The organism is Streptomyces jeddahensis (assembly GCF_001642995.1).
Lineage (GTDB): Bacteria > Actinomycetota > Actinomycetes > Streptomycetales > Streptomycetaceae > Streptomyces > Streptomyces jeddahensis.
Window position 1 is genome coordinate 114,551 of sequence record NZ_LOHS01000070.1, and the last position, 53,178, is coordinate 167,728.

At 69.8% G+C, this 53,178-nt stretch carries 41 protein-coding genes, 1 tRNA gene and 1 riboswitch (1 of these 43 running past the window's edge); of the genes, 31 read left to right on the forward strand and 11 right to left on the reverse strand.

The annotated features are described in order from the left end of the window. Both STSP_RS12640 and STSP_RS12645 read right to left on the reverse strand, forming a co-directional pair. A protein-coding gene (locus tag STSP_RS12640; RefSeq protein ID WP_078067128.1) for a sodium/solute symporter crosses the window boundary here: on the reverse strand, positions 1 to 413 show its beginning. 1,177 nt of this gene lie to the left of the window's left edge; 413 of the gene's 1,590 nt are visible here — the first part of the coding sequence; it begins with the start codon at positions 411 to 413; its stop codon lies off the left edge, out of view. A gap of 164 nt (positions 414 to 577) precedes the next feature. After that, positions 578 to 1,036: a DUF485 domain-containing protein gene (locus STSP_RS12645; protein WP_067276128.1), complete on the reverse strand. Its 459-nt coding sequence runs from the start codon at positions 1,034 to 1,036 to the stop codon at positions 578 to 580. Positions 1,037 to 1,678: 642 nt separating this feature from the next. On the opposite strand from STSP_RS12645, the gene STSP_RS12650 reads away from it, so the two are divergent. Together STSP_RS12650 and STSP_RS12655 are read left to right on the forward strand one after the other, a co-directional pair. Beyond that, on the forward strand, positions 1,679 to 2,467 hold the full coding sequence (locus tag STSP_RS12650; protein ID WP_067276131.1) for an ABC transporter ATP-binding protein: 789 nt from the start codon (positions 1,679 to 1,681) through the stop codon (positions 2,465 to 2,467). Beyond that, entirely contained in the window at positions 2,464 to 5,043 is a 2,580-nt protein-coding gene (locus tag STSP_RS12655; RefSeq protein ID WP_067276133.1) for an ABC transporter permease, read from the forward strand. Before STSP_RS12650 ends, STSP_RS12655 begins: the two co-directional genes overlap by 4 nt. An 83-nt stretch (positions 5,044 to 5,126) precedes the next feature. Here STSP_RS12655 and STSP_RS12660 read toward each other — a convergent pair whose 3' ends face one another. Both STSP_RS12660 and STSP_RS12665 read right to left on the reverse strand, forming a co-directional pair. Beyond that, positions 5,127 to 5,501: a type II toxin-antitoxin system VapC family toxin gene (locus tag STSP_RS12660; protein ID WP_067276135.1), complete on the reverse strand. Its 375-nt coding sequence runs from the start codon at positions 5,499 to 5,501 to the stop codon at positions 5,127 to 5,129. Further along, positions 5,498 to 5,743, reverse strand: a complete 246-nt coding sequence (locus STSP_RS12665; RefSeq protein ID WP_067276137.1) for a type II toxin-antitoxin system Phd/YefM family antitoxin — start codon at positions 5,741 to 5,743, stop codon at positions 5,498 to 5,500. The genes STSP_RS12660 and STSP_RS12665 overlap by 4 nt, the downstream gene beginning before the upstream one ends. Positions 5,744 to 5,923: 180 nt before the next feature. Between STSP_RS12665 and mfd the strand changes: the two genes are divergently transcribed. Beyond that, entirely contained in the window at positions 5,924 to 9,454 is a 3,531-nt protein-coding gene (gene mfd, locus STSP_RS12670) for a transcription-repair coupling factor (protein WP_067276140.1), read from the forward strand. Between the two features lie 12 nt (positions 9,455 to 9,466). Here the strand turns inward: mfd and STSP_RS12675 are convergent, their stop codons facing one another. Further along, on the reverse strand, positions 9,467 to 10,045 hold the full coding sequence (locus STSP_RS12675; RefSeq protein ID WP_067276142.1) for a TetR/AcrR family transcriptional regulator: 579 nt from the start codon (positions 10,043 to 10,045) through the stop codon (positions 9,467 to 9,469). Positions 10,046 to 10,157: 112 nt separating this feature from the next. Here STSP_RS12675 and STSP_RS12680 point away from each other — a divergent pair, with 112 nt between their 5' ends. Continuing rightward, on the forward strand, positions 10,158 to 11,069 hold the full coding sequence (locus STSP_RS12680) for an SCO6745 family protein (RefSeq protein WP_067276144.1): 912 nt from the start codon (positions 10,158 to 10,160) through the stop codon (positions 11,067 to 11,069). A 116-nt stretch (positions 11,070 to 11,185) separates the two neighbouring features. On the opposite strand, the gene STSP_RS12685 is transcribed toward STSP_RS12680, so the two are convergent. Next, positions 11,186 to 11,386 carry a hypothetical protein gene (locus STSP_RS12685; RefSeq protein WP_067276147.1) on the reverse strand — a complete coding sequence of 67 codons (201 nt, stop codon included), beginning with the start codon at positions 11,384 to 11,386 and terminating at the stop codon, positions 11,186 to 11,188. Positions 11,387 to 11,653: 267 nt separating this feature from the next. Here STSP_RS12685 and STSP_RS12690 point away from each other — a divergent pair, with 267 nt between their 5' ends. From STSP_RS12690 to STSP_RS12720, 7 genes are all read left to right on the forward strand, one after another. Continuing rightward, on the forward strand, positions 11,654 to 12,442 hold the full coding sequence (locus STSP_RS12690; protein WP_067276150.1) for an HNH endonuclease family protein: 789 nt from the start codon (positions 11,654 to 11,656) through the stop codon (positions 12,440 to 12,442). Positions 12,443 to 12,814: 372 nt separating this feature from the next. Next, positions 12,815 to 23,851 carry a LamG-like jellyroll fold domain-containing protein gene (locus STSP_RS12695; protein WP_067276162.1) on the forward strand — a complete coding sequence of 3,679 codons (11,037 nt, stop codon included), beginning with the start codon at positions 12,815 to 12,817 and terminating at the stop codon, positions 23,849 to 23,851. A gap of 27 nt (positions 23,852 to 23,878) precedes the next feature. Further along, the gene (locus STSP_RS12700) at positions 23,879 to 24,382 is read left to right on the forward strand and encodes a hypothetical protein (RefSeq protein ID WP_157902826.1); all 504 of its coding nucleotides are present in this window, start codon (positions 23,879 to 23,881) and stop codon (positions 24,380 to 24,382) included. A 64-nt stretch (positions 24,383 to 24,446) separates the two neighbouring features. Then, entirely contained in the window at positions 24,447 to 25,004 is a 558-nt protein-coding gene (locus STSP_RS12705) for a hypothetical protein (RefSeq protein ID WP_067276169.1), read from the forward strand. Positions 25,005 to 25,141: 137 nt separating this feature from the next. After that, a complete protein-coding gene (locus STSP_RS12710) occupies positions 25,142 to 25,735 on the forward strand; it encodes a hypothetical protein (protein ID WP_067276171.1) in 594 nt (197 codons plus the stop codon). A 153-nt stretch (positions 25,736 to 25,888) separates the two neighbouring features. Continuing rightward, positions 25,889 to 26,263 (forward strand): hypothetical protein, encoded by a 375-nt coding sequence (locus tag STSP_RS39135; RefSeq protein ID WP_067276173.1) that lies wholly within the window; start codon positions 25,889 to 25,891, stop codon positions 26,261 to 26,263. 100 nt (positions 26,264 to 26,363) lie between these two features. Then, positions 26,364 to 26,909: a GNAT family N-acetyltransferase gene (locus tag STSP_RS12720; protein ID WP_157902827.1), complete on the forward strand. Its 546-nt coding sequence runs from the start codon at positions 26,364 to 26,366 to the stop codon at positions 26,907 to 26,909. 44 nt (positions 26,910 to 26,953) lie between these two features. Here STSP_RS12720 and STSP_RS12725 read toward each other — a convergent pair whose 3' ends face one another. Next, positions 26,954 to 27,346 (reverse strand): hypothetical protein, encoded by a 393-nt coding sequence (locus tag STSP_RS12725; protein ID WP_232789611.1) that lies wholly within the window; start codon positions 27,344 to 27,346, stop codon positions 26,954 to 26,956. Between the two features lie 551 nt (positions 27,347 to 27,897). Between STSP_RS12725 and STSP_RS39615 the strand changes: the two genes are divergently transcribed. The 17 genes from STSP_RS39615 to STSP_RS12810 all read left to right on the forward strand — a co-directional run bounded on the left by STSP_RS39615 (position 27,898) and on the right by STSP_RS12810 (position 45,473). Then, complete coding sequence (locus STSP_RS39615; RefSeq protein ID WP_198547326.1) at positions 27,898 to 29,241, forward strand: hypothetical protein; 1,344 nt, start codon at positions 27,898 to 27,900, stop codon at positions 29,239 to 29,241. Beyond that, on the forward strand, positions 29,238 to 29,426 hold the full coding sequence (locus STSP_RS39620; protein WP_067276176.1) for a hypothetical protein: 189 nt from the start codon (positions 29,238 to 29,240) through the stop codon (positions 29,424 to 29,426). The genes STSP_RS39615 and STSP_RS39620 overlap by 4 nt, the downstream gene beginning before the upstream one ends. A gap of 330 nt (positions 29,427 to 29,756) precedes the next feature. Continuing rightward, positions 29,757 to 30,587: a glycoside hydrolase domain-containing protein gene (locus STSP_RS12740; RefSeq protein WP_067276178.1), complete on the forward strand. Its 831-nt coding sequence runs from the start codon at positions 29,757 to 29,759 to the stop codon at positions 30,585 to 30,587. 69 nt (positions 30,588 to 30,656) lie between these two features. Further along, a complete protein-coding gene (locus STSP_RS12745) occupies positions 30,657 to 30,983 on the forward strand; it encodes a hypothetical protein (protein ID WP_067276181.1) in 327 nt (108 codons plus the stop codon). Positions 30,984 to 31,051: 68 nt separating this feature from the next. After that, positions 31,052 to 31,723 (forward strand): hypothetical protein, encoded by a 672-nt coding sequence (locus STSP_RS12750; RefSeq protein WP_078067124.1) that lies wholly within the window; start codon positions 31,052 to 31,054, stop codon positions 31,721 to 31,723. A gap of 208 nt (positions 31,724 to 31,931) precedes the next feature. Next, positions 31,932 to 32,594 carry a SurA N-terminal domain-containing protein gene (locus STSP_RS12755; RefSeq protein WP_067276184.1) on the forward strand — a complete coding sequence of 221 codons (663 nt, stop codon included), beginning with the start codon at positions 31,932 to 31,934 and terminating at the stop codon, positions 32,592 to 32,594. A 240-nt stretch (positions 32,595 to 32,834) separates the two neighbouring features. Next, entirely contained in the window at positions 32,835 to 33,827 is a 993-nt protein-coding gene (locus STSP_RS12760) for a nucleoside triphosphate pyrophosphohydrolase (RefSeq protein ID WP_067276187.1), read from the forward strand. A gap of 201 nt (positions 33,828 to 34,028) precedes the next feature. Beyond that, positions 34,029 to 35,396 carry a cytochrome P450 family protein gene (locus STSP_RS12765; protein WP_078067125.1) on the forward strand — a complete coding sequence of 456 codons (1,368 nt, stop codon included), beginning with the start codon at positions 34,029 to 34,031 and terminating at the stop codon, positions 35,394 to 35,396. Between the two features lie 300 nt (positions 35,397 to 35,696). Next, entirely contained in the window at positions 35,697 to 36,575 is an 879-nt protein-coding gene (locus tag STSP_RS12770) for a transglycosylase family protein (RefSeq protein ID WP_332835364.1), read from the forward strand. Between the two features lie 171 nt (positions 36,576 to 36,746). Next, positions 36,747 to 36,944: riboswitch (cyclic di-AMP (ydaO/yuaA leader) on the forward strand. A gap of 4 nt (positions 36,945 to 36,948) precedes the next feature. After that, complete coding sequence (locus STSP_RS12775) at positions 36,949 to 37,710, forward strand: LysM peptidoglycan-binding domain-containing protein (RefSeq protein ID WP_067276192.1); 762 nt, start codon at positions 36,949 to 36,951, stop codon at positions 37,708 to 37,710. Between the two features lie 306 nt (positions 37,711 to 38,016). Beyond that, complete coding sequence (eno, locus tag STSP_RS12780; RefSeq protein WP_067276271.1) at positions 38,017 to 39,303, forward strand: phosphopyruvate hydratase; 1,287 nt, start codon at positions 38,017 to 38,019, stop codon at positions 39,301 to 39,303. Between the two features lie 160 nt (positions 39,304 to 39,463). Then, the gene (locus STSP_RS12785) at positions 39,464 to 39,940 is read left to right on the forward strand and encodes an FtsB family cell division protein (protein WP_067276194.1); all 477 of its coding nucleotides are present in this window, start codon (positions 39,464 to 39,466) and stop codon (positions 39,938 to 39,940) included. A gap of 86 nt (positions 39,941 to 40,026) precedes the next feature. Then, entirely contained in the window at positions 40,027 to 40,548 is a 522-nt protein-coding gene (locus STSP_RS12790) for a DUF501 domain-containing protein (RefSeq protein ID WP_067276197.1), read from the forward strand. Between the two features lie 130 nt (positions 40,549 to 40,678). Beyond that, positions 40,679 to 41,617 carry a Ppx/GppA phosphatase family protein gene (locus STSP_RS12795; protein WP_067276199.1) on the forward strand — a complete coding sequence of 313 codons (939 nt, stop codon included), beginning with the start codon at positions 40,679 to 40,681 and terminating at the stop codon, positions 41,615 to 41,617. 397 nt (positions 41,618 to 42,014) lie between these two features. After that, positions 42,015 to 43,409 carry an NAD(P)/FAD-dependent oxidoreductase gene (locus STSP_RS12800; protein ID WP_067276201.1) on the forward strand — a complete coding sequence of 465 codons (1,395 nt, stop codon included), beginning with the start codon at positions 42,015 to 42,017 and terminating at the stop codon, positions 43,407 to 43,409. A gap of 302 nt (positions 43,410 to 43,711) precedes the next feature. Beyond that, positions 43,712 to 45,007, forward strand: a complete 1,296-nt coding sequence (locus tag STSP_RS12805) for an SAM-dependent methyltransferase (protein WP_067276204.1) — start codon at positions 43,712 to 43,714, stop codon at positions 45,005 to 45,007. A gap of 382 nt (positions 45,008 to 45,389) precedes the next feature. Then, positions 45,390 to 45,473, forward strand: a tRNA-Leu gene (locus STSP_RS12810). 130 nt (positions 45,474 to 45,603) lie between these two features. On the opposite strand, the gene STSP_RS12815 is transcribed toward STSP_RS12810, so the two are convergent. Further along, complete coding sequence (locus STSP_RS12815) at positions 45,604 to 47,256, reverse strand: IclR family transcriptional regulator domain-containing protein (protein ID WP_067276205.1); 1,653 nt, start codon at positions 47,254 to 47,256, stop codon at positions 45,604 to 45,606. A gap of 170 nt (positions 47,257 to 47,426) precedes the next feature. Between STSP_RS12815 and STSP_RS12820 the strand changes: the two genes are divergently transcribed. Beyond that, positions 47,427 to 48,602: a 4-hydroxybenzoate 3-monooxygenase gene (locus STSP_RS12820; RefSeq protein WP_067276212.1), complete on the forward strand. Its 1,176-nt coding sequence runs from the start codon at positions 47,427 to 47,429 to the stop codon at positions 48,600 to 48,602. A 202-nt stretch (positions 48,603 to 48,804) separates the two neighbouring features. Next, positions 48,805 to 49,716, forward strand: a complete 912-nt coding sequence (locus tag STSP_RS12825) for a Bax inhibitor-1/YccA family protein (RefSeq protein WP_067276213.1) — start codon at positions 48,805 to 48,807, stop codon at positions 49,714 to 49,716. A 134-nt stretch (positions 49,717 to 49,850) separates the two neighbouring features. Here STSP_RS12825 and STSP_RS12830 read toward each other — a convergent pair whose 3' ends face one another. After that, complete coding sequence (locus STSP_RS12830; protein ID WP_067276214.1) at positions 49,851 to 50,081, reverse strand: DUF4287 domain-containing protein; 231 nt, start codon at positions 50,079 to 50,081, stop codon at positions 49,851 to 49,853. A gap of 101 nt (positions 50,082 to 50,182) precedes the next feature. Between STSP_RS12830 and STSP_RS12835 the strand changes: the two genes are divergently transcribed. Continuing rightward, positions 50,183 to 50,494 carry a hypothetical protein gene (locus tag STSP_RS12835; RefSeq protein WP_198547327.1) on the forward strand — a complete coding sequence of 104 codons (312 nt, stop codon included), beginning with the start codon at positions 50,183 to 50,185 and terminating at the stop codon, positions 50,492 to 50,494. Between the two features lie 59 nt (positions 50,495 to 50,553). Here STSP_RS12835 and STSP_RS12840 read toward each other — a convergent pair whose 3' ends face one another. Further along, a complete protein-coding gene (locus tag STSP_RS12840) occupies positions 50,554 to 51,324 on the reverse strand; it encodes a hypothetical protein (protein WP_067276220.1) in 771 nt (256 codons plus the stop codon). Positions 51,325 to 51,661: 337 nt separating this feature from the next. Continuing rightward, complete coding sequence (locus STSP_RS12845) at positions 51,662 to 52,882, reverse strand: acetyl-CoA C-acetyltransferase (protein ID WP_067276221.1); 1,221 nt, start codon at positions 52,880 to 52,882, stop codon at positions 51,662 to 51,664. Between the last annotated feature and the right edge of the window lie 296 nt (positions 52,883 to 53,178).

The following is a 53,178-nucleotide window of genomic DNA, read 5'->3' on the forward strand; positions in this document are numbered from 1 at the left end:
TCGCCCGCGCCCGCGAGCTGCACGAGCATCATCGGCAGCAGCGCCGCGATCGTCGCGACGCACGCGGCGATGCGCACCGAACGCCCCGGCATCCGGCGGGCGAATGCGTCACCCATGGTGAACCGACCCGCGTTGCGCAGCGGTTCGGCCAGCAGGAACATCAGCAGCATCAGCGACAGCGCCGTGCTCAGGGCGAGGACGACGCCGTCGTACCCGGTGAGCGCGATGATGCCGCCGGTGCCGAGGACGGTGGCGGCCGAGATGTAGTCGCCGCCGATGGCGAGGCCGTTGCGCATCGGCGACAGCGAGCCGTACCCGGTGTAGAACCCGTCGAGGTCGTCGCGGTCGGGTCCGGTCATCACGCACAGCAGCAGCGTGACGGTGGCCAGTGCGGTGAAGGCCACCAGGGACATGGTCTGTGCGGAGTCACTGAATCCGGTCACGGCCCCGGCGGAGTTCTGCAGGATGCCCGCGGGTTCGGCGGGGTTCTGCAGGACACCCACGGGTACGCCCACGGGTTCGGCGGAGTTCTGCAGGATGGCCAGGGGGTCGCCGGCGTCCGGCGCGGTGCCGCTGCTCATCGGGCGGCCTCCCGCAGCGCCTCGTGGCGTGCCTGCCTGCGCAGCCGGTCCGCCAGCGGATCGACGCGGCGGCGCGCCGTGTGTTCGTACAGCGCGAGCGCGAGCCAGGCCACGGGCAGTTGGCACAGTCCCAGCAGGAGCCCGGTGGAGAGCCCTCCGGAGACGGTGTCCGTCATCAGCGAGGGTGCGAAGGCGGACAGGATGAGGAAGAGGACGAAGTAGCCGAGCGCCGTGAGGGTCGCCACGCGGCGCTGCCAGCGGTACGCGCTGCGCAGGAACCGCAGGTCGCTGTGGTTCCCGAGCGAGGGATGGCGGGGTAGCCGGCGCGTGGGGGCTTTCTCGGCCGCGTGGGGCTGCTGCGGCTGCCAGGGGTAGGTCGGGTACGCGGGCGGTGACGGCGGGGCGGGCTGGTGCGTGGGCCGTGCGTGGAACGAGTGGTGCGGCAGATCTGACATCCCGGTTCTCCTTGCGCGGCTGAGGGTCCCGTTCGGGGACCGCAGGGAGTGGAGCGGGTGGAGGGTGGGGCGAGACGTTACTCGCTGGTATCGGCGTGCGCGACGGTTTCGGCAAACTGAGTGGTCGGTATGCGCTTGCTACCGCTGTCGCTGCTGCCGCTACTGCCGTCCGACGACCCTTACTTGACCCTCTCGTCGCGTCAGGGTGCAGCATCGGAGCAGCGAGGGCGGAGGCGACCCCGCAGCGAGGGCGGAGGCAACCCTGAGTCCTTCTCCACCGGCGGGTGGAGAACCCCTAGGGGTGTCTCCGTACTTGGGGCGGGGGAGGGTTCGTACCGCCGGAGGACGAGAAGGCACGCGGCCGCTCTTTAGCCTGGCTTTACGCGGTCGGGGCGCGGCGGTCAGCCGCCGGAGCGTCCGCACCGCCCGTTCGGAGGTGGGGTTTTCCCCCGCACAAGACTGCGCTGGGCACCAGCGCGCCGGACCGCTCGACGAGACCAGACTGAAGCGCGCACAGCACGGCAGCCCGGCCGCCCGCCGGGCATCGCATCACCGCTGACCGACATCCACGGCCCATCACTGCGCCACCACCACTGCGCCACCATCACTGCGCCATCTGCCGACCGACATAGGAGACTTACCGTGACAACGGCTGTAACCATTCCCAAGCACGGGGGCACGGGCGGGACTACGGCCGTCGCCGCGCGGGCGCGGCAGGTCGTCAAGGCCTACGGCTCCGGCGAGACCCGTGTCGTCGCGCTCGACCAGGTCGACGTGGACATCGCCCGCGGCCGGTTCACCGCGATCATGGGCCCGTCGGGGTCCGGCAAGTCGACGCTGATGCACTGCCTGGCGGGCCTGGACACGGTGACGTCCGGTCAGATCTACCTGGACGACACCGAGATCACCGGCCTCAAGGACAAGAAGCTCACCCAGCTGCGCCGGGACCGGATCGGCTTCATCTTCCAGGCGTTCAACCTGCTGCCGACGCTCAACGCCATCGAGAACATCACGCTGCCGATGGACATCGCGGGCCGCAAGCCGGACAAGCAGTGGCTGGAGCGGGTCGTGGAGACCGTCGGTCTCGCCGAACGGCTGAAGCACCGGCCCACCCAGCTCTCCGGTGGCCAGCAGCAGCGTGTCGCGGTGGCCCGCGCCCTCGCATCCCGGCCCGAGATCATCTTCGGTGACGAGCCGACCGGAAACCTCGACTCGCGGGCCGGCGCCGAGATCCTCGGGTTCCTGCGCCGCTCGGTCGACGAGCTCGGCCAGACCATCGTGATGGTCACGCACGACCCGGTGGCCGCCTCCTACGCGGACCGCGTGCTGTATCTCGCCGACGGACGGATCGTCGACGAGATGCTCCGTCCCACCGCCGACGCCGTCCTGGACCGGATGAAGGACTTCGACGCGCGGGGGCGTACGTCATGACCGTCCTGAAGACCTCGATGCGCAACTTCTTCGCGCACAAGGGACGCATGGCGCTGTCCGCCGTCGCCGTGCTGCTGTCGGTGGCGTTCGTGTGCGGCACGCTCGTGTTCACGGACACCATGAACACGACCTTCGACAAGCTCTTCGCGACCACCGCGTCCGATGTCACGGTCAGCGCCAAGGGCTCGTCCGACACCGGTGAGACGACGTCCGGCACCGGCAAGCCGCCGGTCATGCCCGCCTCCGTACTCGGCGAGGTGCGCGGCGTCGACGGTGTGAAGTCGGCCGACGGCACCGTCTTCTCGACCTCGGTGACCGTCGTCGACGCCGACAAGGACAGCCTCTCGCCCACGAGCGGCGCCCCGACCATCGTCGGCAACTGGAACGCCAACGACGCCCGCACCATGAAGATCACCTCCGGTGCGGCGCCGCGCGGCAGCGACCAGATCATGGTGGACGCCGACACCGCCGACAAGCACCACCTGGGGCTCGGCGACGAGATCGGCGTCATCACGGCGGTCGGCACCCACAAGGCGAAGGTCTCCGGCATCGCGGAGTTCACCGTCACCAACCCCGGTGCCGCGATCTTCTACCTCGACACGAAGACCGCCCAGCGGGCCCTCGTCGGCGAGACCGGCGTCTACACCAACATCAACGTCACCGCCGCGTCCGGAGTCAGCGACGCCCAGCTGAAGAAGGATGTCGCCGCCGGACTCGACGGCGCCTACAAGGTGCAGACGGCCAAGGAGGTCGCCGACGCCAACGCCGCGGACGTCCAGGAGTTCATGGGCGTGATGAAGTACGCGATGCTCGGCTTCGCCGGGATCGCCTTCCTCGTCGGCATCTTCCTCATCATCAACACGTTCTCGATGCTGGTCGCCCAGCGGACCCGCGAGATCGGCCTGATGCGCGCCATCGGATCGAGCCGCAGGCAGGTCAACCGCTCGGTGCTGGCCGAGGCGCTGCTGCTCGGCCTCTTCGGGTCCGTCCTCGGCGTCGGCGCGGGCGTCGGCCTGGCCATCGGGCTGATGGAGCTCATGGGGCAGATGGGCATGCACCTGTCCACCGACGACCTGACCGTCGCCTGGACGACCCCGGTGGTCGGCCTGGTGCTCGGCGTCGTCGTCACCGTGCTCGCCGCGTATCTGCCCGCCCGGCGCGCGGGCAAGGTCTCGCCGATGGCCGCGCTGCGCGACGCCGGAGCCCCGGCCGACGCGAAGGCCGGCTGGGTACGGGCCCTCATCGGCCTGGTCCTCACCGGTGCCGGCGGCTACGGCCTCTACCTGGCGGCCGCCGCCGACAAGGCGAGCGACGGCTCGCTGTGGCTCGGCGCCGGCGTGGTCCTGACCCTGATCGGCTTCGTGGTGATCGGCCCGCTGCTCGCGGGCGGTGTGGTGAGGGTGCTGAGCGCCGTTCTGCTGCGGCTCTTCGGCCCGGTCGGGCGGATGGCGGAGCGCAACGCGCTGCGCAACCCGCGCCGCACGGGCGCCACGGGCGCGGCCCTGATGATCGGCCTGGCGCTGGTCGCCTGCCTGTCGGTCGTCGGCTCCTCGATGGTGGGCTCGGCGACGGACCAGCTGGACAAGACCGTGGGCGCCGACTTCATCATCCAGTCCGACATGGGCGCGCCGATCACCGCGCAGGCGGTCGAGGCCGCGAAGTCCGCCGAGGGCGTGGCGCGGTTCACCGAGTACAAGCTGCTCGACGCCACGCTGACCACGCCCGACGGCAAGACGTCCAAGGGCGAGACGATCAACGCCGCGGACCCGTCGTACGCGCAGGACCTGCGCACCGAGACCGTGGCCGGCGACCTCGCGGACGCCTACCGCCCCGACTCGATGTCCGTCTTCGAGGGCTTCGCGAAGAAGCACGGCATCGAGCTCGGCTCGACGATCGAGGTCGACTTCCGGGACGGGTCGACGGCGGAGCTGACGGTCCGCGCGATCACCAGCGACGAGGCTGTCATCGACAAGGGCGCGATGTACGCGTCGATCGCGACGGCCGAGAAGTACGTGCCCGCCGACAAGATGCCCCTCGACGTCCTGCTCTTCGCCTCGGCGAAGGACGGCCAGGAGGCCGCCGCGTACACGTCGCTGAAGGCGGCCCTGGACGACTACCCGCAGTACACGGTCCGTGACCAGACCGACTACAAGGAGGCGCTGCAGGATCAGATCGGCCAGCTGCTCAACATGATCTACGGCCTGCTTGCGCTGGCGGTCATCGTCGCGGTCCTGGGCGTGGTGAACACCCTGGCCCTGTCGGTGGTGGAGCGGACGAGGGAGATCGGCCTGATGCGGGCGATCGGCCTCTCCCGCCGCCAGCTGCGCCGCATGATCCGCCTCGAGTCGGTCGTCATCGCCCTCTTCGGCGCCCTGCTCGGCCTCGGCCTGGGCATGGGCTGGGGCGCCACGGCCCAGCAGCTGCTGGCCCTCGAGGGCTTGACCGTCCTCGAGATCCCCTGGCCGACGATCACCACGGTCTTCGTGGCCTCGGCCTTCGTCGGCCTGATCGCGGCGCTGGTCCCGGCGTTCCGGGCGGGGCGGATGAACGTGCTGAACGCGATCGCCACGGAATAGGCGCTGCGGGTGGGGAACGGGGAAGGACCGGCCCCGGAGAGCTATGGCTCTCCGGGGCCGGGATCCGTTGTCTGGCCGCGAGGTCAGGCCCGCAGGGTCTGGACGTCGTATTTCGGGATCCAGCTGTCGCGCGTGACGATCGTCAGCCCCTCAGTCTGAGCCTGGGCGATCAGCATGCGGTCGAAGGGGTCGCGGTGGTGCGGCGGCAGTTGTCCGGCGCGCGCACCGTGTGCCGCCGTGATCACCAGTGGTTTGAAGTGGCTGTCGCGTAACCGCTCGGCGAGATCCGATGGGCCGGGCAGTTTGCCGATGGACAACTTGATGGCGACTTCCCAGGGGGATACGGCGCTGAGATAGACCTCGGGCTCCGTGTCGAGCCAGCCCTTGACCTCGTCGGAGAGCTCTGGGGAGTCGCCCAGCCACCACAGAGCGACGTGCGTGTCCAGGAGTAGCCTCATCCGCGCATCCCGAAAGCCTCGGCGATGTCATCGGGCAGCTCGTCGAAGTCTTCGGGGATGTGGATCTGGCCCCGGAGAGATCCGCGACCTGGCCGCTGGACCTTCGCCCGCAAGGGGACGACCTTGGCGATCGGCTGGCCCGCCCGGCTGATCACGACCTCCTCACCCGTCTCGACCTGTTGCAGTATCCGGGAGAAGTGGGTTTTCGCCTCATGGATGTTGTACTGCCGGGCTGCTTCCATGACTGCCTCGCAGGAGTCGAGGTGGACTAGGCGGTGGACTCAGCGTAGCCCCCTTCCGTCGTCCGAGCCACGGCGTTCCCTCAAGCGGGCGAAACCCCGGCGTCGTACGCTGGAGGCCCCCGGCCCGTGCGACGTGTCGGGCGGTTCGCGTTGCCCACTCACCCCGGACGGAAGCCCTTCATGAGCCTGCACGGTCTGCTCGACGCCGTAGTCAAGGACCCCGCACTCGCCGAAGCAGTCAAGGCCGCGACCGACGGCAACCGCATGCACGTCGACCTGGTCGGGCCCCCCGCGGCCCGACCCCTCGCGGTGGCGGCGCTGGCCCGGGAGACCAACCGGCCGGTCCTCGCCGTGACGGCGACCGGCCGGGAGGCCGAGGACCTGGCGGCGGCGCTCAGGTCCCTCCTGCCCGCCGACGGAGTAGTCGAGTACCCCTCCTGGGAAACGCTCCCGCACGAGCGGCTGTCCCCGAGGTCCGACACCGTGGGCCGCCGCCTCGCCGTCCTGCGCCGCCTCGCGCACCCGAGCGCCGGCGACCCCGAGACCGGCCCGGTCTCCGCCGTCGTCGCACCCATCCGCTCCGTGCTCCAGCCGCAGGTCAAGGGCCTCGGCGACCTGGAGCCGGTCTCGTTGCGCACCGGGCAGCAGGCCGACCTGGAGGAGACGGTGGACGCGCTGGCGGCCGCCGCGTACGCGCGCGTGGAACTCGTCGAGAAGCGCGGCGAGTTCGCGGTCCGCGGCGGCATCCTCGACGTCTTCCCGCCGACCGAGGAGCACCCGCTCCGCATCGAGTTCTGGGGCGACGACGTCGAGGAGATCCGCTACTTCAAGGTCGCCGACCAGCGCTCCCTCGAAGTCGCCGAGCACGGCCTGTGGGCGCCGCCCTGCCGTGAGCTGCTGCTCACCGACGACGTACGGCAGCGGGCGGCGGCCCTCGCCGAGGAGCATCCGGAGCTCGGGGAACTGCTCGGGAAGATCGCCGAGGGCATCGCGGTCGAGGGCATGGAGTCCCTCGCCCCGGTCCTCGTCGACGACATGGAGCTGCTGCTCGACGTACTGCCCAAGGGCAGCATGGCCGTGGTCTGCGACCCGGAGCGCGTACGGACGCGGGCCGCGGACCTGGTGGCGACGTCACAGGAGTTCCTGCAGGCCTCCTGGGCCGCGACCGCGGGTGGCGGCGAGGCTCCCATCGACGTCGACGCGGCCTCCCTCTGGTCCATCGCGGACGTCCGCGACCGGGCCCGTGAGCTGGGCATGATGTGGTGGTCGGTGTCCCCGTTCGCCGCGGACGAAGAGCTGGACGCGGACACGCTCAAGCTGGGCATGCACGCCCCCGAGTCGTACCGTGGCGACACGGCCAGGGCGCTGGCCGACACCAAGGGCTGGATCTCCGACGGCTGGCACACCGTCTACGTCACCGAGGGGCACGGCACCGCCGCCCGTACCGTCGAGGTGCTCGGCGGCGAGGGCATCGCGGCCCGCCTCGACCAGGACCTCGGCGACCTCACCCCGTCCGTCGTGCACGTCGCCTGCGGCTCGATCGACTACGGCTTCGTCGACCCCGCCCTGAAGCTCGCGGTCCTCACCGAGACCGACCTGTCCGGCCAGAAGGCGGCCGGCAAGGACGGCGCCCGCATGCCCGTCCGCCGCCGCAAGACGATCGACCCGCTGACCCTGGAGGCGGGCGACTACATCGTCCACGAGCAGCACGGCGTCGGCCGCTACATCGAGATGGTGCAGCGCACCGTGCAGGGCGCGACCCGCGAGTACCTGGTCGTCGAGTACGCCCCCGCCAAGCGCGGCCAGCCCGGCGACCGGCTCTACATCCCCACCGACCAGCTGGAGCAGATCACCAAGTACGTCGGCGGCGAGGCGCCCACGCTGCACCGGCTCGGCGGCGCCGACTGGACCAAGACCAAGGCGCGTGCCAAGAAGGCGGTCAAGGAGATCGCCGCGGACCTGATCCGGCTCTACAGCGCGCGCATGGCGGCCCCCGGCCACGCCTTCGCCCCGGACACACCCTGGCAGCGCGAGCTGGAGGACGCCTTCCCGTACGCGGAGACGCCCGACCAGCTGACCACGATCGCCGAGGTCAAGGAGGACATGGAGAAGACGGTCCCGATGGACCGGCTGATCTGCGGCGACGTCGGCTACGGCAAGACGGAGATCGCGGTCCGGGCCGCCTTCAAGGCGGTCCAGGACGGCAAGCAGGTGGCGGTGCTCGTGCCGACGACGCTACTGGTGCAGCAGCACTTCGGGACGTTCTCCGAGCGGTACTCGCAGTTCCCGGTGAACGTCCGCGCCCTGAGCCGCTTCCAGACCGACACCGAGGCGAAGGCGACCCTGGAGGGCCTGCGCGACGGCTCGGTCGACATCGTCATCGGCACGCACCGCCTGTTCTCCTCCGAAACCAAGTTCAAGGACCTCGGCCTGGTCATCGTCGACGAGGAGCAGCGTTTCGGCGTCGAGCACAAGGAGCAGCTGAAGAAGCTCCGCGCCAACGTCGACGTGCTGACGATGTCGGCGACCCCCATCCCCCGTACGCTCGAGATGGCCGTGACCGGCATCCGCGAGATGTCGACGATCACGACCCCGCCGGAGGAGCGGCACCCGGTCCTGACCTTCGTCGGGCCGTATGAGGAGAAACAGATCGGCGCCGCGATCCGCCGTGAACTGCTGCGCGAGGGACAGGTCTTCTACATCCACAACCGCGTCGAGTCGATCGACCGCGCGGCGGCTCGGCTCCGCGACATCGTGCCGGAAGCGCGGATCGCCACGGCCCACGGTCAGATGTCCGAATCGACCCTGGAGCAGGTCGTCGTGGACTTCTGGGAGAAGAAGTACGACGTGCTCGTCTCCACGACGATCGTCGAGTCCGGCATCGACATCTCCAACGCCAACACGCTGATCGTGGAGCGCGGAGACAACTTCGGCCTCTCGCAGCTGCACCAGCTGCGCGGCCGAGTCGGCCGCGGCCGCGAGCGCGGCTACGCCTACTTCCTGTACCCGCCGGAGAAGCCGCTGACCGAGACCGCCCACGAGCGGCTCGCGACGATCGCCCAGCACACGGAGATGGGCGCGGGCATGTACGTCGCGATGAAGGACCTGGAGATCCGCGGCGCCGGCAACCTGCTGGGCGGCGAGCAGTCGGGCCACATCGCGGGTGTCGGCTTCGACCTGTACGTACGCATGGTCGGCGAGGCCGTCGCGGACTACCGGGCGTCGCTGGAGGGCGGGGTCGAGGAGGAGCCGCCGCTCGAGGTCAAGATCGAGCTTCCGGTCGACGCGCACGTCCCGCACGACTACGCGCCCGGCGAGCGGCTGCGGCTGCAGGCGTACCGGGCGATCGCCTCCGTCAACACGGAGGACGACATCAAATCCGTACGCGAGGAACTGGTGGACCGCTACGGCAAGCTGCCGGAGCCGGTCGAGAACCTGCTCCTGGTGGCGGGCCTGCGCATGCTCGCGCGGGCGTGCGGCGTCGGCGAGATCGTGCTGCAGGGCAACAACATCCGCTTCGCGCCGGTGGAGTTGAGGGAATCCCAGGAGCTGCGGCTGAAGCGGCTCTACCCCGGCACGGTCGTCAAGCCCGCCGTCCACCAGGTCCTGGTACCGCGGCCGAAGACGGCGAAGGTCGGCGGGAAGCCGCTGGTCGGGCGGGAACTGCTGGGGTGGACCGGGGAGTTCCTGACGTCGATCCTGGGATCGTAGGCGCCTGGACGTTCAGTCGGACCCGGATGTGCGGGCGAACAACATCCCCGTGAGGGTGCGGAACACCTCCTCCGGATCCCGGTCGCCCATCGGGCCCTCCAGGTTGTGGCTGAGCAGGAGCGTGGCGAAGCCGTGGGCCAGGGACCAGGCGGCCACGCCTGCGAGGCGGGCGTCGGGGCCGCGGCCCGACGACGGGACGGCAGCCACCGCGTCGCGCAGGTGCTTGCCCGCCAGCGCCCTCGCCGTGGTGAGTTCCAGGTCGTTCTCGCGCAGCAGTTCCGGCGCGAACATCACCTGGAAGTGGGCCGGGTGCTCGCGAGCGAAACGGACATAGCGCACGCCCGCGTCCCTGAGGTCCTTCGCCTCGTCGAGCGCGGTCGCCAGCATTGCGTATCCCTCGGCCGCGATCGCGGTGAGCAGGCCCGTGCGGTCCTTGAAGTGGTGAGCGGGGGCGGCGTGTGAGACGCCCGCCCTGCGGGCCAGGTCACGCAGGCTCACCGCAGACGGCCCTTCGGCGGCGATCACGTCCAGGGCAGCCGACAGTACGGCCCGCCGCAGGTCGCCGTGGTGGTAGGGGCGCTGAGGGCTCATGCCCAGCAGACTACGCCGAATCTAGGCATTGACAAGTTATGGGCTCGGCGGGCAATCTAGTCACTGTCAAGTTCCTGGGTGGGGTACGACAGGTGCGACGAGGAGCGAAGCCATGTCGGAGAACGTCAGCAAGACGAGCGGGACGGTGACGCAGGCGAGGGGGATCGAGCTCGGCCGGGTCAGGCAGATGTGGCATCTGCTGGAGCCGCTGCATGCCGTGCTCTACTACGCACCCGCGTCCTTCGAGGAGGCGGCCGCGCTCGGGTACGGGACAGAGGTCCGCTGGCCGAGCTACTTCCCGTTCCGCGCGGCCCCGCTGGGCGAGGCCGGCGCCGAACGTGTGACCTCGGCGTTCTACAGCTTCAGCCCACGCATGGTCGCCGAGTACGTCGATCCGGCCTGGCGTATAGCCGCCCCGGGTGAGGTACTGAAGGCGCGGGAGCGGGCGATCGATCGGGCTTATCGCGCGATATTCGGCGACCGGGTCGACAGCCCGGAGCTCGCTGAAGCCGCTGCGCTCGCCCGCAGGGCCGCCGAGTCGGCGAACACCGCGGGCCGCCCGCTGGCCGCGGCCAACGCCGAGCTCCCGTGGCCCGAGGCTCCGCACCAGCAGCTGTGGCATGCGGCGACGATCCTGCGCGAGCATCGCGGCGACGGCCATCTCGCCGCCCTGCTCATAGCCGGACTCGACCCGACCGAGGCGCTGGTCTCCTTCGCGGGCATAGGCGCGGCCTCGGCCGAGACCTTCCGCAGCCGCGGGTGGAGCGACGAGGAGTGGAGGGCCGCGCGCGAACGTCTCGTCGAACGAGGGCTGTTGAAGGCGGACGGCGTGGCCACGGAGGCGGGCCGTGCCCTGCGGGCGGAGGTGGAGCAGCACACGGACGAGCTGGCCCCCGGCCCGTGGGAGGCCCTCGGCCCGGACGCCACCGCCCGGCTCGCCGATCTGCTGGGAGAGTTCTGGGTCGCTGTGCTCGGCTCGGGGCTTCTGCCGTCGGAGACGACCCTGGGCATCGGCAAGGCGTGAGGGGCTCGGCACCTGAGCCGGCCCAATCGGGAAGCCGTCCGCGGGAGTCGGGCGCCGCGGGCGGCTTCGTCAGGTGATGACCGAGAAGTGCAGTACCCCCGTTTCTGTGCCGTGCGTCAGGGTGCAGGCCGGTCGGACTCGTGCTCCCGGTCCGTCAGCCGCTCGTCCAGGTGCTGCTCGGGCGCCTCCGCCCTGTCTGCGCTGTCCCCTTGGGGGCCGGGGGTGATCGTCCTCTCGTCGGGCCTCGTCTCGGCCGTCTCGGAGACGTGCCCGGCCCGGTGCCGGCCCTGGCCCTTGAACTTGTCGAAGATGCCCATGTCAGAGCTCCTTCCAGAGGGACTCATCCCTGACGATACGCCCGAGTTGTGAAGAATGCTCGAAAGAGTGCCGCCTGGCCCCGACGTCGCCCGAACTGCCCCGCCGCTACGGTGGGCCGGCAGAGCCGCGTCGCGGCGGAGTGCGGACAGGGGAGGAAGGGCGTCGTGACCTTCGGCAGCGTAGAGAACAAAGAGGATGCGGGAGACATAGGGGAAGGGGGTGGTGCTGGGGACGGGGGTCGTGCGGGGAGTGCGGCGGTGCGGCGCATGAGCCGCAGCGGTGCCACCCGGTCCTACCGGTCCTGTGTCACGGGCTCCGCCGCGATGCTCGGGGCGGTGCTTCTGCTCACCGGCTGCAAGGGCATCGACGTGCCCGTGGACGATGCGTCCTCCCACTCTGCCGGTCCGGCTGCCGGGCCCGGCCGGGCTGTGAGTCCCCTGGACAACCCCGACGGGACGAAGCCGGGTCTGGCGCCCATCACGTCGGACGCCGGGAGGGCGAAGGCGAGGGCCCTGATCGAGAAGGTGGCGACGAAGGGGCGCGGCCCCAAGACGGGATACGAGCGGGACGAGTTCGGCTACGCCTGGATGGACTCGGCGGACGGCGTGCCGCTGGCGTGGAACGGTTGCGACACGCGGAACGACCTGCTGAAACGTGATGGAGACGACGTCCGTTTCCGGTCAGGTTCCGACTGCGTCGTGATCTCCATGACCCTCCAGGACCCCTACACCGGGAAGACCATCGACTGGACCAAGACCCGGGCCACGACGGTCCAGATCGACCATGTGATGCCGCTCTCGTACGACTGGCAGATGGGCGCCTCACGCTGGACGAAGGGCAAGCGCCAGGACATCGCCAACGACCCCCTCAATCTGATTCCCGTGGACGGTCCGTCCAACAGCTCGAAGGGCGATTCCGGTCCCGCGAGCTGGCTGCCCCCGAACAAGCAGATCCGTTGCTCCTATGCGGTGCGCTTCGCGCAGGTGTCGCTCAAGTACAGCCTCCCTGTGACAGTGGCCGACAAGCAGATGATGCTGAAGCAGTGTGGTGGCTGACCTGACACGGTGACCCGCTCTGCGTCACCTGTGGGACGGAGCAGACGCGGCACACCTGGTCCGGCGTAGAGCGGACGCGGCCGAATGAAGGGATTCGGTCGCAAAGATGACCAACTCGCAAAGACGTTCACAAGAAAGAATCGGACAGTCGACGCAAGTCGGGCCGGTTGAGCAAGAGGCGGTCAAAGCCAAGCCAAGATCGTTCCGTACCTCTGGGCACGGCATGTTCACGACGTGCAGGATCAGCGCGTTTCTGTGACCTTCCTGAGCCCGGGAGTCAAAGCCGTGCGCGCTCGGCCGTTTCGCCGTCTCCGCTCCGCCCTTCGAGTCCGATCCGCCCGTCGCGTCCGCCCTGCCGGTCGCGTCCGCCGGGTGCGGCGCGGCATCGCGTTCCTCGTCCTGACCGCGCTCGCGGTCATGCTGACGACCCAACAAGCCATGGCCCAAGGCGCGGAGCTGGATGCGATCTCGCTGCCGAGCCTCACCTCGCTGTCGTCCTGGTTCAAGGACCCGCGCTGGGGCAAGCTGCCGCACCAGCAGTCGGGGACAGCGGCCGGGCACAAGCACCATGTGTCCGCGAAGGCCACCGAGGCCCACCGCGGGCGCGGCCACGCCCCGGGCAAGGGCCGCGGAGAGCTCGCCGCCTACCACGCGCACAAGCCGGCCGTCGCCCGCGGCAAGAGCCAGGGCGCTGCCGGCTTCAACGCCAAGACCAGCAAGCGGAACGCGGCCAAGTCGTCCCGTACGGACACGGTCTTCGACAACGCCGACGGCAGTACGACCCGGGACATATCCCCGACGCCCGTCAACTACCAGGTGCGAAAGGGGAAATGGGCGCCGATCGATGTCGACGTGCGGGCAGGGCCTGACGGTCGCTGGCACGAGAAGGCCAACTCCCTCGCGGTCGACTTCGCCCGCAAGGCCGACGACTCGGCCCTCGCCTCCTTCGCCGTCGACGGCAAGCACTCCCTCGCGTACGGCCTGAAGGGCGCCGCCTCCGTCAAGGGGACGGCCGACGGCTCCACCGTCACGTACCGGAACGTCCTGGACTCGACCGATCTCCAGCTCACGCCCATCGCCACCGGGCTCAAGGAAGCGATCGTCCTGCACTCGGCGGACGCCGGGAACACCTGGACCTTCCCGCTCGCCCTCAAGGGCCTCACCCCCGTCCTGACCAAGAACGGCTCTGTCGCCCTGCGTAACGCCGCCGGTAAGACCGTCGAGCGCATTCCCGCCGCGTACGCCTACGACTCGAAGGTGAACCGCCGCTCCGGGGAACCGGCCACCACGTACGACGTCACGTACAAGCTTCTGCACACCAAGAGCGGCTACGCGCTCAAGGTGACCCTGGACGACAGCTGGCTGCACGACCCGCGCCGCGTCTTCCCGGTCACCGTGGACCCGACCGTCGACGACGGCTGGCTCACCACCTACGTCGAGTCGCCCGACGTCCAGGACCATTCCTTCGAGCAGACCATCAAGGCCGGCTCGTACGACTCCGGCACCCACAAGGCGATCGGCTTCTCCAACCACTGGGACACCGCCTGGGACAGCAGCAACGCCACCGTCACCGAGGCGCATCTGGACATCTTCGACACCTGGGCCTCCACCTGCACTCCCGAGCGGTTCGACGTCGCCCTGGTCACCCAGTCCTGGACGCCGGAGTCGGTCACGACCTACCCGGGCCCCTCGCACGGCTCCTCGATCGGCAACGTGACGCCGAACGTGCCCAACGCCTGTGCGAACACCGCCGCCGACCGCCAGGTCGGCGACTGGGTGCAGGTGCCGCTGTCCACCTCCGCCATCCAGGGCTGGTTCAGCGGCACCACCCCCGACTACGGCCTCGCCGTCTACGCGGCGACCACCGACAGCCTGCACTGGAAGCAGTTCGGCTCCTTCAACGACCCGGCCGACGGCCCGCACATCCTGGTCACCTACACCGGCAACACCGCGCCGCAGCTCTACGAGCAGTTCCCGAGCGACAACGCGGTCGTGAACACCACCCAGCCGGAGCTGACCGCCTGGGCAGGCGGCGCCAATTCGACAAGCGGCAGCACCGACCAGTACGTCTTCAAGGTCTACGACAGCACGGGCACCAAGGTCGCCGACTCCGGCCTGCTTTCCACCGGCGACTGGACCGTCCCGGCGGGCAAGCTCGCCTGGAACAAGAACTACACCTGGACCGTCCAGGCGTACGACGGCGGGCTGTACTCACCGGCGGACCCGTACGCCATGTCCGTGCAGGTACCGCAGCCCGTGATCACCTCCGGGCTGTCACAGAACAGTAGTGACCACGGCTTCGACGCCTCGATCGGCAACTACACGACCTCCGACACCGACGCGTCCATATCCACCGTCGGTCCCTCGCTGGACGTGGAGCGCGACTACAACTCCCGCGACCCGCGCTGGACCGGCGCGTTCGGCGCCGGCTGGTCGAGCATCTTCGACTCCCGCGCCACCGAGCAGTACACCGCGTCCGGCGCAGTCTCGAGCGTCTATGTCACCTACCCGGACGGTTCACAGGTCGGCTACGGCAAGAACAGCGACGGCACCTTCACACCCGGCAACGGCCGCTTCGCCACCTTCAAGTCGATCACCGGCGGCTACTCGCTGACCGACAAGGACGACACGGTCTACACCTTCACCCAGTCCCTGGGCTCTGGAGGCTACGGCCTGACCTCCGTCACCGACGCCAACGGCCGCTCCATCAACCTCACCTGGACCAGCGGCCACGTCACCAAGATGGCCTCGGCCGTCTCCAGCCGGTCCCTGAACCTCACCTGGTCCACGCCGAGCGGCGCGTCCGCCGCGCACGTCGCGACGGTCGTCACCGACCCGGTCACCCCCGGCAACTCGTCCACGGTCCAGACCTGGACGTACGGCTACACGGGCGACCAGCTGACGAAGGTGTGCTCGCCGCTGTCCACGACGGCGTGCACGACGTACGGCTACACGAGCGGCTCGCAGTACAACAACGCCGCGCTCGACCTCGACCCGCACACGTTCTGGCCGCTGTCGGAGACCTCGGGCACCACGGCGAAGGACAGTGTCCTCGCCAACGAGGGCACCACCAACGCGACGTACGAGAACGTGACGCTGGGGCAGACCGGCCCGCTGACCGGTTCCTCCGCCAAGGCCGCCGGGTTCAACGGCACCTCGTCGGACATCTCGCTGCCCAAGAACCTCGGCAACGACACCGACTCGGGCGCGATCTCCCTTTGGTTCAAGACCTCCGCGGGCCCGGGCGTCCTCTACTCGTACGCCTCCCAGCCGATCAGCTCCGGGCAGGCCGCCGGGTTCTACACGCCGTCGATCTACGTCGGTACGGACGGCAAGCTGAACGCCGAGTTCTGGTACAGCGGCGGCATCAACCCGATCGTGTCCTCCGCGTCCGTCGCCGACGGCCGCTGGCACCACGTGGTGCTGTCGGCCGCGGGCAACTCGCAGTCGCTGTACCTGGACAACGTCAAGGTCGGCTCGCGCACCGGCACCGTCTCGATCAAGAGCGCGGACGCTTTCGGCAAGAACCAGTCGTTCAACTACCTCGGCACCGGCTTCCTCGGCGGCAACTGGCCCGACGAGCCGCACCAGAGCTCCACCGCGCCGGACGGCTACCCGACCTGGTTCAACGGCTCCATCGCGGACGTCGCCTGGTACGGCCGTCCGCTCGTCGCCGCCGACGTCAACTCCCTCTACCAGTACGGCACGCACTCGGCGAGCCTGCTGACCTCCATCAAGCGGCCGTCCGGCAAGACGTACGCGGCCATGACGTACGACGCGGCCACCACCACGCTCACCCAGCTCACCGACGAGAACGGCGGCGTCTGGAAGCTCGCCGCGCCCACGGTCTCCGGGTCCAGCCAGACCTACCGGGGCGCGGTCCTCGGCGCCGCCCCCTCCGCGTACTTCCGGCTCGGCGAGGCGGCGGGCGCGAGCACGGCCGTCGACGAGGTGCGCGGCGGAAGCGGCACGTACAACGGGGTGACCCTCGGCGTCAGCGGGCCCTTCAGCGACCAGAAAGCGGCGTCGTTCGGCGGCAGCAGTTCGTCCGTGACCCTGCCCTCCGGGCTGGTGCCCGGTTCGGGCAACGAGTCAGTCAGCATGTGGTTCAAGACGTCGACCGCGAACGGAGTGCTGTTCAGCGCCTCGCATGACCCCTTGAGCTCCGGAACGACACCCACCTCCTACACCCCTGTCCTGTATGTCGGCAGCACCGGAAAGCTGTACGGCGAGTTCTGGTTCTCCGGCGGCTCGGACAATCCGCTGGCCTCCTCCACCACGGTGACCGACGGCAAGTGGCACCACGTGGTCCTGTCGGCGTCGGCCGGCACGCAGTCCCTGTACCTCGACGACGCGCTGGTCGGCTCGCAGAGCGGCACCGCCGCCATGACCAACCAGCCCTACACCTACGTGGGCGCGGGCTTCCTCGGAGGCAACTGGCCGGACGAGTCGCACCACAGCACCACCGACAACACCGGCTACGCCACCTACTTCAACGGCTCGATCGCCGAGACCGCCTTCTACCGCTCCCAGCTGTCCGCCGCGGACGTGTCGGAGCAGTGGGACGCGGCGAAGAACTCCACCGGGCTCCTCCCCGTCGAGACGGTCAAGGTGACCTCGCCGACCAACGCGACCCTGACCTATACGTACGACGTCACCAACGGCAACCGCGCGCTGACCGAGACCGACGGCCTCGGCAACAAGACCAGCTTCGGCTACGACACCGGCGGCTTCGAGCACACGGTCACCGACCCCAACGGCGCCATGACGATCACCGGCCATGACGTGCGCGGCAACGTGGTCTCCTCGACGTCCTGCCAGGACCAGGCCGCGAACAAGTGCTCCACCGAGTACTACACGTACTACCCGGACGACACCACGGCCCAGCTGACCACCGCCGACCCGCGCAACGACCAGCTGCTGACCGAGCGCGACGGCCGCTCGGCGTCGGCCACGGACACCACGTATCTGACGTCGTACACCTACGACTCGGCGGGCAACCAGACCGCGATCACGGGTCCGGCGGTGCCCGGCTTCCCGAACGGCCGCACCACCACGACCGTGTACAGCGACGGCACCAGCGCCTACCCGTCCGCCGACGGCGGCGTGGTGCCCAAGGGCCTGCCCGTGAAGACGATCAGCCCCGGCGGCGCGGTCAACACGGTGTCGTACTTCAAGAACGGCGACGTCGCGTCGACCACCGACGCCATCGGCCTGGTCACGTCGTACACCTACGACGGTCTCGGCCAGGTGCTGAGCCAGAAGGTCGTCTCGGACACCTATCCGAACGGTCTGACCACGACGTACAAGTACGACGCGGGCGGCCAGGTCGTCGAGGAGCACGACCCGCAGCTCACCGACCGGGTCACCGGCGCCACGCACGCCGCCGTCACCACCACCGTCTACGACGACGACGGCGACGTCACCTCGCAGAGCGTCTCCGACGCGAGCGGCGGCGACCAGGCCCGCACCGAGACGACGACCTACGACGCCTACGACCACGTGCTGACCCAGTCGGACGCCAACGCGGCCGAAGGCGCGTCGAATGGCAACACGACGACGTACACGTACGACACCTCCGGCAACAAGACCAAGGAGGTGACGTCGGCGGGCGTCGAGACCCGCTACACGTACGACGACAACGGCAACCTGCTGACGCAGGGCCTGATGTACACGGGCGACCCGGTCGCTCCGCAGACGGCGACCCTGCTCATCGAGTCGTCCCGCGCCTACGACCCGGCCGGCCGCCTCGCGTCCGTCACGGACGCGATGGGCAACACGACGTCCTACACCTACACCGACGACGGCCTGACCGCCTCGGTGAAGAGGACCAGCGCCGACGGCACCAGCACCTACGTCCTGGAGTCGGACACCTACGACGCCGCCGGGAACCTGCTCTCGTCCACCACCGACAACGGCGAGACCGTCACGAACTACAAGGTCGACGCGGCCTCCCGGACCACGTCCACCACGGTCGACCCGACCGGAGTGGACCGCGTCACGACCGTCTCGTACACGCCGGACGACGAGATCGCGACCGAGAACGACCACGACTCGTCCGGGTACGACCGCACGACCACCAACACGTACGACGACATGGGCAACCTGCTCAGCGAGACGCTGTACGGGGACGCCTCCGGTCACCCGGCGGGCTGGTGGAAGCTGAACCAGACCTCCGGCACGAACGTCACCGACGCCTCCGGCACCGGCAACACCGCGACCGCCGGATCGGGCGTGACGTGGGCGGACGACGCGGCCAAGTTCAACGGGTCCAGCACCGGCACCGGCGACGTCATCGCGACCAGCAGCCCGGTCCTGGACACCACGGCCTCCTACACGGTCTCGGCCTGGGTCAACCTGGCCGACACCTCCACCTACCGCACGTTCGTCGCGCAGGGCGGCACCAACCGGGCCTCCTTCTACCTGCAGTACTCGAAGGCCGACAACGCGTTCCGGTTCCACGCGGCCAGCTCGGACGCGACATCCCCGTCCGCGTTCTACGACGCCACGGCGTCCTCGGCGCCGACGCTGAACACCTGGACGCATCTGGTCGGCGTCTTCGACGCCACGACCGGCTCGATGAAGCTGTACGTCAACGGCGCGCAGGCGGGCTCGGCCACCGACACGTCGCCGTGGACCGGCACCGGACCGCTGTCCATCGGCGGCACCAAGACCGCCGGCGGCACCACCAGCGACGTGGTCAACGGCGAGGTCGACAACGTCCAGACCTACCAGCGGGCCCTCACCGCATCCGAGGTCTCGTCCCTCTACGGCAAGGGCCGCAGCGGCGGCACGGTCGGCTCCTCTGACGAGCAGAAGACCACGTACACGTACGACAAGCGCGGCCTGCCGACGTCCATGACGGACGCCGAGCACAACACGACCACCTACGCCTACGACGAGGCGGGCAACCTCGCGGTCACCACCGCGCCCGCCGTCCAGGCCGAGGCGGACGGCACGAACCCGGCGACCGTGCACCCCGTCACCACCAGCGGTTTCAACACCTTCGGCGAGGCCGTCGAGGAGCAGGACCCGAACGGCCTGGTGACCACGACGGCGTACGACGCGGACGGCAACAAGGTCTCCGAGACACTGCCGTCGTACACCCCGGCGGGCGCCTCGTCGCCCAACGCGGGCACCACCGTGTGGACGTACGACAGCGAGGGCAACCAGACCTCCGAGACGACCCCCGGCGGCAAGACGACCTCGTACCTGTACGACCAGATGGGCAACGTCGCCCAGATCACGGCGCCGGACGGCACGAAGACGCACGCCACGTACGACACGAACGGCGACCAGCTGTCGGCGACGGACGCAACAGGCGCCGCCAGCCAGGCCACGTACGACTTCCTCGGCCGGCAGCTGACTTCCACCACGCTGGAGCGCTACCCGTCGACGAAGACGCTGACGACGACGAACTCGTACGCCGTGACCACCGGCAACCCCTACGGCGCGCACGTCGCGTCGACCACGACGCCGGGCGGCGTGACGACCTCGTACGGCTACAACCGGGCCGGTGACGTCACCTCGGTGACCGACGGGGCGGGCAACACCACCCGCTACACGTACGACTTCATGGGCAACCAGCAGAAGACGATTCTGCCGGACAACACCTGGATCGAGACGGACTACAACGCCTCGGACGACCCGGTCACCACCAAGCAGTACGACGCGAACAACAACCTGCTCACGCAGACCTCGCAGACGTACGACGGCGTGGGCAACCTGACCTCGGCGACCGACGCGCGGGGCCACACCACGCGCTGGACGTACGACGCGGCGGGCACGATCACGCAGGAGGTCGAGCCGGTCGACGCCTCCACGTCGATCACCACGACGTTCGGCTACGACGCGGCCGGCAACCGCACCCGGTTCACGGACGGCCGCGGCAACTCCTGGCGCTACACGTACACGCCGTGGGGCCAGCAGGAGAAGGTCATCGAGCCGACTACGTCGACCTACTCGTCGACGGCCGACTCCACGACGACCTTCGCGTACGACGCGGACGGCCAGCCCACCACGGTGACCCAGCCCGGCGGCGTCACGACGACGATGACGTACGACGCCAACGGCCAGCTGAAGACCATGTCGGGTTCGGGCGCCGAAGCGGCCACGGCGAAGCGGAGCTTCAGCTACGACGCGGACGGCCGGGTCCTCTCGGCGGACACGGACGTGGCGGGCACCGCAGGCCAGGCCGACTACCAGGCCGCCACGCACGACGCGTTCACGTACGACGACCGGGGCGACGTGCTCACGGCGACGGGTGCGGCGGGTTCGTCGAGCTTCACGTACAACGACGACGGCTCGATGCTGACGCGCACGGACGCGGCGGGCACCACTTCGTACGGCTACGACACGGCCGGTCGCCTGTCCTCGCTGAACGACGCGGCGACGGGCACCCAGCTGACGTACACGTACGACCAGTTGAACGACCTGAAGACGGTCAAGTACGGCTCCACGGGCCAGACCCGCACCTTCTCCTACGACAGCGCGCACGAGCTGACCGGCGACGTGCTGGTGCAGGGCGCCTCGACGCTGGCGAGCTTCGCCTACGGCTACGACGAGAACGGCAACCTGACGTCGAAGACGACGACGGGCGTGTCGGGCGCATCGGCGAACACGTACACGTACGACTGGTCGGACCGTCTGACCTCGTGGAACAACGGGTCGACGACCACGCAGTACGCGTACGACGCGTCGGGCAACCGCATCCGGGTCGGCTCGGACGTGTACACGTACGACGCCCGGGACGAGCTGACGTCGGACGGCACGAACACGTACGCGTACTCGGCGCGCGGCACGATGACGCAGGAGTCGTCGTCGGGCGGCTCGGTGGCGTACAAGACGGACGCGTTCGGCGACCAGATCGTGGCCGGCACGCAGTCCTACACGCTGGACGCCCTCGGCCGGAACATCACCGACACGGACACGGGCGCGCAGTCCACGCGCACCTTCGCCTACTCGGGCGCGGACAACACGATCGCCTCGGACGGCGACAACACCTACACGTACGACCCGGCGGGCGGCGTCATCGGCATCAAGCCGAGCGGCGGCACCGCGGCCCTGGCCCTGACGGACCAGCACAACGACGTGGTCGGCACCTTCACCTCGGGGGCGACGGGCCTGTCCGGCTCGGCGTCGTACGACCCGCTGGGCAAGGTGATCTCGACCAGCTCCATGACCGGCCACCTGGGCTTCCAGTCGGGCTGGACGGAGCCGGGCACGGGCGATGTGGGCACGGCCTCACGCTGGTACAACCCGGACACGGGCCAGTTCCTGAACAAGGACAGCGTCTCGCTGGACGCGGTGCCGAACTCGGTGGCGGCGAACCCCTTCGCCTACGTCGACGACAACCCGATGGCGGGCACCGACGAGTCGGGCAACTGCTCCTGGTATGACGTGGTGTGCGGCGCGAAGAAGGTCGCGCACAAGGTGTCGCACGCCGTGAAGCACGTGGCGCACAAGGTGTACCACGCGGTCAAGCACGTCGCGCACCGCGTGGTCCACGCGGTCAAGCACGCGGCCCACAAGATCGCGCACCACGTGCGGGACGTGTACCGGGCGACGGTGCGGGTCACGCGCCGCGTGTACCACTACGCGTCCCGACATGTGAGACGGGCGTATCACGCGGCAGTCCACGCGGTGCACTCCGCGTATCACAAGGTCTCGCATGTGGTGCACCGGGTGGTGCATGCGGTCAAGCACGTGGCGCACAAGGTCGTGCACGGGGTGAAGAAGGCCGCGCATGCGGTCGCCCATGCGGCCCGGACCGCGTACCACGCCACGGTCAGCGCGGCGAAGACGGCGGCGAAGTTCGTCAAGCACCACGCCGCGGCGATCACCTCGTTCGTGGTCTCCACGGCGGTGTTCGCCGGCTGCGAGGCGGCGACCTGGGGCGTCGGCACGATCGGCTGCGCGGCCCTCGCGGGCGCCGCGGGCTCCCTGGTGGAGCAGGGCTTCAAGTGCGCACAGGACGGCGGCGACGACTGCAGCGTGGGGGCGTTCGCGGGTTCGGCGGTCGAGGGCGCGGTCGTGGGCGCGGCGGGCGGCAAGCTCGGCGAACTCGGCGGCAAGCTCCTGGCGAAGGTGGCGCCGAAGGCGATGAAGGCCGTGGGCGGCCTGTTCGGCAAGGGCGCGACGGATGCCGGGGAGTCGGCGGCAGCCGATGCCACGGATGAGGCGGCTTCGGCGGCGGAGTCGGAGGGGGCGGGGACGAGGTCGCAGTCCCACTCAGGTGACGAGGGCGGCAGCTGTCCCGTTCCCACCCACAGCTTCACCGGTCAGACGCGTGTACTGATGGCGGACGGCACGACGAAGGCGATCGAGAAGGTTCGCGTTGGCGACATGATCGCCAACTCCGTGCCGGGAGTTGCGGGTACGGAGGCGCACAAGGTCACCGGAGTCATCGTCACCTACACCGACCACGACTTCGTCGACCTGACCATCAAGAAGACAGCCGAATCGGGCACTGAGAGTGCGGCGAGGGCCGGCGTGAAGGCCGGGGCGAAGTCTCTGGCGAAGAAGGTGGCCCGCAAGGCGGCGTTCGGCCTGGCGGCCTCGGCGGCTGTGTTGGGCGCGCTGGGAGCGAGCGGTCACGGACACGGCGACGGTCAGGAGCCGGCGACGGCTCCGGTCGCGGCTGTCAGCACCGCGTCGGCGGGCCAGGACGCGAAGGCGGCCGGCACGAGTGGCGGGGAGGTCGAGGGCGCGCGTCTGACGACGACGTTCCACCACCCGTTCTACGACGAGACCCAGACGGCGTTCGTCGAGGCCAAGGACCTCCGTACTGGAGATGTCCTGCAGACCCCGACTGGCACGGCCGAGGTCACGGGTGTCCGCCTGTACCACAGGAACACCACGACCTACGACCTGACGATCGGCAGCCTCCACACGTACTACGTGGAAGCCGGGGACACCCCCGTCCTCGTCCACAACTGCAATGGGACTAGCCCGCGGTTCGAGGTCGACTCCCAGGGAGAGACGACCGATCTGCGGCCGGAGGCCGGCACGCGCGGCAAGGTAGGTAAGGACCGTACGCCGGTGCCGCTGATCCGCAGCGGGGTGCCGCGAGGGCCCTGGACCCTCAGCGAGCGCCTCTCGGAGGCTCAGGGCATGCTCTCGGACGCGGTCGAGTCCGTTACCGGGAAACTGAAGGACAGGACCTGGGTGGGCGCGGTCAATACCAGGACAGGTGAAGCCGCAGTCACGTGCTCCGGGCTCGGGAGCTGTGCCGAGCCGAACATTCTGGTGGGGACTGGCTGGAAAGCTGGAGAGACCATCTTCACGAGAGCTTTCGCGAGAGAGGATCTCAAGGACGGATTGGGCAAGATCTGGCGGGACAAGGAAGTGTGTACTACCTGCCAAGGGATGTTCCCGGAGGAGAATTTCGTCGACGGTGTCCTCCGCTAGGCAAGGAAGGAAAGACCACGGATGCGCATGAGCAGGCTCGTGCGGGCCGAGATCGGTCGGTTCGATTGGGGGCAGTTGCGGTGCGGCTGCGGCGGGACAGCTGAACACGTTCCAGGTACCTTCGAGCGTCTGGTCGAGGCGGAGAGCGCCGAGGAGACCTTGGGGGCGGATCTGGAAGGGCACCTCGAGGTCCAAGGGGAACTCTTCGAGGTCGCCGTTCCGGCGGTCAGCGTCATCCTTGCGGCGTTGGCCGATCCGTTGTGCGACACGTCGCGGAACTATCTGTTGTCCGTGTTGTGGCGCGTGGTGCTGGGCGAAGCACACCCGTCCGAAGCGGCGCTGGGGCGAACGCATCTCGCCCAGGAATGCCATCTACGTGCTCGTGAGGGCCTTCCACTGATCTTCCGGGAGGCGCTCGCGGGAGACAGCGAGACCGCGGTCGAGATCCTCGAATTCGTCGATCTCGACGAGAAACGCGTGGATTACTACCGGCAGGCAGCCCAGAACCGAAAGCACAGGAAGACCAGTTGAACGGGGTGAGACTTCTCGCCAACATCCCCTGGAAGGCTGTGAGTCGGGATGCCTGAAGCCCCTGATGCGCATCCGTCGTACGAAGGGGATGCTTGCGGTTGTCGCTGCCGGCCGGGTGGACTCCATCGTGTCCCTGCACGCCGAAATGGCAGGTGCAGCGGAGGACGCCTACCCGGCCGTCCAGGTGGTGGAGTCCTACTGGCGCGAGTTCGGCGGCCTTGGTGACGAGTCGGAGCTCCGGCAAGCGGCCCGAGCGAAGGTGGAGGGGCTTCGTGCCGCAACCGAGGGCTCGGGTCGTCCATGGATGGTTGCCGTGACAGCTGCGCTCGATGCGATTAGCGGCTTGATCGACCTGGGCATTGACGAGGCTCGCTGCCGGGCCCAGGCGATCGGGTCTGCGTTTTCGGTGGCTCTTGAGTTCGATCAGAAGGGATTGACACCCCCCGCCGGGGCGACGAGTTGGTTTGCCTTTGAGGCCGCCGGACAAGCTGCTGCAGCTGACCAGCTTCTGTCGTCTGGCGATCCGCTCTCCAAGGAGGAGGTGTTCAACCTCCGCATTGGTGCCGGGAGTGACGCGATGCATTACCACCGGGCACTGAAGGAGTGGATGAGGAACGGGTGAACGGTTGGGCGCATCAGATCTACCCCTGATGGCAAAATCTGACTGGAGCTGTCCATTGCGCTCTTCGATTGCCTGGAGATGTTCCATAATGGGCAGCACAGGCAGTCTTCCTTTCACGTGAGTCCGAAGGAGAGGGCATGTCTTCTATCGCTCGACAGCTCCAACGCGGATTCACTGAGCGGCTGGACGGCTTTCTGGCGTCGGCTTCTGTGGAGCAGGCCGCGTTGTTCGGTGCGGCCTGCGTGGAGCGCGCATGTGGAATCCTGTTCTGGGTGGTTTCCAAAGGTGAAAGAACCAGGGACTGGGAGATCTACAGCAATGCTCTAGACGAACTCTGGCGCCAGTCCCATGGGTCTGAGGGCGGCGTGAGTCCGGTCCGGTCGGTCGACATCGAGGGCCTGAAGGAGCTCACTCTTGGGGACGAAGCAGTCAGGGAGGCGGCGTTCGCGCTGCATGGAGCGATCGCTATGCACGCGGCGTTGAAATTTCTGGAAACTTACGACGTTTCCTGGGTTGAGGACTGCTCGCTGACATTGCGAAACCATGCATTCCGGCTTGGCAGGCGGGTGGGTGCCGAGCTGGTGCCGGGAGAAGAGGAGCAGCAAGCTCTTGACATCGCGGAGATCCGTAGATGCACGGAGATTGACGCGGAACTTGCGAATAAACTCCGTGAAAGGGCTCGCGGGGTTGCGCGATCCCGTCTCCAGCTTACGGTCGCACGTTACGGCTGATGGGGTGAATTGGCAGGCCAGCGCTTCGGAACTGGCCGGGATGGGTTTCGGCCCATCCCAGCCGGCCGTGGGTGATGTGCGGTCGCCGAAATCAACGCGGGAGCGCTTTGACGTGGATTCGTAGCAACTCGGCCGGCTGTCGGAAGGTATGCAATGACCAACGTGGTGAGCGTTGAGACGTGGAATCCCTCGTACCAGCACTCGAAGATTGATCTGTCGGCTCTTACGGAGGTGTATCGGTCGATTCCGGAGACCGCGTCCATGGGGCTGACGCTGGACGATGGTGAGGACGACTGCGTTCTGGTGACCGTGGAACCGGAGTTCTCCACGGTCACGGCACTCCGCGACCGGACGTTCTATAACCTTCAGATCTTGGACGACTCCGAAAAGGTGCTGATCACAGCCGCTGGTGAGGAGATCACTTGGCCAAAGGGTTGTCTCCTGCCTCGTGAGATGGGTGTCCAGGTTCTCCTGGAGGCCGCGGACCGGGACGCTGTGTGGACTCGGTACACCTGGGTCGAGCAGTGAGTCACTCGGATTGGCGCGCTGGCCAGACACGGTCCGCACAGATCAGCCCCATGGGGGCGTTCCTGAAGGACTAGAGGCCGACGACTGGCAGACTCATGGGGTGTTTCCCACGCGCCCGTTCACCTTGTCCGGCCCACGCGTTCGTCTGGAGCCGCTGTCCCTCGAACATGCCGAGGGATTGTGGGCCGTTGCGGACGACGACGTCTTCGCCACACTGCCGTATGACCGCCCACCGACGATGCAGGCCATGCGTGAGTGGATCCGTGCTGCGCTGAGCCGTGGGGCGCTGCGGCTGCCCTTTGCGGTGGTTGTCGGTCAGGAGGTGGCCGGGACCACGTCGTACTGGTACCCGGATCCGGTGGGTCGGCAGGTGGAGATCGGATCCACGTGGCTGGGGCGACCCTGGTGGGGCACGGGTATCAACCGAGAGGCGCAGCGCCTCCTGCTGGAGCATGCCTTCACCGAGTTGGCCTGCGAGAAGGTGGTGTTCCGCACGGATCCCGAGAACGCCCGGTCCCAGCAGGCACTGGAACTGCTGGGTGCGGTGCGTGACGGGTTGGTCCGTCGTGACTGGCCACGGCCGGACGGGACGTGGCGCGACAGCGTCTATTACTCGGTCCTGCGCGAGGAGTCGGCTTTCATCTGACACCGCGACCAACGGGCCGCGGCGGTAGCCGTCTCCGCGTGCCCTCAGCGGGTAACAGGCAACGCCGAAGTGAACCGCCGGCCGTCCCCGCGGGTCTGGACCGGGAATGTGACCTTCAGGCCCTTCTCCTGGCCGGCGACCGTCAGATGGGTGACCACGGTGAGGCCGAGGAAGCCCTTCTTGGGTTCCGCGGCGGAGACGTAGGGGCGCGGGAGGTTCATCTGGAGACGGCCCGGCTTGCCGCCGCCCGCGCCGTCGAAGAACAGCAGTCGCTGGTCGGTCACGACGATGTACATCGGGCGGGGGCGGACCGTCGCCATCACCGTTCCGGCGCTGAGTACGCCGACCACGGCCGCCGTGAGGGCCTGCTTGCGCACGGACACCGAACCGACGGCGGCCAGGGTGGTGAGCTCGACCTGCTCGCCCTCTATCAGCAAGGGGTCGCGGTTTCGAGCAGTTGGCTGGTGCGGCGGGCGTTGAGTGCCACGGGTGGGCTCCTGGAGGCGATGGGTGGACGGGCGGGGGCCTGATGGTCCGTCCCGGCGCAGGCGGCAGGACGAACCGAAGACGCGCGTGACCGGAACGCGTCCCGAGCGGGGTGTGGGGGAGGTTGCGAGGCGAGCCGCGACCGAAGTGCCTGAACCGCCGGGTTTCTTAGCACTTCGTGGGCGCGCAGCGGAGCGCATGGGGGTGCGAGGAGGCGGACACCCAGCCCCCGACGCGGGCTCCCGTCCAGGCCGCTCATCACGGTTCAGGTACCGGGGCCGCTCGCTCGCGCAGTCAGTCTTCCACGCAAGGTGCCGGCCAGGAGCAAGCTCAGGGCAAGGCAGAGCCAAGTGAGCACCAAGGCGACGCCAAGTACGTCCAACCCAAACCCAAGCCGAACCCAAATCGGCGGCCAGTGGCCCCACATGCCCCTTTATGTCTGTCGTGTGGTCGCCTCATCGCCACTGATAGCCGGACACTTGCACCACTTACCATCCGGTCCATGCCAACCGCCGCATCCCTGCCGCCCCCCGACTTCGCGATCGCCTCGGCGTTCCCGGAGGCCGCCTGGCTGGAGCAGGCCGCCGCCGCCAACGACTGGGCCGCGGTTCGCCAGTACGTCGACGGGCTTCCGCACGGGACCAACCGGAGCTTCGCCTTCGGTGTGCTGGCCGACGTCCCGGACGTGGAACACCCGCTGCGCCAGTTCGTCGCCGCGGTGCCGACCGACGTCTTCGCCCTGACGCTCCTCGGGACCCGCGAGGTGCGCATGGGCTGGGACATCAGGACGTCGGCCCGCGCCGAACACGTGAGCAGGGAGCAGTTCGCCCAGTTCCATGCGTACCTGCGGCGGGCCGAGCAACTGCTCATCAGGGCCACCGCCCTCGACCCGTCCCACGACGCGGCCTGGGCCGAGCGGCTCAACACCGCGCGGGGACTCCAGCTCGGGCAGAACGAGGCGCGGCGCCGATACGACCGGCTGGCCGCGTACCACCCGAGCCATTTCTCCGGCCAGTCACGGCTGTTGCAGCAGCTGTGCCAAGAGTCGCGCCGCGACGGGTTCGCGGTCGTCACGGCCTTCGCGGACGCCCTGCCCGCCAAGCAGGACGCGGTGCTCGGCGGCTTCGTCGACGTCCTGGCGGGGCTCCAGGCCGGCCGGATCGAACAGGCCGACCTCGAGGCGGTACGTACCCGAGCCGACGCCGCGCTGACGGCCCCCGACGGGGCGGTACGGCGGCTGCCCGGCGCGGCCGAGGACCTCCTCGCGCATCGGCCGCTGCGTGGGACGGACGAGCTGCGGTCCGAACTGTGGGCCACCACGCCGGGGCATCTGCACGCGGTCGCACTGGAGGCCGCCGGGACGGCGCTGATGCAGGTGCCCGCGGGCCACACCGCCGACTGGGCCGGGTACGCGGCGGCCCCGACCAGCTCGGCCCACACCGTCGCCGGGAAGCAATTCCCTTCCGTACGCAAGGACGGTTCGGCGCTGATCGTCGGGGACGAGGGCGTCAGCCTGACCACGGGGAAGCAGACGATCACGGTGCTCTACCGCGCATGCGCCGCCCATCTGAGCTGGCCCGACGGCGCTCGCCAACTCATCGGCAGCGACGGCCTGGCCGTACAGGTGGAGCCGGGACTGTACGGGATCGACGCCCACACGATGGCGACCATCGACGCGGCGGTGGACCCGGCGGCCACCGTCTGGCTGCCGCCCCGGCAGAAGCAGCCGAGGGCCGACGAGGGAGCCGCGGCCGCGGCTGGTGAAGCGGGTCCGGCCCGTTCCGCGCAGCCGGCACCCGTACGACGCACGGGACCCAGACGGCAGGGCTGGTCGTCTTCGGCGTGATCGCGGGCCTGTGGTCCCTCGTGGCGGTCGCCTACACCGTCTTCGGCGCGACGGATCCGGAGACCACCACGGGTGAGTGGGCCGCCCTGACGGTCTTCCTCTGGATCATCGCCGCCGGGCTGGCCTGGCCCGCCGTCCGGATCCAGCGGCGGACCCGGCGGGCACCGGCGGGAGGCGGCAGCTGACCGCCGCGCCGCCCTCCGGCTTTGCTGTGCCTTGGGGGATTCTTGTGGCGATCAAGGCGCGATGTTTCCTGATCAGCCCGGAACGGTCGGTTAGCGTTCGATCCGCTCAGAAAGCGGTGTGCTGCAGGCGGCGGGAGGACTCTCCAGCGCCCCTTCCACCGTGACTGGGCGTCAGCCGTCTTCGGTCAGCTCCCGTTGTACGTGTCCTGCGCGCGTCCGGCACGTCCGGTGTGCCGACGTGTCTGGTGCGGGGAGCGTGCCGGGACTTCTCTCGTAGTCAGTCGGTCAGTCGGTCGGTCGCAGCCGACTCGTGTCGTGAATGGGGTGGGGATGTCCAGCCATCGGGTGTCTAGGAAGCGTCGCTACATCGCCTGGGCCGCGGCAGGTGCCGCCGTGCTCGCGGGGGCCGGCATCGCGGCGCAGAACTCCCTTGCGACGACCACGACCTGGCCCGCGGCCAAGGTCTACACCGGCCGTGCCTTCGACACCTGTGCAGCACCCTCCCTGTCCGCGATGAAGGCCTGGCACACCGGCTTCTACGGCGCCGCAGCCGTGTACGTCGGCGGCAAGAACCGCGGCTGCTCGCAGCCGAACCTCACCGCTTCCTGGGTGAAGTCCGTCAGCTCCGTCGGCTGGAAGCTCATCCCGATCTACGTGGCGGCCCAGCCGCCCTGCCAGACGGGCACGAGCCCCGAGACGATCAACGCGAGCACCGCCGCCTCGCAGGGTGCCGCCGACGGCGCGGACGCCGTCGCCAAGGCGTCCGCCCTCGGCATGAAGGCGGGCAGCGGCCTCTACCTGGACATGGAGCCGTACGACATCACCAACACGTCCTGCAATGACGCGGTGCTGACCTATGTGCGCGCCTGGCACAAGGCCGTCAACGCCAAGCAGTACCGCAGCGGGTTCTACGGATTCAGCAGCTCCAGCGCGAAGGCGGTGGCCACGGCGACCGACCGTACGAACCTGCCGGGCAACCTCTGGTACGCCAAGTGGGACAAGGTCAACACCACGACCACCGACTGGCCGTTCAGCTCGACGCTCTACACGGGGCACCATCGCGGCCACCAGTACATGGTCAACAGCAAGGAGTCGCGCGGCGGTTACACCATCACCGTCGACCGCGACGCCTGGGACGCGCCGGTGGCCATCACCGGCTGAGCCACGGCCGGAACCAGGGCTGAACCCGCCGACCCGTCATAGGGCCGAGTGAGCGAAGGGAGCAGGGAAATGAGGGTCGAAAGACTGCCGGTGGTGGGGCCGCTCGCCGTCCGGGCGGGGCTCGCGGCGCTTCCCGTCGTCAGCCTGGGGCTGCTGTGCCCTGTTCCCTCGCTCGTGATCGCGCTGAGGAGGGGCGGTCGCGCGGACTGGGGCGCCTTCGGAGTCTTCTGCGCGGTGCTGGTGGCGTGGGTCCTGGAGCTCGCTCTGACGCCCGAGACCACGCACGGCATCGCGTTCGCGGACGACACGCTGCTGATCCTGGTGTCGATGGCGGGCGCCTCGGTGCACGCCTGGACGGTCTGGCCCCGCCGCATGGGACGCCGCGGGTACCGGTAGCCGGACACAGTCCGCACCGGAGGCGGCAGGCAAGTGAAGGCAACACACGAGAGAGGCGAGCCGGACAGGTGGCCAAGCGGGTCAGACAGGTGCTCCAGGCGCAGCGGGCGAAGACAGCGCGCGAGTCGGCACAGCTGTCGCGTGTCGCCGCACGCGCGCGTGGCGCCGTCCGTCGGCTGAGGACGCTCACCGGCCGACAGATCACGGTCGCCGCCACCGCCCTCGTCGTGGTGGCCGCCGTGGCCGTTGCGGGTTTCCTCGTCTTCCGGGACGACGGGAGGCCGCCGATCCCGGACACCCGGGCGCGGCACTACACGGATGTCGACGCCTGCCTGCTGACCGGCAAGAAGGGCATCACGGCCGGGACCACCGCCGCAGAGGTCTGGCAGGGCATGCAGGACGCCTCGCTCAGGACGCACGCGCGCGTGAGCTACGTACCGGTGACGGGTGAGCAGTCCGCGGCCAATGCGCGGCCGTATCTGAACGGCCTGCTGCAGCGCTCGTGCGACGTCGTCCTCGCGACGGGCAGGCCCGAGGTGGAGGCCGCTGCCCAGGCCGCGCCGCAGTACCAGAAGGTGGGCTTCGTACTCGTGGGCGCTGACGCCGAGTCCGGCGAAGGCAGCGGGCACGGCGGGAGCGCACGGCGCCAGCCGACGAACGTCACCGTCACGAAGACCGGGGACGGGCTGCGGGCCGAGGTCGCAGGGGCGGTCGAGCGAGCGGTCGACGCGCAGGGGTAGGCGGGGAGGGGCAGGCAGACCGGGACTGCTGTCACAGAGGGTGAGGGTGCAGGCACGCCAGGGTGCCGTAACGCGCCGTGAATCGTTGGTCCTGGGGCATCCCCTGCACGAAGTGCTGGGGAAGGGGTGGCCCAGAACACAGCCACTGCCTACCATCGATCACCGCAAGACTTTGTGCACCGTCGCACAATCTCCTCGGGAGGCTTCCTTGCACCGCCGCCGTCGCCGCATCGCGCTCGCCGTCTCCTCCGTGGCACTCCTCGCCGCGACCCCGCTGCTCACCGGCTGCGGAAACGATGCACGCCCCGGGGCCGCGGCCGTCGTCGGCGGCGACCGGATCACGGTCGCACAGCTGGAGACCCGGGTGGCCGAGGTGCGGGACGCCCAGCGGGCCGCCTCGCCGAACGACGCGCAGTACGCGCAGGCCATCGCCGCCACCGGCGGCCTCACCCGCGCCACACTCCACAGCCTGGTGCTGGACCGCGTGGTGCACCGCGCCGCCGCCGACGCCGGGGTGACGGTCACGCGCAAGCAGGTCCAGGAGGCGCGGGCCGGCCTCGAGCAGCAGCTCGGCGGCGCGAAGCAGCTCGAGGCGGACTGGCTGCAGCGGTACAACATCGCCCCGGCACACATCGACGAAAGCATCCGTACGGAGATCGAGGCCCAGGAGCTCGCGAAGCGGCTCGGCGCCGATATGAACACGCCGGCTGGCCAGGCCACTTTCTGGAAGGCCCTCTCCGAAGCGTCGAAGGCCCTCGACATCGACCTGAACCCGCGGTACGGCACCTGGGACGTGGAGAAGAGCCAGCGCGCGGACGCCAAGACGCCGTGGATCCGCGAGGTGACGTCGGCGGGCACGAACCAGGCGTAGGGCAACCGTGGCGGCCCCGACGTAGGGCCGCCGCGGCGGCAGGCCGCAAGGCCGGGCGGTGCGTGCTGTGCAGCGTCGGGCGGTGCGTGCTGTGCAGCGTCGGGCGGTACGCGCTGTGGAGCGTCGGGTGGTGCGTGCTGTGCAGCGTCTGGAGGTGCGCGCTGTGCCACGTCTGAGGGTGCGCGCTGTGCAGCGCCCGGAGCGCGGGGCGATGTCGGTGCCGTGGGTTACGTTCGATGCGTGAACGCAACCAGCTCTGCGGACCCCGGCCGCATCGTCCTGCTCACCACCAGCCATCGCGTCGCGCCCGGCCTGCTCTCCTGGCCCGCCTGGCAGACGCTCCGCGCGGCCGACCGCGTGCTGTGCGCCGACGAGGCGCACCCGCAGCTGCCCTATCTGCGGGACGCGGGCATTGAGGTCGAGCAGGCGGCCCCCACGGCCCAGGAGCTGGTGGACGCCTGCGCGGGCGGGCGGACGGTGACCGTCGTCGCCACGGGCGAGGGCGAGCCGCGGCTGACCGACGGCCTCGCGAGGCTGGCCGGCTCGGGCCGCGTGCAGATGCCCGAACTGGAGCTGCTCCCCGGTTCGTACGACCTGCCGGGCGCCCGCCTCCTCGACCTCGTCCAGGTCATGGACCGCATCCGCGCCGAATGCCCCTGGTCATCGACCCAGACGCACCAGGGCCTCGCCAAGTACGGCATCGAGGAGGCGTACGAACTCGTCGAGGCCATCGAGTCCGGCGACCGCGACGAACTGCGGGAGGAGCTGGGCGACGTGCTGCTCCAGGTCGTCTTCCACGCCCGTATCGCGCAGGAGGGCCGCCCGGAGGACGGGGCCGAGGCGTTCTCCATCGACGACGTGGCGGGCACGATCGTCGAGAAGCTCATCCACCGCCACCCCCATGTCTTCGGCGAAGACACAGCGGAGACGCCGGAGGACGTCAAGGCGCACTGGCTGCGCACCAAGGCGGTGGAGAAGCAGCGCACATCCGTGACCGAGGGCATCCCGCTGCACCAGCCCGCCCTCGCGCTCGCCGCCAAGCTCGCGTCGCGCACGCGCACGGCCGGGCTCGACGTCGCCCTCCCGGCCGGCAGCGGCATCGGATACGAACTGCTGGCGCTGGCCGCCCGCGCCGAAGCGGAGGGCGTCGACCCGGAGACGGCACTGCGCGCGGCGGCCCGCTCGTACCGCGACGCGATACGCGCCGCGGAGGAGGCGAGCACGACGGGCTGAGCGCCGGCCGGCCTGTCGCGACGGCCCGGCCCCGGGCGTGCGAGCACGGCGGTCGCGTGGGCGTGCCCGACTGTGGGCCCCGGCGCGCCGGTGATCGCATGTGCTGTGGCGACTGTCCCCGGGCCCGCGGGCCCACGGAGCAGGCCGGGCCGCCGTCCGCCCGTAGTCCGCCGTACCCCGGACTACGGCTACGGTCGAGACGTGCACGACCAGAACCCCGCCGCAACCCCCGCAGAGGGACCCGCTCCTCCGCAGGGACCCGCTCCCGCAGAGGGACCCGCTCCCGTAGAGGGCCCTACCCCTGCAGAAGGACCCGCTCGCGCAGCAGGACCCGCCCCCGAGCTCTTCACCTGGGAGTTCGCCGCCGATCCCTATCCCGCCTACGCCTGGCTGCGCGAGCACGCGCCCGTGCACCGGACCCGGCTGCCCAGCGGGGTCGAGGCCTGGCTCGTGACCCGGTATGCGGACGCGCGGCAGGCGCTCGCCGACCAGCGGCTGTCGAAGAACCCGGCGCACCACGACGAGCCCGCGCACGCGAAGGGCAAGACGGGGATCCCCGGTGAGCGCAAGGCGGAGCTGATGACACATCTGCTCAACATCGACCCGCCGGACCACACGCGGCTGCGGCGGCTGGTGTCGAAGGCGTTCACGCCGCGCCGCGTGGCCGAGTTCGCGCCGCGCGTGCAGGAACTCACCGACCACCTCATCGACCAGTTCGCCCACCGCGGGACCGCCGACCTCATCCACGAGTTCGCCTTCCCCCTTCCCATCTACGCCATTTGCGACATGCTCGGCGTCCCCCGGGAGGACCAGGACGACTTCCGGGACTGGGCAGGCATGATGATCCGCCACGGCGGCGGGCCGCGCGGGGGCGTCGCCCGGTCCGTGAAGAAGATGCGCGGCTATCTCGCCGACCTGATCCACCGCAAGCGCGAACGCCTGCGCGAGGACGGCGACGACGACCTCATCTCCGGGCTCATCCGCGCCTCCGACCACGGCGAGCACCTCACCGAGAACGAGGCGGCCGCGATGGCCTTCATCCTTCTCTTTGCGGGGTTCGAGACGACCGTCAACCTCATCGGGAACGGCACGTACGCCCTGCTGCGCAATCCCGTCCAGCGCGAGCGACTGCAGAGGTCCCTCGCCGCGGGCGAGACGGGCCTGCTCGCCACGGGAGTCGAGGAACTCCTCCGTTACGACGGCCCGGTGGAGCTCGCCACCTGGCGGTTCGCGACCGAGGCGCTCACCATCGGCGGGCAGCACATCGAGCCGGGCGACCCGGTCCTCGTCGTACTCGCCGCGGCCGACCGCGACCCCGAGCGGTTCGCCGATCCGGACACGCTCGACCTGGCCCGGCGCGACAACCAGCACCTCGGATACGGCCACGGCATCCACTACTGCCTGGGCGCACCGCTCGCCCGGCTGGAAGGTCAGACGGCTCTCGCCACGCTGCTCACGCGCCTCCCCGACCTGCAACTCGATGCGGACCCCGACGATTTGAGGTGGCGCGGGGGGCTCATCATGCGGGGGCTGCGGACACTGCCCGTGCGCTTCACCCCGCAGTCGTAGCCGCAGTGGTAGCCGAACCGGCCGGAAAGCGACCACCGGCCCCGCGCCGCGTCAGCAGCTGATGGTCCGTCAATCTTGTGACTTTCACGTGATCTCCGCTGCATCGACTTGTGACAAGCGTTCGACTCCCGCTACTTTCACCGTCGACTCGGGCATCAGCTGTCCCGGTCATCCCAGTCTTGCCCGGTTGGCTCCACCCGGCCGGGGAAGTCCCCGACCGCGAAAGGCAACCGCATGCTCTCCGGGAACGGCCGACACCGTCGCCCCCGCCAGGCTCCGGCCCTCATCGTCGCGGCGGGGGTGACCGGATCAGCCATCGCGATCCCGCTGCTCGGCGCCACCAGCGCCAGCGCCGCGGACACCGCCACCTGGGACCGCCTCGCCGACTGCGAGAGCGGCGGCGCATGGAGTGCGAACGAGGGCAACGGCCACTACGGCGGTCTGCAGCTCACACAGGAGACCTGGGAGAACTACGGCGGCCTCGACTACGCCCCGAGCGCGGACAAGGCGAGCCGTTCGCAGCAGATAGCCGTCGCCGAGAAGGTCCTGGCCGACGAAGGGCCGAAGGCGTGGCCGACGTGCTCTCTGCTCGTCGGCCTCACCGCGGACGAGGCTGCGGCGGACGTCGACACGGGTGTGTCGGAGGACACATCGGGCTCCTCGTCCGACGCGTCGTCCGGTTCCTCGGACGCGACGGAGCCCTCGGCCTCCGACGAGCCGGCCGACGGCGCCTCCGGTACCGCTGACGAACCGGCTGCCTCCGGCGACTCCGATGAGAGCAATCAGGGCGATTCGGGCAAGTCCGATAAGTCCGACCAGGGTGACGGCGGTTCGTCCTCCGATGCGGCCGCCACGGACGCCGCCGAGTCCGGCGAGACTCCCTCCGAAGGCGAGGGAACCGGCCGGCACCGCGGCGAAAGCGCCCAGGAGGGCCCGGCGGACACGCGATCCTCCGACTCCTCCGGCCGCCACGCCTCGCGCTCCGACGCGGGTCGCGGCGACGACGGTTCGTACACCGTGCGCACCGGCGACAACCTCTGGGCGATCGCAGACGTGCATGACATCGAGGGCGGATGGACCGCTCTGTACGAGGAGAACAAGAAGACCGTCGGTGCCGACCCCGACCTCATCCTCCCCGGTCAGGTCCTGGATCTCGGTCTCGAATCGACCGATAAATAGCGATAGTTCAGGGCCAATTGTCCGTTTTGGTGAGGCTGAGAGATGCGTCTCAGAAGCCCTGATCGTCTTTGAAATCCGCTCAAGCGGATGTTTACGGTCGTGACCGCTCGCCACAGCGGGCACTCGCGGTCGTCACGCCGAATCCTGCCGACGGCCATGCGGGTTCAGTCGTCGCGTCCAGCGCCGTAGGCAGGAGCGGGGGACCCAAGGTTTGCGCCGGCAACGGCAGTTGAGCAGTCGAGCACAGGGTGGCGGCTGACAACGGTCGGAACCGGCTTGGGGTGAAGTCGCGCGCAACGAAAGCGCGACCGGGCAACTCACGCGGCCCGAACCCGACAGCTCACCTCGTAGGCGTCGGTGAGGGGATCACTCCATGCTGCGTTCCAGCAAGGGCAAGCACCGTCGCGCGTCCGTTCTCAGCCGCACTTCTCGCATCGCTTCGCTCGCCGGTGTGACCGGCGTCGCCATCGCCGCTCCGCTGATGACGGCCGGCTCCGCCTCCGCCGCCACCGCCGCCGAGTGGGACGCCGTCGCCCAGTGCGAGTCGGGTGGCAACTGGTCCATCAACACCGGCAACGGCTACTACGGCGGCCTGCAGTTCTCGGCCTCCACGTGGGCCGCCTACGGCGGTACCGAGTACGCGGCCACGGCCGACAAGGCCACCAAGGAGCAGCAGATAGCCGTCGCTGAGAAGGTCCTGGCGGGTCAGGGCAAGGGCGCTTGGCCGACCTGTGGCGTGAACCTCTCCAACACCCCGTACGAGGGCGGCACCAGCGCGGACACCACGGACTCCGCGACTACGGACACCGCCACCCAGCAGAGCGAGCCGAGCCAGAGCACCACCACGCCGAGCACGACCTCCCCGAGCGCGCCCACGCAGGACACGGCCGCGCCGAGCACGGAGCAGCAGACCGCCTCCGGCGCTGAGGGCGGCGGCGCGACGGTCGAGACCGCGGCCGGCGAGCAGGTCGCGAAGGGCGACGGCGAGTACAAGGTCGTGCAGGGCGACACCCTCGGCAAGATCGCCGAGCAGTACAAGGTCAAGGGCGGCTGGAAGCAGCTGTTCGACCTGAACAAGGGTGTCGTCCAGGACTGCAACGCCATCTACCCGGGCCAGCAGCTCCACCTCAGCTGAGCGACCCTCGCCCCGGATATCCCCGGATATCCCCGGATATCCCTGGATGTTCCCGGATGTCCACGGATGTCCCCAGACCCCTCGCCCCGGCCCGTGTCCCCCCGCGGGCCGGGGCGAGGTCCGTCCCGGTGCGGGCCCGTAGGTACCGGGATGCCCCCTCACTTTGTTCCGTTCAGAAACAATTTGCTTTCAGTTTGTCCAAGGGCCGGTCGGTCGGCTGGCCGTCGTCCTGGAGCCGGATAGGCTCGTGTCGCAAGGCCAAAGACATACGGCCCCGCACTTTCAGCGTCACATCCCATGAAGGAGATGCTCGTGCCGTCCATCGACGTCGTCGTAGCCCGGGAAATCCTCGACTCCCGGGGCAACCCCACGGTCGAGGTCGAGGTCGGCCTCGACGACGGCAGCACCGGCCGTGCCGCCGTCCCCTCCGGTGCCTCCACCGGTGCGTTCGAGGCCCTCGAGCTCCGTGACGGAGACGCCAACCGTTACGGCGGCAAGGGCGTCGAGAAGGCCGTCCTCGCCGTCATCGAGCAGATCGGCCCGGAGCTCGTCGGGTACGACGCCACCGAGCAGCGCCTGATCGACCAGGCGATGTTCGACCTGGACGCCACCCCGGACAAGTCCTCGCTCGGCGCCAACGCCATCCTCGGCGTCTCGCTCGCCGTCGCCCACGCCGCCTCCGAGGCCTCCGACCTCCCGCTCTTCCGCTACCTGGGCGGCCCCAACGCGCACCTGCTGCCGGTGCCGATGATGAACATCCTGAACGGCGGCTCGCACGCCGACTCCAACGTGGACATCCAGGAGTTCATGATCGCCCCGATCGGCGCGGAGTCCTTCTCCGAGGCCCTGCGCTGGGGCACCGAGGTCTACCACACCCTCAAGAAGGTGCTGAAGGCCAAGGGCCTGGCCACCGGCCTCGGCGACGAGGGCGGCTTCGCCCCGAACCTCGGCTCCAACCGCGAGGCCCTCGACCTCATCCTCGAGGCCATCAAGGAGGCCGGCTACGCCCCCGGCGAGCAGATCGCCCTCGCCCTCGACGTCGCCGCCTCCGAGTTCTACAAGGACGGCAAGTACCTCTTCGAGGGCAAGGAGCGCTCCGCCGCCGAGATGACCGAGTACTACGAGGAGCTCGTCTCCGCGTACCCGCTCGTCTCCATCGAGGACCCGCTGTTCGAGGACGACTGGGCCGGCTGGAAGGTCATCACCGACAAGCTCGGCGACAAGGTCCAGCTGGTCGGCGACGACCTGTTCGTCACCAACCCCGAGCGCCTCGCCCGCGGCATCGAGGAGGGCGCCGCCAACGCCCTGCTGGTCAAGGTCAACCAGATCGGTTCGCTGACCGAGACCCTGGACGCCGTCGAGCTGGCCCAGCGCAACGGCTTCAAGTGCATGATGTCCCACCGCTCCGGCGAGACCGAGGACGTCACCATCGCCGACCTGGCCGTCGCCACCAACTGCGGCCAGATCAAGACCGGCGCCCCGGCCCGCTCCGAGCGCGTCGCCAAGTACAACCAGCTGCTGCGCATCGAGGAGATCCTCGACGACGCGGCGGTGTACGCGGGCCGCAGCGCGTTCCCGCGCTTCAAGGGCTGAGGCCCTGGCGGCCCAAGGGCTGAGGCTCTGGCGGCAGGCTGAGGGCTGAGAGCCCCCGCAAGGGGCTGGTCCGACCAGTCAGCCAGTCGTACGTACGTCCCCGTACCCGGTCCCGTACCGTGTGCGGGGACGTACGCACGTGACGGGGAGGCGGGAGAAGATGGGCGCGAAGGACCGGGACCGGTTCTCCACCGCGACCCGGCTGCGGCTGCTCGGCGAGCAGACCGCCGCCCGTGTCTACCGCTCCCAGACCCGGCGCCAGGCCCGCCGCTCCCGCCTCACCGGCCGCGCCGCGCTGCTCGCGCTGGTGCTCTGCTCGCTGATCGTCGCGCTCGCGTATCCGATAAGGCAGTACGTCGCGCAGCGAGCCGAGATAGAGGATCTGGAGCGGCAGCGGAAACAGGCCCGGGAGCGGGTCGAGGAGCTCCGCGACCTCAAGGCACGCTGGAAGGACGACGCGTACGCGGAGCAGCGGATCCGGGAGCGGCTGCACTATGTGATGCCGGGCGAGACCGGCTACATCGTGATCGACCCGCACCCGGTGAAGCAGACGCGTACGCACGAGAGGGCGGCCGATCGCCCCTGGTACGCCAACGTCTGGGACGGCGTCGACAAGGCCGACCGCTCCGACGGCTGACCGACATGCGATGCACCCCGTCGTGCGACCCTTGTACGACCTCTGTTCGACCTCGTACCTGACTACTGAAAGACGCAGCTCACGGCATGGAAACCCCCCCGCCGCCCACCCCGCGCACCGAGCCGACCGACGCGGACGTCGAGGCCTTCAAGCAGCAGCTCGGCCGGCCGCCGCGCGGGCTGCGGGCCATCGCGCACCGCTGCCCGTGCGGACAGCCGGACGTCGTCGAGACGGCGCCGCGGCTGCCGGACGGCACGCCGTTCCCGACGCTGTACTACCTGACGTGCCCGCGGGCGGCGTCCGCGATCGGCACGCTCGAGGCCGACGGCGTCATGAAGGAGATGACGGAGCGGCTGGCGACCGATCCCGAGCTGGCGGCCGCGTACCGGGCGGCGCACGAGGACTACATCCGGCGGCGGGACGAGATCGAGGAGCTCACCGGGTTCCCCAGCGCGGGGGGCATGCCGGATCGGGTGAAGTGCCTGCATGTGCTGGTGGCGCACTCGCTGGCCGCCGGCCCGGGCGTGAACCCGCTCGGCGACGAGGCCATCGCGATGCTTCCCGAGTGGTGGCGCAAGGGGCCGTGCGTGGTGTCTGCCGAAGGGTGATCGCCCCCGCCGCCCCTACCCTTCCCGTACCTGGGGGCTGCGCCCCCAGACCCCGCTATCGGCCTGAACGGCCTCGTCCTCAAGCGCCGGACGGGCTGATTGCCGGCCCCGATCGCAGAAGGAATCGCCCATGACCCGTGTCGCCGCCATCGACTGCGGTACCAACTCCATCCGGCTGCTCGTCGCGGACGTCCGGCCCGGCGGTGAGCTCGTCGAGCTCGACCGGCGGATGCAGATCGTGCGGCTCGGCCAGGGCGTCGACCGGACCGGGCGGCTGGCGCCCGAGGCGCTGGAGCGGACCTTCGCCGCGTGCCGCGAGTACGCCGAGGCGATCAGGGCGCACGGCGCGCAGAAGATCCGGTTCGTGGCCACCTCCGCGTCCCGCGATGCCGAGAACCGCGACGACTTCGTCCGGGGCGTCCTCGACATCCTCGGAGTGGAGCCGGAGGTCATCACCGGCGACCAGGAGGCGGAGTTCTCCTTCACCGGGGCGACCAAGGAGCTCGTAGGGAGGGACCACTTCGAGAAGCCCTTCCTGGTCGTCGACATCGGCGGGGGCTCGACCGAGTTCGTCGTCGGCGAGGAGCACGTGCGGGCCGCCCGCTCCGTCGACATCGGCTGCGTGCGGATGACCGAGCGCCACCTCGTACGCGACGGAGCGGTCACCGACCCTCCGACGCAGGGTCAGATCGAGGCCATCCGCGCCGACATCGAGGCCGCGCTCGACCTCGCCGAGCAGACGGTGCCGCTCAAGGAGGCGCGCACACTGGTCGGGCTCGCGGGGTCGGTCACCACCGTGGCCGCCATCGCGCTGGGCCTCCAGGAGTACGACTCCGCGGCGATCCACCACTCGCGCATCTCGTACGAGCAGGTCGCCGCCATCACGCGGCAGCTGCTCTCCTCCACGCACGATGAGCGCGCGGCCATCCCCGTGATGCACCCGGGCCGGGTGGACGTCATCGGCGCGGGTGCCCTCGTGCTGCTCTCGATCATGGAACGGGTCGGCGTCCGCGAGGTCGTCGTCAGTGAGCACGACATCCTCGACGGGATCGCTCTATCCATCGCTTGAGCGGGCCTTATATCGTCTGAGCGCGCCCGAGGGGGCCGGAAAACCCCCTCGGCGACGAGGCGTCGGAAAACTTCGTGAAGTTCTTCACAAGGAATTCCGCCCGGTAGGGCACCGATTCCTGCGGCTGGGCCCGCAGGGGAGGGTCCTTGGGGCCCGGAAGGCCCGCAGTGAACCCTCGCCGATGCGACGGAAGTCCCGGGCGCTGCGCGGCGGTACGGCCCCTGCGAAACCACTGAGGGGCAGCTCACGAGGCCTTGACAACGGTTGGTGAGGTGCTGTGGTTCCCCGGGACGCCATGATCTCCGTCACGAGGGCCGGGCAGTGTAGCAGAGGCCCCGACCAAGCTTGTGAAGGGGCGCACGAGCGACCCCCTCCGTGCGGGTGGATACTCGATGCCATGAGCACCACGGAGCGTCCCAGGATCCTCGTAGTCGGGGGCGGGTACGTAGGCCTGTACGCAGCTCGCCGCATCCTCAAGAAGATGCGCTACGGCGAGGCGACCGTCACGGTCGTCGACCCCCGCTCGTACATGACGTACCAGCCCTTCCTCCCCGAAGCCGCCGCCGGCAGCATCTCGCCTCGGCACGTCGTCGTCCCGCTGCGACGCGTGCTGCCCAAGGCTGAGGTCCTCACCGGCCGGGTCACCACCATCGACCAGGACCGCAAGGTCGCCACGATCGCCCCGCTGGTCGGCGAGGCGTACGAGCTGCCTTTCGACTACCTCGTCATCGCGCTCGGCGCGATCTCCCGTACCTTCCCGATCCCCGGCCTCGCCGAGCAGGGCATCGGCATGAAGGGCATCGAGGAGGCCATCGGCCTGCGCAACCACGTCCTCGAGCAGCTCGACAAGGCCGACTCCACGACCGACGAGGATGTCCGCCGCAAGGCGCTGACCTTCGTCTTCGTGGGCGGCGGCTTCGCCGGTGCGGAGACCGTCGGCGAGGTCGAGGACATGGCCCGCGACGCGGCGAAGTACTACAGCAGCGTGTCCCGTGAGGACATGCGCTTCATCCTCGTCGACGCAGCGGACAAGATCCTTCCCGAGGTCGGCCCCAAGCTCGGCCAGTACGGCAAGGAGCACCTGGAGAGCCGCGGGGTCGAGGTCTACCTCTCCACCTCCATGGACTCCTGCGTGGACGGCCACGTGGTGCTGAAGAACGGCCTCGAGGTCGACTCCAACACCATCGTGTGGACCGCCGGTGTGAAGCCGAACCCGGCGCTGGCCCGCTTCGGCCTGCCGCTCGGCCCCCGCGGCCACGTCGACACCAGCGAGACCCTCCAGGTCCAGGGCACCGACTACATCTGGGCCGCGGGCGACAACGCCCAGGTGCCGGACGTCATCGGTCGCAAGGCCGGCAACCCCAACGCCTGGTGCCCGCCGAACGCCCAGCACGCGCTGCGTCAGGCCAGGGTCCTCGGCGACAACGTCATCGCCGGGATGCGCGGCTTCCCGCAGAAGACGTACAGCCACGCCAACAAGGGTGCGGTCGCCGGTCTCGGCCTGCACAAGGGCGTCGCGATGATCGTCATGGGCAAGATGAAGATCAAGCTCAAGGGCCGTCTCGCCTGGTACATGCACCGCGGCTACCACGGCCTGGCGATGCCGACCTGGAACCGCAAGATCCGCGTCTTCGCGGACTGGACGCTCGGCATGTTCCTCAAGCGCGAGGTCGTCTCCCTCGGCGCCATGGAGACCCCGCGCGAGGAGTTCTACGAGGCCGCCAAGCCGGCCCCCGCGCCGGCGTCGGCCCAGCCCGCCGCCAAGCCCGGGGAGAAGGCCAAGGCCTCCTGACCTGAGGGTCGTCGCCTCCTGGCCTCAGGGTCATCTGCTCAGCCCGAAGGGGCCGCCCGCCATCCGTGGTGCGGGCGGCCCCTTCGGTGTGTCCGAGGCCCTGGTCCGTCTGGCGAAAGGCGCCTGGACGGCGGCCGGATGGGCTTCCGGGCGCGTGTGCGGCGTGCTGCACGTGCGCCATACGTGTGGGCTGCAGGCATTTTGCGTGGACGTAACTCTTCAATGGGACTGCGCACGGGCGCCGTCGGTGTTTACGTGGTGTTGGACCGTTCCGCGATCCGCTCGTCACGGAGGTGTGCGCCATGCAGGATGCCGCACTGCGGCTGAAGACGCTTCTTGAGCAGTTGCTGGGGGCTCCGCTCCCTGTGCGTGTCCGCGCCTGGGACGGGTCGGAAGCCGGGCCGCCGGGCGCCCCCACGCTCGTCGTACGCCACCGCCGCGCCGTGCGGCGCCTGCTGTGGAAGCCCGGTGAACTGGGGCTGGCCCGCGGCTGGGTGGCAGGCGAGCTCGATGTGGACGGCGATCTCTACGAGGCGCTGGACCTGATGTCCGGGCTCGTCTGGGAGCGCGGCGAGGACGCCAGGGGCGCGTGGGACGCGCTGCGCGACCCCGAGGTGCGGGCCGCCATCCGCGGCCTCTTCACGCTGGGCGGGCCGTTCCTGCCGCCAGCCCCGCCGCGCGAGGAGATGCGCCGGCACGGACGCCTGCACCTGCACACCAAACGCAGCGACAAGCGGGCGGTCAGCCACCACTATGACGTGGGCAACGACTTCTACGAGCTGGTGCTCGGACCGTCGATGGTCTACTCGTGCGCGTACTGGGAGACACCGGACAGCCCGCTCGAGGACGCACAGCGCGACAAACTCGAACTCGTCGCCGGGAAGCTCGGGTTGCAGCCCGGGCAGCGGCTGCTCGACGTCGGCTGCGGCTGGGGCTCCATGGCGATCCACGCGGCCCGCGAGCACGGCGTCAGCGTCGTCGGCATCACGCTCTCCGGCGAGCAGGCGGCGTACGCGCGCAAGCGGATCGCGGAGGAGGGCCTGACGGACCGGATCGAGATCCGGGTCCAGGACTACCGCGACGTCGTCGACGGCCCGTTCGACGCGATCTCCTCGATCGGCATGGCCGAGCACGTCGGCTCCACCCGCTATCTGGAGTACGCGAAGAGCCTGTACGGCCTCCTCAAGCCCGGCGGACGGCTGCTCAACCACCAGATCGCGCGCCGCCCGCAGGCCGACGAATCGACGTACGAGGTCGACGAGTTCATCGACGCCTACGTCTTCCCGGACGGAGAGCTGCAGCCTGTCGGCGCCACCGTGGGGCTGCTGGAGCAGGCCGGCTTCGAGGTGCGCGACCTCGAGTCGATCCGCGAGCACTACGGCCTGACGCTGCGCCGCTGGGTGGCCAACCTGGAGGCGAACTGGCCGGCCGCCGTGAAGCTGACGAGCCCCGGACGGGCCCGTGTCTGGCGCCTCTACATGGCGGCCTGTGCGCTGTCCTTCGAGCGCAACCGCATCGGCGTCAACCAGGTCCTGGCGGTCAAGTCGCTCCCGTCCGGCACGTCCGGGATGCCGCTTCGGGCCCGCACCTGGGGCTGACGCACCGACCGGCACACGGACGACGGCAGAAGGGCCCGGACGGGAGCACCGTTCGGGCCCTTCCGCCGCGCCGCTTCCCCACGCAACGGCACAACTCGGTGTCATACGTTCGGATGACATCTGTTTACGGGGAAGTCGGGCACCCGAAGGTGTGAGGTGGCGCGTCGAGGGCCCGCGGAGCAGGTGACGGGGCGGTGAAATCCCGTCAATCAGCGCCGCAGGACCCGGGAAGCGGACGGGCCCTTGGCAAGTGCGGATTAAGCCCTGCGTGTCCTGATGCACCCTCAGACGTCAATAAAATAAGACAACATCGGTCTGTCGTTCCGCTGTTCGGGGGATGTCTGCCGGATAGGCTCTGACCCTTGATGCGGAGCCACGACCTGCCCGGATGGTGGAATGCAGACACGGCGAGCTTAAACCTCGCTGCCCCTTCGCGGGCGTGCCGGTTCAAGTCCGGCTCCGGGCACTTTCCCGCTCAGGCGACCGTGCATGAGCAAACGGCGGTCTCGCACGGCCGCAACGAACCCGCAGGGCCGCGCAGTGCCCCCAGCCGAGAGGCGGCCGGCGCACGACGCACACGATGGCCGTCCGGCCGGCTACGGAACGCGCACGGTGTTGAAGCGCCCCGCCGTGTGCAGGTCGGCCTCGATCGCCGCGGCCGTCTCGCGGAGAGCGGGCAGCAGGGCGTTGCGGGTCTCGTCGAGAGGCGCCTCTCCGGAGTGCTGCGCGACGTTGAGGGCGGCGATCACGCGGCCGTGCGCGTCCCTCACGGGTACGGCCACCGAGCGCAGGCCCTCCTCCAGTTCCTCGTCGATGGCCGCGTAGCCCTGCTCGGCCGTGGTCCGCACGATGTCGGCGAGAGCCGCGACCGAGGTGACCGTGCAGCGGGTGAGGGGCTGCGGCGGCGCGTCCGCCAGGACGCGGGCGCGCTCGTCCTCCGGCAGCCCGGCCAGCAGCACCCGGCCCATCGCGGTCGCATACGCCGGGAAGCGCGTCCCGGGCGCGATGTGCACGCTCATGATGCGGACGGTCGGTACACGCGCCACGTACCGGATGTCCGTGCCGTCAAGGACGGTCACCGAAGCGGACTCGTGGACACGGCCGACGAGGTCGCGCAGGTGCGGCTCGGCGAGTTCGGCGAAGGAGAGCGCGGAGAGGCGGGCGTAGCCGAGCTCCAGGATGCGGGGCAGGGGGCGGAAGAGGCGGCCGTCGTGGGTCGCGTACCCCTCCTGCTCCAGGGTGATCAGGCAGCGGCGGGCCGTGGCCCGTGGCAGCCCCGTCGCCGCGGCGAGCGCCGTGAGCGGCAGCCCCTCGCCGCGCGCCGCACCCAGCGCGCACACCACGGCCAGCCCTCGCGCGAGCGACTGCAGAAAGCCCGCACCGAGCTCGGCCTTGGCGTTACGCGCGGCGTCAGCGGGTGTAGCAGCCCATGCCGACGATGCCGATGGGGCAGGCGGCGGTGCCGTATGCGAGCGCTCGAGGGCCTCGGACAGCCATGCCGCCTCCTCCTGCAGCCGTGGCAGTACGGCCTTCGCGAGGCCCTCCGGCGTGTGCCTGCTCGTATGGCTGACCGCGCTCAGCGCGCACCGGACGGCGCCGCCGGGTCCGGGCACCGGCACGGACACGGCCACCAGTCCCGGTTCGATCAGCTGGTCGTCCAGCGCCCAGCCTGCCGTGCCCGCCCGCCGGGCCCGGTCGGCGAACTCCGCCTCCGGGATGCGGCGCGGTGGCACCGCCGTGAACGCGCGGGTCTCCGGATCGGCGGCCCGTCGGGTGCGCCACTCCGCCCACTGCCGCTCGTCCCAGCCCGCGGCGAACAGCGAGCCCGGCGCGCACCGCTCGGCGGGCAGCAGATCGCCGATGCGGAAGGCCACGGACATGGTGCGGCGCCGGGTCGCCTGGGCGACGAACCGGGCGCCGTCCCCGTCGGGCACGGCCAGCGACACCGACTCGTCGAGCTCGTCCGCGAGGCGCGCCGTACGGGCCGCGACCTCCGGGGTCAGGCCCGCGGCGGCCAGATACGCGTTGCCCAGCTCCATCAGCCCCGGCGTCAGACGCAGCTCCTGGCCCTGCTGGCGCAGGTGGCCGAGCCGGATCAGCGTCGCCACGACCCGGTCCACGGTGGAGCGGGCCAGGCCCGTGGCGCGCACGAGGTCGCCCGCGCGCACCTGGTCCCCGTACGGAGCCGACGCCAGGGCGCGCAGCACGGCGAGACCGCGCTCCAGCGGGCGTACGGACTCATCGGCCATCACGGCCCTCCTTCGCGTGCTACGTGCTGGGAGCGAGAGGCCGCGGAAGCCGCGCGACCCGTTGACACCGGCCCGAAGCCGGAAGACACTCCCGCTGAGCATGATTATGAACTTAAGTTCATTTCACGAACAAGACCAGCACGCGAACAAGAGGGACAAGGGGTTTTTGCATGCGCACCACCGTCGGCATCATCGGAGCCGGTCCCGCAGGTCTCCTCCTCGCCCGCCTGCTACACAACGCGGGCATCGACTCCGTCGTCCTGGAGAGCCGCGACCGGGCCTACGTCGAGCACCGCCAGCGCGCCGGAATCCTGGAGCAGGGCACCGTCGACGTGCTGCGCGAGGCCGGTGCCGGCGAGCGCATGGACCGCGAGGGACTGCCGCACGACGGGATCGAACTGCGCTTCGACCGCCGCCGCCACCGCGTCGACTTCCCGGCGCTGACCGGCGGCAGGTCCGTGATGGTCTATGCGCAGACCGAGGTGTGCAAGGACCTCATCGCGCTGCAGCTCAAGGAGGGCGGGCCGCTGCTGTTCGAGGCCGAGGCGCTGGCCGTCGAGGGCGCGGACACGGACAGCCCGCGGGTCCGCTTCCGGCACGAGGGCCGCGAGGACGTCCTCGAGTGCGACTACGTCGTCGGCTGCGACGGCTTCTGGGGCGTCGCCCGCAAGGCCGTGCCCGCGGAGCTCGCCCAGGTCTTCGCGCGGACGTACCCCTTCGGCTGGCTCGGCATCCTCGCCGACGTACCGCCCTCGCACGACGAGCTCGTCTACGCCCGCCACGACCGCGGTTTCGCCCTGCTGAGCATGCGCTCCCCGTTCGTGTCCCGGCTCTACCTGCAGGTGCCCGAGGGCACGGACGCGCAGGACTGGAGCGACGAGGAGATCTGGGACGAGCTGGAGCGGCGCTTCGAGACGGACGACGACTGGCGGCTGGAGCGCGGGCCCATCACGCAGAAGTCCGTGACGCCCATGCGCAGCTTCGTCCACGAGCCCATGCGCCACGGCCGGCTGTTCCTCGCCGGGGACGCCGCGCACATCGTGCCGCCCACCGGCGCCAAGGGCCTCAACCTCGCCGTCGGCGACGTCGTCACCTTCGCCCGCGCGCTCATCGAGTTCCGGGCGACGGGCGACGCGACCGGCCTCGACTCCTACTCCGAGACCTGCCTGCGCCGCGTCTGGCAGGCCGAGCGCTTCTCGTACGCGATGACGACCATGCTGCACCGCGCCCCCGACGCGACCCCCTTCGACGACCGCATCCAGCTCGCCCGGCTGGACCGGATCACCACCGCCCGCTCGGCCGAGACCGATCTCGCGGAGGGATACACCGGCTTCCCGCTCGACTGACGGCACCTCCGCAGAACCGTTCAGCCGTACGGCGGAACCGAACCGCCCTCCCATACGTAATAGCGATCGAGGGAATGCCGGGCGAGAGCCCGGTGTTCGAGGTCACAAGCGGGGAAAGATCCTCCCCAAGCACTAGAGGCAATTCTTTGCCCGGCCATTACTCTTGGGGCAAGGCCGCGCAGGGCGGCCATGGAGGAGTGAGATGAGGAGCAGCAACCCGGTCTTCTCGCGACGGGGGTTCAGCCGCGACAACGGCTACGCGGGCTTCAACGCGCAGCAGCCGCAGGCCGGGGGACCCGCTGTCGGGACGCAGTACGCCCCGGGCAACCCCTACGCGGGCGGCAACCCGTACGCGCAGGCGCCCACCAACCCCTACGCCCAGAACCCGTACGCGCCTCAGGACCTGCAGTACGGCGCCCCGCCGCAGGCCCCGGTCAGCACCGGCCGCATGACGATGGACGACGTCATCATGCGTTCGGCGATGACGCTCGGCACGGTCGCCGTCTTCGCCGTCCTGGCCTGGGCGGTCCTGCCGGTGTCCCCCACGAGCTACGGCCTCGCCATCGGCTCCGCACTCGTGGCGTTCGTGCTGGCCATGGTCCAGTCCTTCAAGCGCAAGGCCTCGCCCGCGCTGATCCTCGCCTACGCCGCCTTCGAGGGTGTTTTCCTCGGCGTCTTCAGCGAGATGTTCAACAGCCGCTGGAGCGGCGCGCCCTTCCAGGCCGTGCTGGGCACCATGGCGGTCTCCGGCGCCACCCTCCTGATCTACAAGGCGGGCTGGATCCGCGTCACCGCACGGTACGCGCGCATCGGCATGGCGATCGCCATCGCCTTCATCCTGGTCATGGCGGTGAACCTGCTGCTGGTCGCCTTCGGCGTCGCCGAGGACGGCGGGCTGCGCAGCATGGGCCCGCTCGGTGCGATCGTCGGCATCATCGCGATCGTGCTCGGCGCCTTCTTCCTCACCCTCGACTTCAAGCAGATCGAGGACGGCATCGCCTACGGCGCTCCCCGTGAGGAGTCCTGGCTGGCCGCGTTCGGCCTGACCATGACGCTCGTGTGGATCTACGTCGAGATGCTGCGCCTGGTCGCCATCTTCAGCGGCGACGACTAAGAGGCGACCAAGACCGGTGACGGCTGCCTCCCGCAGCCGTCGCCTGTCACCGACAACGGCGAGGGGCCCGCGAACCACGGTTCGCGGGCCCCTCGCCGTTGTGTAGGTTGCGACGCCTGTCCGGCGCAGCGCGCTCATCGCAGCTTGCGCGCGGCCCGCCTCAGGTCGTGCTCGTGAATGATTGCCTTGGCATGCCCGTACGCGAGATTGTGCTCGGCACGGAGCCAGCTGACCTTCTCCTCGAAGCGGAAGAGAGCGGGGCCTTCGTCGACAGCCCGAAGCCAGTCGGAGACTTCGCGGCCGGTGCAGTGAGGGATGCGAGCGAGCAGATTGCGGTGGGTCTCCTCGGAGAAGACTTGGGACATCGGCGCCTCCGGACGCACTCGATGTGTTCCGTCCTTCACGCCACCGTGCCTGAGCGTTCGCCCGTTGGCAACAGCCAGGGTCAGGCGCATAGGGTCGCGGCGTGCTAGATACGACTCCTTTGACGTCCGCCGTGGACCATTTCGCCGACCGTCTGAGGGCCGCTCCGCAGAGCCGTCTGCAGCGTGGCGCGGCGGCCGAGGCACTGGCCCTGGCCAGGGAGCTCTCACTGCGGGCCCAGCGCCTGGAGGACCCGGAGGCGGAGCCGCGCGAGATGCCGGACGCGGGGATGTTCGCGGCCGCGGACCAGATCACGGTCGCGGCCCGCGACCTGGCGCTCGTACTCGCGGAGGAAAGTCAGCTCGCCGAGGCGCTGGCGCTCGTGGCGGAGGCCCAGAAGCGCGCCGGGGTGTAGCTGATCCGCGCCCGCGTGCACCTTCGCCCCCGCGCCTGCCGCGGGGGCGGGCAGGGCGGTCAGAGGCTGGCGATGACCCGGTCCGCCAGGACGTACACATTCTCGTCACCGACGGCGAAGGTCAGTGCGTAGGCGCCGGAGATGGCGGAGCCGCCCAGCAGCACGGGCGCGTCGCCGTCGTGCAGTGCGGCGGCCAGCCGCTCGGCCGTGTCGCGGTGGCCCGGGGTCATGCACAGCGTCGTACCGTCCGCGAACACATACACATCGAGCGTGCCCAGCGGTCCGGGCCGCACGTCGGCCAGCTCCGTGCCGGACTCGGCGAGCGTCTCGAGACGGGCCACGGTGCGCTCGTGGTCGTCGGTGCCCCGCGTCTGTGCCGGGACGAAGTCCGGGTGCGAGGGGTGGCGGCGCCGGGCCGCGGCCAGCTCGGGGGACTCCCCGAACTCGTCGGCCTCCGAGGCGGGCTCGACCACCGGCTCCAGGCCCGCGAAATCGGACGGGCGCGGCAGATACATGTCGTCGAGCGGCAGCCCGAGCAGCGACGGGGCGTCCGCGGCGTCACGCGCCTCCTGGGCAGCCCAGAACGCGCGGGCCTCGGCCAGCTCGCGCTCGCGCTCGTCGGCGAGAGCGGCGGCGACGGCCAGGCGTATCGCGTCGGCGTCCGACGTCGTACGGGCGGCGGGCACCGCGGCGCGGGCGAATGCCGTGCGTCCCTCGGCCAGCTCCGCGCGCAGCGCCGCGATCTGCTTGCGTACCCCGTGCAGGGAATGCAGGGCGGCGGCGCCCACGACCGCGGCGGCGGTCGTGGTGACCAGCAGGGCAAGAGGCATGGCACTCACGACGTACTCCTGAACTCAGACAGAGACCCCCGACTTCCTACCTCAGCTTGGGGCCTGCACCGCGCAGCTGTCAGTGCAATACGTCACGAATTGGACAGTTCTTTGGTCACATGTGTTTACCCGGATGCCGGACTGACCTGCAGATATGGCTCTCCCCCAGGAGATAAGTCACATCCTGGGGGAGATTGGATCACGAATCGACCCCTGAGGAGCTCACCGCGGCGCGGCTCAGCTGAGGCGCTCGCGCTCTCTGTCGCGCTGAGCTTCGCTTCCGCTGCGGGCAGGTGCCGCCTTCGTACCTCAGGCGACCCCTACCCTCCGCTGCAGCTCAGCTCAGCCGCTCGATGACCATGGCCATGCCCTGGCCGCCGCCGACGCACATGGTCTCCAGGCCGAACTGCTTGTCGTGGAACTGGAGGCTGTTGATCAGGGTGCCGGTGATACGGGCGCCCGTCATGCCGAAGGGGTGGCCGACCGCGATGGCGCCGCCGTTGACGTTCAGCTTGTCGATGTCGATGCCGAGGTCGCGGTAGGACGGGATGACTTGGGCCGCGAAGGCCTCGTTGATCTCGACCAGGTCGATGTCGTCGATGGTCAGCCCGGCGCGGGAGAGGGCCTGCTGCGACGCCTCGACCGGGCCGTAGCCCATGATCTCGGGGGACAGGCCGGAGACGCCGGTGGACACGATGCGGGCGAGCGGAGTGAGGCCCAGCTCGCGGGCCTTGGTGTCGCTCATGATGACGAGGGCGGCGGCGCCGTCGTTGAGCGGGCAGCAGTTGGCGGCGGTGATCCGGCCGTCGGGGCGGAAGACCGGCTTCAGGCCCTGCACGCCCTCGAGCGTGACGCCCGGGCGCGGGCCGTCGTCCTTGCTCACCACGGTCCCGTCCGGGAGCGTCACCGGGGTGATCTCGCGCTCCCAGAAGCCCTTGGCGATGGCCTGCTCGGCGAGGTTCTGCGAGCGCACGCCGAACTCGTCCATCTCCTCGCGCGTGACGCCCTTGAGCCGGGCGAGGTTCTCGGCGGTCTGGCCCATCGCGATGTACGGGTCGGGCACCAGGCCGTCCTCGCGCGGGTCGTGCCAGTCGGCGCCCTCGGTCTCGGCGACGGCGGCGGTACGGGCCTCGGCCTCGGCGAAGAGCGGGTTGTGCGTGTCCGGGAGGCTGTCCGAGTTGCCCTTGGTGAAGCGGGAGACCATCTCGACGCCGGCCGAGATGAAGACGTCGCCCTCGCCCGCCTTGATGGCGTGCAGCGCCATACGCGAGGTCTGCAGGGACGAGGAACAGTAACGGGTGATCGTGCAGCCGGGCAGGTGGTCCATGCCCATCTGCACGGCGACGATGCGGCCGAGGTTGTTGCCCTGCTCACCGCCGGGCAGGCCGCAGCCGAGCATCAGGTCGTCGATGTCCTTCGGGTCCAGCTCGGGGACCTTGGCCAGCGCGGCCTGGATGATCGTGGCGGTCAGGTCGTCCGGCCGCAGATCCTTCAGCGAGCCCTTGAAGGCGCGGCCGATCGGGGAACGGGCGGCTGAGACGATCACGGCTTCGGGCATCACGGCTCCAGGTGTCCGGTGAGGGGATCGGGCAGGACTCACTGGGAAGTTACCCGTACGTATCGCGATGGTCATGCGGTACGCACTGTGATGAGGGCCGCATTTCTAAGCGGGCGCTCAGTGCGAGGGTACGTCTTGGAGGGCCACCCCGACGGGCTGCGGGTCTCACGCGAGGGCGCCCGCCGTCGTGGGTTGGGCTCCACCCCTCCGGGGTGTGCGGGTACTGGGCCAGGGCGCCCGCCGTCGTGGGTTGTGCCCACCCTCCCCCAGCTACCGCTGGGAGGTGCCCCCAGCCC

Bases quoted from the DNA above. Each gene is read 5' to 3' on its own strand.
- STSP_RS12825 (WP_067276213.1), top strand. From the start codon at position 48,805: ATGAGGAGCAGCAACCCGGTCTTCTCGCGACGGGGGTTCAGCCGCGAC.
- STSP_RS12655 (WP_067276133.1), top strand. From the start codon at position 2,464: ATGACCGTCCTGAAGACCTCGATGCGCAACTTCTTCGCGCACAAGGGA.
- eno (WP_067276271.1), top strand. From the start codon at position 38,017: ATGCTCGTGCCGTCCATCGACGTCGTCGTAGCCCGGGAAATCCTCGAC.
- STSP_RS39615 (WP_198547326.1), top strand. From the start codon at position 27,898: ATGCCAACCGCCGCATCCCTGCCGCCCCCCGACTTCGCGATCGCCTCG.
- STSP_RS12840 (WP_067276220.1), bottom strand. From the start codon at position 51,324: ATGCCTCTTGCCCTGCTGGTCACCACGACCGCCGCCGCGGTCGTGGGC.
- STSP_RS12800 (WP_067276201.1), top strand. From the start codon at position 42,015: ATGAGCACCACGGAGCGTCCCAGGATCCTCGTAGTCGGGGGCGGGTAC.
- STSP_RS12775 (WP_067276192.1), top strand. From the start codon at position 36,949: ATGCTGCGTTCCAGCAAGGGCAAGCACCGTCGCGCGTCCGTTCTCAGC.
- STSP_RS12745 (WP_067276181.1), top strand. From the start codon at position 30,657: ATGAGGGTCGAAAGACTGCCGGTGGTGGGGCCGCTCGCCGTCCGGGCG.
- STSP_RS12685 (WP_067276147.1), bottom strand. From the start codon at position 11,386: ATGGGCATCTTCGACAAGTTCAAGGGCCAGGGCCGGCACCGGGCCGGG.
- STSP_RS12830 (WP_067276214.1), bottom strand. From the start codon at position 50,081: ATGTCCCAAGTCTTCTCCGAGGAGACCCACCGCAATCTGCTCGCTCGC.
- STSP_RS12790 (WP_067276197.1), top strand. From the start codon at position 40,027: ATGGAAACCCCCCCGCCGCCCACCCCGCGCACCGAGCCGACCGACGCG.
- STSP_RS12710 (WP_067276171.1), top strand. From the start codon at position 25,142: ATGTCTTCTATCGCTCGACAGCTCCAACGCGGATTCACTGAGCGGCTG.
- STSP_RS12785 (WP_067276194.1), top strand. From the start codon at position 39,464: ATGGGCGCGAAGGACCGGGACCGGTTCTCCACCGCGACCCGGCTGCGG.
- STSP_RS12820 (WP_067276212.1), top strand. From the start codon at position 47,427: ATGCGCACCACCGTCGGCATCATCGGAGCCGGTCCCGCAGGTCTCCTC.
- STSP_RS39135 (WP_067276173.1), top strand. From the start codon at position 25,889: ATGACCAACGTGGTGAGCGTTGAGACGTGGAATCCCTCGTACCAGCAC.
- STSP_RS12795 (WP_067276199.1), top strand. From the start codon at position 40,679: ATGACCCGTGTCGCCGCCATCGACTGCGGTACCAACTCCATCCGGCTG.
- STSP_RS12690 (WP_067276150.1), top strand. From the start codon at position 11,654: ATGAGCCGCAGCGGTGCCACCCGGTCCTACCGGTCCTGTGTCACGGGC.
- STSP_RS12805 (WP_067276204.1), top strand. From the start codon at position 43,712: ATGCAGGATGCCGCACTGCGGCTGAAGACGCTTCTTGAGCAGTTGCTG.
- STSP_RS12660 (WP_067276135.1), bottom strand. From the start codon at position 5,501: ATGAGGCTACTCCTGGACACGCACGTCGCTCTGTGGTGGCTGGGCGAC.
- STSP_RS12700 (WP_157902826.1), top strand. From the start codon at position 23,879: ATGAGCAGGCTCGTGCGGGCCGAGATCGGTCGGTTCGATTGGGGGCAG.
- STSP_RS12705 (WP_067276169.1), top strand. From the start codon at position 24,447: ATGCGCATCCGTCGTACGAAGGGGATGCTTGCGGTTGTCGCTGCCGGC.
- STSP_RS12680 (WP_067276144.1), top strand. From the start codon at position 10,158: ATGTCGGAGAACGTCAGCAAGACGAGCGGGACGGTGACGCAGGCGAGG.
- STSP_RS12740 (WP_067276178.1), top strand. From the start codon at position 29,757: ATGTCCAGCCATCGGGTGTCTAGGAAGCGTCGCTACATCGCCTGGGCC.
- STSP_RS12665 (WP_067276137.1), bottom strand. From the start codon at position 5,743: ATGGAAGCAGCCCGGCAGTACAACATCCATGAGGCGAAAACCCACTTC.
- STSP_RS12675 (WP_067276142.1), bottom strand. From the start codon at position 10,045: ATGAGCCCTCAGCGCCCCTACCACCACGGCGACCTGCGGCGGGCCGTA.
- STSP_RS12815 (WP_067276205.1), bottom strand. From the start codon at position 47,256: ATGGCCGATGAGTCCGTACGCCCGCTGGAGCGCGGTCTCGCCGTGCTG.
- mfd (WP_067276140.1), top strand. From the start codon at position 5,924: ATGAGCCTGCACGGTCTGCTCGACGCCGTAGTCAAGGACCCCGCACTC.
- STSP_RS12645 (WP_067276128.1), bottom strand. From the start codon at position 1,036: ATGTCAGATCTGCCGCACCACTCGTTCCACGCACGGCCCACGCACCAG.
- STSP_RS12845 (WP_067276221.1), bottom strand. From the start codon at position 52,882: ATGCCCGAAGCCGTGATCGTCTCAGCCGCCCGTTCCCCGATCGGCCGC.